At 59.5% G+C, this 55,661-nt stretch carries 57 protein-coding genes, 3 tRNA genes and 2 pseudogenes; 29 read left to right on the forward strand and 33 right to left on the reverse strand.

Translation table 11 applies throughout. From position 1 onward, the window contains the following. Nucleotides 1-60 precede the first annotated feature (60 nt). Entirely contained in the window at nt 61-1,161 is a 1,101-nt protein-coding gene (ydiK, locus tag J0F90_RS10905) for an AI-2E family transporter YdiK (protein WP_033640500.1), read from the reverse strand. A 245-nt stretch (nt 1,162-1,406) separates the two neighbouring features. Here ydiK and ydiJ point away from each other — a divergent pair, with 245 nt between their 5' ends. Then, entirely contained in the window at nt 1,407-4,463 is a 3,057-nt protein-coding gene (ydiJ, locus tag J0F90_RS10910; protein ID WP_033640499.1) for a D-2-hydroxyglutarate dehydrogenase YdiJ, read from the forward strand. Beyond that, nucleotides 4,460-4,876, forward strand: coding sequence for a 1,4-dihydroxy-2-naphthoyl-CoA hydrolase (menI, locus tag J0F90_RS10915; protein ID WP_016927938.1), 417 nt, complete (start codon nt 4,460-4,462; stop codon nt 4,874-4,876). Before ydiJ ends, menI begins: the two co-directional genes overlap by 4 nt. A 45-nt stretch (nt 4,877-4,921) precedes the next feature. Here the strand turns inward: menI and J0F90_RS10920 are convergent, their stop codons facing one another. Next, nucleotides 4,922-5,326: a hypothetical protein gene (locus tag J0F90_RS10920; protein ID WP_004931369.1), complete on the reverse strand. Its 405-nt coding sequence runs from the start codon at nt 5,324-5,326 to the stop codon at nt 4,922-4,924. A gap of 526 nt (nt 5,327-5,852) precedes the next feature. Between J0F90_RS10920 and sufA the strand changes: the two genes are divergently transcribed. The 7 genes from sufA to J0F90_RS10955 all read left to right on the forward strand — a co-directional run bounded on the left by sufA (nt 5,853) and on the right by J0F90_RS10955 (nt 12,771). Next, a complete protein-coding gene (gene sufA, locus J0F90_RS10925) occupies nt 5,853-6,224 on the forward strand; it encodes a Fe-S cluster assembly scaffold SufA (protein ID WP_004931368.1) in 372 nt (123 codons plus the stop codon). Nucleotides 6,225-6,238: 14 nt separating this feature from the next. Then, nucleotides 6,239-7,735, forward strand: a complete 1,497-nt coding sequence (gene sufB / locus J0F90_RS10930; protein WP_025302644.1) for a Fe-S cluster assembly protein SufB — start codon at nt 6,239-6,241, stop codon at nt 7,733-7,735. 43 nt (nt 7,736-7,778) lie between these two features. Further along, the gene (sufC, locus tag J0F90_RS10935; RefSeq protein WP_016927936.1) at nt 7,779-8,525 is read left to right on the forward strand and encodes a Fe-S cluster assembly ATPase SufC; all 747 of its coding nucleotides are present in this window, start codon (nt 7,779-7,781) and stop codon (nt 8,523-8,525) included. Beyond that, nucleotides 8,500-9,786 (forward strand): Fe-S cluster assembly protein SufD, encoded by a 1,287-nt coding sequence (gene sufD, locus J0F90_RS10940; RefSeq protein ID WP_033640498.1) that lies wholly within the window; start codon nt 8,500-8,502, stop codon nt 9,784-9,786. The genes sufC and sufD overlap by 26 nt, the downstream gene beginning before the upstream one ends. Then, entirely contained in the window at nt 9,783-11,009 is a 1,227-nt protein-coding gene (gene sufS, locus J0F90_RS10945) for a cysteine desulfurase SufS (protein ID WP_033640497.1), read from the forward strand. The genes sufD and sufS overlap by 4 nt, the downstream gene beginning before the upstream one ends. Before the next feature lie 35 nt (nt 11,010-11,044). Then, nucleotides 11,045-11,461: a cysteine desulfuration protein SufE gene (gene sufE, locus J0F90_RS10950; RefSeq protein ID WP_004931358.1), complete on the forward strand. Its 417-nt coding sequence runs from the start codon at nt 11,045-11,047 to the stop codon at nt 11,459-11,461. Nucleotides 11,462-11,757: 296 nt separating this feature from the next. Beyond that, nucleotides 11,758-12,771, forward strand: coding sequence for a L,D-transpeptidase family protein (locus J0F90_RS10955; RefSeq protein WP_004931356.1), 1,014 nt, complete (start codon nt 11,758-11,760; stop codon nt 12,769-12,771). A gap of 142 nt (nt 12,772-12,913) precedes the next feature. Here the strand turns inward: J0F90_RS10955 and J0F90_RS10960 are convergent, their stop codons facing one another. From J0F90_RS10960 to J0F90_RS10990, 7 genes are all read right to left on the reverse strand, one after another. Further along, on the reverse strand, nt 12,914-13,150 hold the full coding sequence (locus J0F90_RS10960; protein ID WP_004931354.1) for a major outer membrane lipoprotein: 237 nt from the start codon (nt 13,148-13,150) through the stop codon (nt 12,914-12,916). 308 nt (nt 13,151-13,458) lie between these two features. Then, a complete protein-coding gene (pykF, locus tag J0F90_RS10965; RefSeq protein ID WP_016927933.1) occupies nt 13,459-14,871 on the reverse strand; it encodes a pyruvate kinase PykF in 1,413 nt (470 codons plus the stop codon). 393 nt (nt 14,872-15,264) lie between these two features. Continuing rightward, nucleotides 15,265-15,570 carry a cupin domain-containing protein gene (locus J0F90_RS10970; protein WP_016927932.1) on the reverse strand — a complete coding sequence of 102 codons (306 nt, stop codon included), beginning with the start codon at nt 15,568-15,570 and terminating at the stop codon, nt 15,265-15,267. A 121-nt stretch (nt 15,571-15,691) separates the two neighbouring features. Continuing rightward, a tRNA-Val gene (locus tag J0F90_RS10975) sits at nt 15,692-15,768 on the reverse strand. Nucleotides 15,769-15,788: 20 nt separating this feature from the next. Continuing rightward, nucleotides 15,789-15,865, reverse strand: a tRNA-Val gene (locus J0F90_RS10980). Between the two features lie 20 nt (nt 15,866-15,885). Then, a tRNA-Val gene (locus tag J0F90_RS10985) sits at nt 15,886-15,962 on the reverse strand. 181 nt (nt 15,963-16,143) lie between these two features. Further along, nucleotides 16,144-17,520 (reverse strand): MATE family efflux transporter, encoded by a 1,377-nt coding sequence (locus tag J0F90_RS10990; RefSeq protein WP_028128174.1) that lies wholly within the window; start codon nt 17,518-17,520, stop codon nt 16,144-16,146. Between the two features lie 239 nt (nt 17,521-17,759). Here J0F90_RS10990 and J0F90_RS10995 point away from each other — a divergent pair, with 239 nt between their 5' ends. From J0F90_RS10995 to J0F90_RS11005, 3 genes and pseudogenes are all read left to right on the forward strand, one after another. Next, on the forward strand, nt 17,760-18,410 hold the full coding sequence (locus tag J0F90_RS10995; protein ID WP_016927930.1) for a riboflavin synthase: 651 nt from the start codon (nt 17,760-17,762) through the stop codon (nt 18,408-18,410). A gap of 116 nt (nt 18,411-18,526) precedes the next feature. Continuing rightward, a pseudogene (locus tag J0F90_RS11000) lies at nt 18,527-19,054 on the forward strand (riboflavin synthase); the annotation flags it as partial. Between the two features lie 54 nt (nt 19,055-19,108). After that, the gene (locus J0F90_RS11005) at nt 19,109-19,402 is read left to right on the forward strand and encodes an I78 family peptidase inhibitor (protein WP_016927929.1); all 294 of its coding nucleotides are present in this window, start codon (nt 19,109-19,111) and stop codon (nt 19,400-19,402) included. A 72-nt stretch (nt 19,403-19,474) separates the two neighbouring features. Here J0F90_RS11005 and cfa read toward each other — a convergent pair whose 3' ends face one another. Next, on the reverse strand, nt 19,475-20,626 hold the full coding sequence (cfa, locus tag J0F90_RS11010; protein ID WP_004931341.1) for a cyclopropane fatty acyl phospholipid synthase: 1,152 nt from the start codon (nt 20,624-20,626) through the stop codon (nt 19,475-19,477). Nucleotides 20,627-20,970: 344 nt separating this feature from the next. Then, nucleotides 20,971-22,182, reverse strand: a complete 1,212-nt coding sequence (gene punC / locus J0F90_RS11015; protein WP_028128175.1) for a purine nucleoside transporter PunC — start codon at nt 22,180-22,182, stop codon at nt 20,971-20,973. Between the two features lie 123 nt (nt 22,183-22,305). Between punC and punR the strand changes: the two genes are divergently transcribed. Further along, the gene (gene punR / locus J0F90_RS11020) at nt 22,306-23,262 is read left to right on the forward strand and encodes a DNA-binding transcriptional activator PunR (protein WP_033640496.1); all 957 of its coding nucleotides are present in this window, start codon (nt 22,306-22,308) and stop codon (nt 23,260-23,262) included. Here punR and purR read toward each other — a convergent pair. Further along, nucleotides 23,250-24,275: an HTH-type transcriptional repressor PurR gene (gene purR, locus J0F90_RS11025; protein ID WP_004931336.1), complete on the reverse strand. Its 1,026-nt coding sequence runs from the start codon at nt 24,273-24,275 to the stop codon at nt 23,250-23,252. The two genes, punR and purR, sit on opposite strands and share 13 nt — an antisense overlap. 324 nt (nt 24,276-24,599) lie before the next feature. Here purR and cydH point away from each other — a divergent pair, with 324 nt between their 5' ends. Then, entirely contained in the window at nt 24,600-24,689 is a 90-nt protein-coding gene (gene cydH, locus J0F90_RS11030; RefSeq protein ID WP_004931335.1) for a cytochrome bd-I oxidase subunit CydH, read from the forward strand. 66 nt (nt 24,690-24,755) lie between these two features. On the opposite strand, the gene sodB is transcribed toward cydH, so the two are convergent. Further along, on the reverse strand, nt 24,756-25,334 hold the full coding sequence (gene sodB / locus J0F90_RS11035; RefSeq protein WP_004931333.1) for a superoxide dismutase [Fe]: 579 nt from the start codon (nt 25,332-25,334) through the stop codon (nt 24,756-24,758). Between the two features lie 199 nt (nt 25,335-25,533). After that, the gene (locus J0F90_RS11040; RefSeq protein WP_033640495.1) at nt 25,534-26,352 is read right to left on the reverse strand and encodes a C40 family peptidase; all 819 of its coding nucleotides are present in this window, start codon (nt 26,350-26,352) and stop codon (nt 25,534-25,536) included. Nucleotides 26,353-26,768: 416 nt separating this feature from the next. On the opposite strand from J0F90_RS11040, the gene J0F90_RS11045 reads away from it, so the two are divergent. Beyond that, the gene (locus tag J0F90_RS11045) at nt 26,769-27,116 is read left to right on the forward strand and encodes a Grx4 family monothiol glutaredoxin (RefSeq protein ID WP_004931329.1); all 348 of its coding nucleotides are present in this window, start codon (nt 26,769-26,771) and stop codon (nt 27,114-27,116) included. Nucleotides 27,117-27,184: 68 nt separating this feature from the next. Here J0F90_RS11045 and rnt read toward each other — a convergent pair whose 3' ends face one another. From rnt to J0F90_RS11075, 6 genes are all read right to left on the reverse strand, one after another. After that, on the reverse strand, nt 27,185-27,868 hold the full coding sequence (gene rnt / locus J0F90_RS11050) for a ribonuclease T (protein ID WP_016927925.1): 684 nt from the start codon (nt 27,866-27,868) through the stop codon (nt 27,185-27,187). A gap of 79 nt (nt 27,869-27,947) precedes the next feature. Beyond that, the gene (gene gloA, locus J0F90_RS11055; protein ID WP_033640494.1) at nt 27,948-28,355 is read right to left on the reverse strand and encodes a lactoylglutathione lyase; all 408 of its coding nucleotides are present in this window, start codon (nt 28,353-28,355) and stop codon (nt 27,948-27,950) included. A gap of 338 nt (nt 28,356-28,693) precedes the next feature. After that, nucleotides 28,694-29,797: an alkene reductase gene (gene nemA / locus J0F90_RS11060; RefSeq protein ID WP_016927923.1), complete on the reverse strand. Its 1,104-nt coding sequence runs from the start codon at nt 29,795-29,797 to the stop codon at nt 28,694-28,696. Between the two features lie 89 nt (nt 29,798-29,886). Then, entirely contained in the window at nt 29,887-30,507 is a 621-nt protein-coding gene (locus J0F90_RS11065; RefSeq protein WP_016927922.1) for a TetR/AcrR family transcriptional regulator, read from the reverse strand. Between the two features lie 103 nt (nt 30,508-30,610). Next, a complete protein-coding gene (gene eptA / locus J0F90_RS11070) occupies nt 30,611-32,248 on the reverse strand; it encodes a phosphoethanolamine transferase EptA (protein WP_016927921.1) in 1,638 nt (545 codons plus the stop codon). Nucleotides 32,249-32,387: 139 nt separating this feature from the next. Next, on the reverse strand, nt 32,388-33,029 hold the full coding sequence (locus J0F90_RS11075) for an NAD(P)-dependent oxidoreductase (RefSeq protein ID WP_016927920.1): 642 nt from the start codon (nt 33,027-33,029) through the stop codon (nt 32,388-32,390). 139 nt (nt 33,030-33,168) lie between these two features. Between J0F90_RS11075 and J0F90_RS11080 the strand changes: the two genes are divergently transcribed. The 3 genes from J0F90_RS11080 to J0F90_RS11090 all read left to right on the forward strand — a co-directional run bounded on the left by J0F90_RS11080 (nt 33,169) and on the right by J0F90_RS11090 (nt 35,357). Continuing rightward, entirely contained in the window at nt 33,169-34,098 is a 930-nt protein-coding gene (locus J0F90_RS11080; RefSeq protein ID WP_187178368.1) for a LysR substrate-binding domain-containing protein, read from the forward strand. Between the two features lie 23 nt (nt 34,099-34,121). Beyond that, nucleotides 34,122-34,361 (forward strand): DUF1289 domain-containing protein, encoded by a 240-nt coding sequence (locus J0F90_RS11085; protein ID WP_015377731.1) that lies wholly within the window; start codon nt 34,122-34,124, stop codon nt 34,359-34,361. Nucleotides 34,362-34,460: 99 nt separating this feature from the next. Then, nucleotides 34,461-35,357, forward strand: coding sequence for an aldo/keto reductase (locus J0F90_RS11090; protein ID WP_004931312.1), 897 nt, complete (start codon nt 34,461-34,463; stop codon nt 35,355-35,357). A 60-nt stretch (nt 35,358-35,417) separates the two neighbouring features. Here J0F90_RS11090 and J0F90_RS11095 read toward each other — a convergent pair whose 3' ends face one another. Beyond that, nucleotides 35,418-37,262 carry a polyurethane esterase gene (locus J0F90_RS11095; protein ID WP_033640492.1) on the reverse strand — a complete coding sequence of 615 codons (1,845 nt, stop codon included), beginning with the start codon at nt 37,260-37,262 and terminating at the stop codon, nt 35,418-35,420. A 241-nt stretch (nt 37,263-37,503) separates the two neighbouring features. On the opposite strand from J0F90_RS11095, the gene sodC reads away from it, so the two are divergent. Continuing rightward, the gene (sodC, locus tag J0F90_RS11100; protein ID WP_033640491.1) at nt 37,504-38,025 is read left to right on the forward strand and encodes a superoxide dismutase family protein; all 522 of its coding nucleotides are present in this window, start codon (nt 37,504-37,506) and stop codon (nt 38,023-38,025) included. Here sodC and J0F90_RS11105 read toward each other — a convergent pair whose 3' ends face one another. Genes J0F90_RS11105 through J0F90_RS11115 form a run of 3 tightly spaced genes read right to left on the reverse strand, consistent with a single transcriptional unit; the run spans nt 38,026 to nt 41,163 of the window. Beyond that, nucleotides 38,026-40,056 carry an FUSC family protein gene (locus J0F90_RS11105; RefSeq protein WP_033640490.1) on the reverse strand — a complete coding sequence of 677 codons (2,031 nt, stop codon included), beginning with the start codon at nt 40,054-40,056 and terminating at the stop codon, nt 38,026-38,028. Between the two features lie 3 nt (nt 40,057-40,059). Then, the gene (locus tag J0F90_RS11110) at nt 40,060-40,923 is read right to left on the reverse strand and encodes an efflux RND transporter periplasmic adaptor subunit (RefSeq protein ID WP_004931305.1); all 864 of its coding nucleotides are present in this window, start codon (nt 40,921-40,923) and stop codon (nt 40,060-40,062) included. A gap of 3 nt (nt 40,924-40,926) precedes the next feature. Next, on the reverse strand, nt 40,927-41,163 hold the full coding sequence (locus J0F90_RS11115; protein ID WP_004931303.1) for a DUF1656 domain-containing protein: 237 nt from the start codon (nt 41,161-41,163) through the stop codon (nt 40,927-40,929). A gap of 180 nt (nt 41,164-41,343) precedes the next feature. Here J0F90_RS11115 and slyA point away from each other — a divergent pair, with 180 nt between their 5' ends. After that, entirely contained in the window at nt 41,344-41,775 is a 432-nt protein-coding gene (gene slyA / locus J0F90_RS11120) for a transcriptional regulator SlyA (RefSeq protein ID WP_004931301.1), read from the forward strand. A gap of 92 nt (nt 41,776-41,867) precedes the next feature. On the opposite strand, the gene J0F90_RS11125 is transcribed toward slyA, so the two are convergent. Next, nucleotides 41,868-42,332 carry an outer membrane lipoprotein gene (locus J0F90_RS11125; protein WP_028128178.1) on the reverse strand — a complete coding sequence of 155 codons (465 nt, stop codon included), beginning with the start codon at nt 42,330-42,332 and terminating at the stop codon, nt 41,868-41,870. Nucleotides 42,333-42,691: 359 nt separating this feature from the next. Here J0F90_RS11125 and anmK point away from each other — a divergent pair, with 359 nt between their 5' ends. From anmK to pdxY, 5 genes are all read left to right on the forward strand, one after another. Next, nucleotides 42,692-43,813: an anhydro-N-acetylmuramic acid kinase gene (anmK, locus tag J0F90_RS11130; protein ID WP_016927911.1), complete on the forward strand. Its 1,122-nt coding sequence runs from the start codon at nt 42,692-42,694 to the stop codon at nt 43,811-43,813. Between the two features lie 45 nt (nt 43,814-43,858). Then, a complete protein-coding gene (locus J0F90_RS11135; protein ID WP_016927910.1) occupies nt 43,859-44,161 on the forward strand; it encodes an MliC family protein in 303 nt (100 codons plus the stop codon). A gap of 89 nt (nt 44,162-44,250) precedes the next feature. Beyond that, nucleotides 44,251-44,904, forward strand: coding sequence for a pyridoxamine 5'-phosphate oxidase (pdxH, locus tag J0F90_RS11140; protein ID WP_004931292.1), 654 nt, complete (start codon nt 44,251-44,253; stop codon nt 44,902-44,904). A gap of 138 nt (nt 44,905-45,042) precedes the next feature. Then, a complete protein-coding gene (gene tyrS / locus J0F90_RS11145; protein WP_033640489.1) occupies nt 45,043-46,317 on the forward strand; it encodes a tyrosine--tRNA ligase in 1,275 nt (424 codons plus the stop codon). Between the two features lie 81 nt (nt 46,318-46,398). Beyond that, nucleotides 46,399-47,259 (forward strand): pyridoxal kinase PdxY, encoded by an 861-nt coding sequence (gene pdxY / locus J0F90_RS11150; RefSeq protein ID WP_033640488.1) that lies wholly within the window; start codon nt 46,399-46,401, stop codon nt 47,257-47,259. 39 nt (nt 47,260-47,298) lie between these two features. On the opposite strand, the gene gstA is transcribed toward pdxY, so the two are convergent. The 4 genes from gstA to J0F90_RS11170 all read right to left on the reverse strand — a co-directional run bounded on the left by gstA (nt 47,299) and on the right by J0F90_RS11170 (nt 50,297). Continuing rightward, nucleotides 47,299-47,904 carry a glutathione transferase GstA gene (gene gstA / locus J0F90_RS11155; RefSeq protein ID WP_016927904.1) on the reverse strand — a complete coding sequence of 202 codons (606 nt, stop codon included), beginning with the start codon at nt 47,902-47,904 and terminating at the stop codon, nt 47,299-47,301. Between the two features lie 92 nt (nt 47,905-47,996). Next, nucleotides 47,997-48,881, reverse strand: a complete 885-nt coding sequence (dapA, locus tag J0F90_RS11160; RefSeq protein ID WP_033640486.1) for a 4-hydroxy-tetrahydrodipicolinate synthase — start codon at nt 48,879-48,881, stop codon at nt 47,997-47,999. A gap of 361 nt (nt 48,882-49,242) precedes the next feature. Further along, entirely contained in the window at nt 49,243-49,506 is a 264-nt protein-coding gene (locus tag J0F90_RS11165) for a YjbD family protein (protein WP_004938373.1), read from the reverse strand. 95 nt (nt 49,507-49,601) lie between these two features. Beyond that, entirely contained in the window at nt 49,602-50,297 is a 696-nt protein-coding gene (locus tag J0F90_RS11170; protein WP_016927902.1) for an HD domain-containing protein, read from the reverse strand. 202 nt (nt 50,298-50,499) lie between these two features. Here J0F90_RS11170 and J0F90_RS11175 point away from each other — a divergent pair, with 202 nt between their 5' ends. Next, nucleotides 50,500-50,892 (forward strand): nuclear transport factor 2 family protein, encoded by a 393-nt coding sequence (locus tag J0F90_RS11175; protein WP_004938379.1) that lies wholly within the window; start codon nt 50,500-50,502, stop codon nt 50,890-50,892. Here the strand turns inward: J0F90_RS11175 and J0F90_RS11180 are convergent. Next, nucleotides 50,889-51,158, reverse strand: a complete 270-nt coding sequence (locus tag J0F90_RS11180; RefSeq protein WP_004938382.1) for a hypothetical protein — start codon at nt 51,156-51,158, stop codon at nt 50,889-50,891. The two genes, J0F90_RS11175 and J0F90_RS11180, sit on opposite strands and share 4 nt — an antisense overlap. 276 nt (nt 51,159-51,434) lie before the next feature. Between J0F90_RS11180 and J0F90_RS11185 the strand changes: the two genes are divergently transcribed. Beyond that, nucleotides 51,435-51,815 (forward strand): nuclear transport factor 2 family protein, encoded by a 381-nt coding sequence (locus J0F90_RS11185; RefSeq protein WP_033640485.1) that lies wholly within the window; start codon nt 51,435-51,437, stop codon nt 51,813-51,815. A gap of 7 nt (nt 51,816-51,822) precedes the next feature. On the opposite strand, the pseudogene J0F90_RS11190 reads toward J0F90_RS11185, so the two are convergent. Continuing rightward, nucleotides 51,823-52,189 (reverse strand): annotated as a pseudogene (locus tag J0F90_RS11190) (RidA family protein). Nucleotides 52,190-52,376: 187 nt separating this feature from the next. Here J0F90_RS11190 and J0F90_RS11195 point away from each other — a divergent pair. Beyond that, the gene (locus J0F90_RS11195) at nt 52,377-53,222 is read left to right on the forward strand and encodes an aminoglycoside phosphotransferase family protein (protein WP_370446670.1); all 846 of its coding nucleotides are present in this window, start codon (nt 52,377-52,379) and stop codon (nt 53,220-53,222) included. Here the strand turns inward: J0F90_RS11195 and J0F90_RS11200 are convergent. Then, on the reverse strand, nt 53,187-53,690 hold the full coding sequence (locus J0F90_RS11200; RefSeq protein WP_004938395.1) for a cupin domain-containing protein: 504 nt from the start codon (nt 53,688-53,690) through the stop codon (nt 53,187-53,189). The genes J0F90_RS11195 and J0F90_RS11200 overlap by 36 nt on opposite strands. 100 nt (nt 53,691-53,790) lie before the next feature. Next, nucleotides 53,791-54,978 (reverse strand): benzoate/H(+) symporter BenE family transporter, encoded by a 1,188-nt coding sequence (locus J0F90_RS11205; protein ID WP_016927899.1) that lies wholly within the window; start codon nt 54,976-54,978, stop codon nt 53,791-53,793. Nucleotides 54,979-55,093: 115 nt separating this feature from the next. Between J0F90_RS11205 and J0F90_RS11210 the strand changes: the two genes are divergently transcribed. After that, nucleotides 55,094-55,657, forward strand: a complete 564-nt coding sequence (locus tag J0F90_RS11210) for a helix-turn-helix domain-containing protein (protein WP_033640484.1) — start codon at nt 55,094-55,096, stop codon at nt 55,655-55,657. Nucleotides 55,658-55,661 lie beyond the last annotated feature (4 nt).

Genomic DNA, 55,661 nt, shown 5'->3' on the forward strand with positions numbered 1-55,661 from the left:
AGGTAGGAATAATGACGGGCGTGAAAAGTTCCGCCCGACGATGCGGGCGGAAGGGGGGAATTAGCGTTTTTCCAGATCTTCGATGACTTGCTCCGGTGCGGAGGTCGGCTCCGGCGCTTCATCCATCCAGGCGGTCAGCAGGCGATAAGATACCGCCAACACCACCGGGCCGATGAACAGGCCAATCATGCCGAAGGCCAGCAAACCGCCGATAACGCCGGACAGGATCAGCAGCAGCGGCAGGTCTGCGCCCATGCGGATCAGCACCGGGCGCAGCACGTTATCCAGCGTGGCCACCACGCAGCTCCAGACCAGCAGCACGGTGCCCCAGGTGGTGTCGCCGTGCCAGTACAGCCAGATGATGGCCGGCACCAGCACCAACAGCGGCCCCAATTGCGCCACGCAGCAGATAAAGATCAGCATCGTCAGCAGAGTGGCGGCAGGAATGCCGCTTATCGCCAGACCGATGCCGCCCAGCACCGACTGCACCAACGCCGTCACCACCACGCCCAGCGCGACGGCGCGGATCGCCTGGCCGCCCAGCAGCACCGCCGCATCGCCGCGTTTGGAACCGAGGCGCACCGCAAAGTGACGGATACCCAGCGCCACCTGCTCGCCGCGCGCATACAACAAGGCGCTGAACAGCAGCATCAGCGCGCAGTGCAGCAGCAGACGACCGATATGCGCCGCCTGCGCCACGAACCAGGTGGCGGTTTGGCCGAAGTACGGCTGCACCTTCGCCAGCAGCGCAGCGCCGCCGGCGTTAACCAATGTGTGGTAGCTGGTATAGAGCCTGTCGCCGATCATCGGCACGGACTGCAGCCAGGCGAGATCGGGAATGTGCAGCTTGCCGGGCGAACTGGCCCAGGCGATCAGCGGCGCGCTGTTATCCACCACGCTGCTGATCAGCAGGGAAATAGGCAGAATGAACAGCAGGATCAGCAGCAGGGTCATGACCAACACCGCCATCGAGCGGCGGCCCCACAGCAGCTTTTGCAGTTTGAGCAGCAACGGCCAGGTGGCGATCACCACCATGCCCGCCCAGGCGAAGCCGAGAATAAACGGTTGGATCACCCAAAAACAGGCAACGATCATGATGGCGATAAACAGCACGCCGAAAATAATTCGCGGTAAGTCGTAACGCGATTGCGGGAGTGGCATCAGTGGGTTCTCATCCTGGTCAATTAAATCCCTGGCACCGGCGAATCGGGGTGCCTGTCAGTCGGTTTATCACCGTCGGGCGGCCGCCTGTGGCGCCGCTCGCAGGGCGGTAATAATGTGAATGCCTTCACTAAACGAGTATGTTAGTTTTTAGTGTCACTAAAAAATAGGGTGGGTCTGAATTAAAGGCCCGATTCAGCGTACATCAGCGCATAAAAAATAGACGGACAGGGTCAAAAAAGCGAATGATCCCACAGATTTCTCAGGCGCCCGGCCTCGTTCAACGGGTGCTCGACTTTTTGGAAGCACTGAAGCAAAACGGATTCAACGGCGATACCGCCACCAGCTATGCCGACCGGCTGACGATGGCCACCGACAACAGTATCTATCAGCTGCTGCCCGATGCGGTGGTGTTCCCCCGTTCCACTGCCGATGTGGCGCTGATCGCCCGTCTGGCCGGAGAAGAGCGCTTCAATACGCTGACCTTCAGCCCGCGCGGCGGCGGCACCGGCACCAACGGCCAGTCGCTCAATACCGGCATCGTGGTCGATATGTCGCGCCACATGAACCGCATTCTGGAGATCAACGTCGAACAAGGCTGGGTGAAAGTCGAAGCCGGCGTGATCAAGGATCAGCTGAATCAATACCTGCGGCCGTTCGGCTACTTCTTCTCGCCGGAACTGTCCACCAGCAACCGCGCCACGCTGGGGGGCATGATCAACACCGATGCTTCCGGCCAGGGCTCGCTGGTGTACGGCAAAACCTCCGATCACGTGTTGGGCCTGCGGGCGGTGCTGCTGGGCGGCGAGATGATCGATACCCGCGCCATGCCGACAGCGCTGGCGGAAACGATTGCTCAGGAAGAGACCGCCGAAGGGCGCATCTACCGCACGGTGCTCAACCGCTGCCGCGAGCAGCGCGCGCTGATCCTGGAGAAATTCCCCAAGCTAAACCGCTTCCTCACCGGTTACGATCTGCGCCACGTACTGAGCGACGATCTGCAAACCTTCGATTTGACGCGTATTCTGACCGGCGCCGAGGGCACGCTGGCGTTTATCACCGAGGCGCGGCTGGACATCACGCCGCTGCCGAAAGTGCGCCGTCTGGTCAACGTGAAGTACGACTCCTTTGACTCTGCGCTGCGCAATGCGCCCTTTATGGTCGAGGCCAAGGCGCTGTCGGTGGAAACCATCGATTCCAAGGTGCTGAACCTGGCGCGTGAAGACATTGTTTGGCACTCGGTGAACGAACTGATCGCCGACGTGCCGGATAAAGAGATGCTCGGGCTGAACATCGTCGAGTTCGCCGGCGACGATCGGGCGCTGATCGACGGCCAGATGGAAGCCCTGTGCCAACGGCTGGACGAATTGATCGCGCAGCGGCAGGGCGGCGTGATCGGCTACCAGATCTGCGGCGATCTGGCTGGCATCGAGCGCATTTACAACATGCGCAAGAAGGCGGTCGGGCTGCTGGGCAACGCCAAAGGGCGCGCCAAGCCGATTCCGTTCGCCGAGGACACCTGCGTGCCGCCGCAACATCTGGCGGACTATATCGTCGAATTTCGGCAACTGCTCGATGACCACAATCTGAGCTATGGCATGTTTGGCCACGTCGACGCCGGGGTGCTGCACGTGCGCCCGGCGCTTGACATGTGCGACCCGCAGCAGGAAGTGCTGATGAAGCAGATCTCCGATCGGGTGGTGGCGCTGACCGCCAAATACGGCGGCCTGCTGTGGGGAGAGCACGGCAAGGGATTCCGCGCGGAATACAGCCCTGAATTCTTCGGGGAAACGCTGTATGAAGAGCTGCGCCGCATCAAGGCGGCATTCGATCCGGATAATCGCCTGAACCCAGGCAAGATCTGTTCGCCGCTGGCGGTCGATGCGCCGATGATGCAGGTGGACGCGGTCAAACGCGGCACCTTCGATCGCCAGATCCCGGTCGAGGTGCGCACCTCGTTCCGCGGCGCACTGGAGTGTAACGGCAACGGCCTGTGCTTCAACTTCGACGTGCGTAGCCCGATGTGCCCATCGATGAAGATCAGCAGCAACCGCATTCATTCGCCAAAAGGGCGGGCGACGCTGGTGCGCGAGTGGCTGCGTCTGTTGGCCGAGCAGGGCGTCGATCCGTTGGCGCTGGAGAAACAGCTGCCGCAGCAGCGCCTCAGCTTGCGTGGCCTGATCGAGAAAACCCGCAACAGCTGGCATGCCGGCAAGGGCGAGTATGACTTCTCACACGAAGTGAAAGAGGCGATGTCCGGCTGTCTGGCCTGTAAGGCCTGTTCCACCCAGTGCCCCATCAAGATTGACGTGCCGGGGTTCCGTTCGCGCTTCCTGCAGCTTTACCATACCCGCTACCTGCGCCCGGTGAGTGACTACATGGTCGCCGGCGTGGAGAGCTATACCCCATTGATGGCCCGCGCGCCGAAGGTGTTCAACTTCTTCTTCCGCCAGCCGTGGCTGCGAGAGATGAGCCGCAACGCCATCGGCATGGTCGATCTGCCGCTGTTGTCCAGCCCGACGCTGCGTCAGCAGCTGTCCGGCCACCGCGCGACCACGCTGACGCTGGAGCAGCTGGAAGGGCTGAGCGCCGAGCAGCGCGCAGAACACGTGTTGATCGTCCAGGATCCGTTCACCAGCTATTACGACGCCAAAGTGGTGGCGGACTTTGTCCGGCTGGTGGAGAAGCTCGGCTATAAACCGGTGCTGCTGCCGTTCTCGCCGAACGGCAAGGCGCAACATGTGAAAGGTTTCCTGACGCGGTTCGCCCGCACCGCGCGCAAAACCGCCGATTTCCTCAACCGCGTGGCGCAGCTTGGCATGCCGCTGGTGGGCGTCGATCCGGCGCTGGTGCTGTGTTACCGCGACGAATACCGCGAGATCCTCGGCGCCGAGCGCGGCGATTTCCAGGTGCAGCTGGTGCATGAATGGCTGCAGCAGCGGATCGCGGATCGCGCCGAACAGCCGGCGACCGGCGAGCCGTGGTATCTGTTCGGCCACTGTACCGAAACCACCGCGCTGCCGGCCAGCGGCCAACAGTGGGCGGCGATCTTCGCCCGCTTCGGCGCCAAACTGGAGAACGTCAGCGTCGGCTGCTGCGGCATGGCGGGCACTTACGGCCATGAAGCCAAGAACCTGCAAAACTCGCTCGGCATTTATGAGCTATCATGGCATCCGACGCTACAGCGTTTGCCGCGGCAGCGCTGCCTGGCGACCGGCTATTCCTGCCGCAGCCAGGTGAAACGCATCGAGGGCAATGGCGTGCGCCACCCATTACAGGCACTTCTGGAGATGATTGAGTGAAATTGTGGAAACGTGAAACGTCGCTGGAGCAGCTGAACCGCGCCGGTGACGGCTGCATGGTCAGCCATGTGGGCATCGAGTTTACCCAGCTGGGCGAGGATTTCCTCGAGGCCACCATGCCGGTCGATGGCCGCACCCGGCAGCCGTTCGGGCTGTTGCACGGCGGGGCGTCGGTGGTGCTGGCGGAATCGATGGGATCGATGGCCGGTTACCTGTGCAGTGAGGGCGAGCAGAAAGTGGTGGGGCTGGAGATCAACGCCAACCACCTGCGCGCGGTGTTCGATGGCCAGGTGCGCGGGGTGTGCCGCGCGCTGCACGTTGGCCGCCGTCATCAGGTATGGCAAATCGAGATCTTCGACGCGCGCGATCGGCTGTGCTGCACTTCGCGTCTGACCACGGCGGTCATCGACTGATCCCCGCCGGTTTCCGCAGGCGCTCGGCCTGCGGAGCCTTTCGCTTTACAGCTGAAACGGCACGCGTTTGACGAAGTCCTTCTGAAACGCGTTCGCCTTCTCCCAGGTGCCTTCCATTGCGTATTTTTGGCAGATCAGCGTCAGCGTATGGCGCGCGAAGTGGTAACTTTGCACCCGAAACAGCTGGCAACGCTGCGGATTGTTGATCTCGACGATCAGCCGGTTGTGCAGCTTGCTGAGCGCGTGCAGGTAGCTGTCGTCGTCGCCGTTCTCCAGACACAGATTGGCCATGGTAAGGCTGACGCTGTTGTACCGCTTCAGGTGGTCGATATTGCATTCCGGGCGCCGTAGCGCCGCTTCGGCCATGTAAAAGTCCACCGTGGCGTCGCGCACGCTGAATTTGTAGTCATCAATCTTGCCCAGCAACCATGCGTTGATCGAAAGAGTCATTGGCTTCGCGCTCAAATTACAATTGAATGATAATCATTATCATATAAACTGCCGCGTTGCCGATCAATCCCCGGCGTGGCGTTTTTTCATCGCGTGAGGTGTAAAAGGCTACCGACGACCCAACTTGAGCCTGAGCGACTAAACTTTAACCTGAGGGCGCGCGCTTGCACTGCGCCACGAAATGCCGATAAACGCACATTTACGACAGACAGAATGCAGAAATAGGTATTTTCTATGAATGTTTAGATCGGCAATGCACCGCGGCGCTGTAACGCTGACGGGCCACCGGGGAGTGCGGTACGGTGATGCAGGATAAAGAACAAATTCATAGGGATAGCATGCACACCTTGCCGCCGGACGCCGCAAGCCGCCACGGATGTCCCGCTGGCTTGCCGCACGCCGCAGCGAAAAACCGCGCTCGCGGCGGATACCCCCGCAAAACAAACGGTTGAAGTGATAATCGTTATCACTAACATATAAGCAACCCAGATTGGCTGTGGCCAAACACGAGTGTGAGGTAGACCCTATGCAAACGGAAAATGTCGGCACTTTTTCTCTGGATGAAAATGTCTGGCAAGGCATTTCGCTCAGCGACAGCGCCGTACGACAAATAACCAAACTGATGCAGCAGGATCCGCAGGTGAAAGGGCTGCAGCTAGGGGTGAAACAATCCGGCTGCGCCGGCTTTGCCTATGTGCTGGATCTGACCCGCGAACCCGCCGATGACGATCTGCTGTTTGAGCGCGACGGCGCCAAACTCTACGTGCCGCTGAAGGCCATGCCGTTCATCGATGGCACCACGGTAGATTACGTCCGCGAAGGGCTGAATCAGATATTCAAATTCAACAACCCTAAAGCTCAGCATGCCTGCGGGTGCGGCGAGAGCTTTGGCGTTTGAGCGATGCAATCAACATGACACGAAGCAATGTAGAAATGCCTAATGAAGTGCAGGCTTGGGTCAGCGAAGGTCGCTACAAAGAAGGTTTCTTCACCCAGCTGGCAACCGATGAGTTGGCCAAAGGCATCAACGAAGAGGTGGTGCGCGCCATCTCGGCCAAGCGCAACGAACCCGAGTGGATGCTGGAATTCCGCCTCGAAGCCTACCGCGCCTGGCTGCAGATGGAGGAGCCGCACTGGCTGAAGGCCAATTACGAACGTCTGAACTACCAGGACTACAGTTACTATTCGGCGCCGTCCTGCGGCAGCTGCGACGATGCTTGCGGTTCGCAACCCGGCGCCGAGCAGCAACCGGGCGCGGCGACGGAAAAAGATTACCTGACCAGCGAAGTGGAGCTGGCGTTCAACCAGCTCGGCGTACCGGTGCGCGAGGGCAGCGAGGTGGCGGTGGACGCCATCTTCGACTCGGTCTCGGTCGCCACCACCTACCGTGAAAAACTGGCGGAGAGCGGGGTGATCTTCTGCTCGTTCGGCGAAGCGATCCAGGAATACCCGGATCTGGTGCGTCAGTACCTGGGGCGCGTAGTGCCGTCCAACGATAACTTCTTCGCTGCGCTGAACGCCGCGGTGGCCTCCGACGGCACCTTCGTCTATGTGCCGAAAGGCGTGCGCTGCCCGATGGAGCTGTCGACCTATTTCCGCATCAACGCCGCCAAAACCGGCCAGTTCGAGCGCACCATCCTGATCGCCGACGAAGGCAGCTACGTCAGCTATATCGAAGGCTGTTCCGCCCCGGTGCGCGACAGCTACCAGCTGCACGCGGCGGTGGTGGAAGTGATCCTGCATAAAGACGCCGAAGTGAAATACTCGACGGTGCAGAACTGGTTCTCCGGCGGCGAGAGCAAGGGCGGTATCCTCAACTTTGTCACCAAGCGCGCGCTGTGCGAAGGCGCCGGTTCGAAAATGTCCTGGACCCAGTCGGAAACCGGCTCGGCCATCACCTGGAAATACCCGAGCGTGATTTTGCAGGGCGACAACTCGATCGGCGAATTCTTCTCGGTGGCGCTGACCAGCGGCCATCAGCAGGCGGATACCGGCACCAAGATGATCCACATCGGCAAAAACACCAAGTCGACCATCATCGCCAAAGGCATCTCCGCCGGCCACAGCGAGAACACCTATCGCGGCCTGGTGAAAATCCTGCCGGGGGCGGAAAACGCCCGTAATTTTACCCAGTGCGACTCGATGCTGATCGGGCCGGACAGCGGCGCCCACACGTTCCCTTACGTTGAAGCGCGCAACAACAGCGCGCAGCTGGAGCACGAAGCCACCACCTCGAAGATCGGCGATGACCAGCTGTTCTACTGCCTGCAGCGCGGCATCAGCGAGGATGACGCCATTTCGATGATCGTCAACGGTTTCTGCAAGGACGTTTTCTCCGAGCTGCCGCTGGAGTTCGCCGTCGAGGCGCAAAAACTTCTGGCCATCAGCCTGGAACACAGCGTGGGTTAATCGCCGCATTTTTAGCGCCGTCGGCGCTATCTGAGGACACAGCATGTTAAGCATCAAGAATTTGAAAGTCAGCGTGGAAGGCAACGAAATCCTCAAGGGATTGGATCTGGAGATCAAACCGGGCGAAGTGCACGCCATCATGGGGCCGAACGGCTCGGGCAAGAGCACGCTGTCCGCCACGTTGGCCGGGCGTGAAGAATATGAAGTGACCGAAGGGGAAGTCACCTTCAAAGGCAAGGATCTGCTGGAGCTGGATCCGGAAGATCGCGCGGGCGAGGGCGTGTTTCTGGCCTTCCAGTACCCGGTGGAGATCCCCGGCGTCAGCAACCACTTCTTCCTGCAGACATCGGTCAACGCGGTGCGCAAATACCGCGAACAGGAGCCACTGGATCGCTTTGACTTCGCCGATTTCATCGAAGAGAAAATCGCGCTGCTGGACATGCCGGCCGATCTGTTGACCCGTTCGGTCAACGTCGGCTTCTCCGGCGGCGAGAAAAAACGCAACGACATTCTGCAGATGGCGGCGCTGGAACCGGATTTGTGCATTCTCGATGAAACCGACTCCGGCCTGGACATCGATGCGCTCAAGATCGTCGCCAACGGCGTCAACTCGCTGCGGGACGGCAAGCGCGCCTTTATCATCGTTACCCACTACCAGCGCATTCTGGACTATATCCAGCCGGATTACGTACACGTACTGTCGCAGGGGCGCATCGTCAAATCCGGTGATTTCTCGCTGGTGAAACAGTTGGAGGAGCAGGGCTATGGCTGGCTTACCGACCAACAGTAATTCAAACGCGCTGCAGCAGCTGTATCGCCTGTTCGAAGGCCGCGGCGGCGAGCGTTCGCCGCATGCGCTGGCGCACTGGCAGCAGGCGCTGCGCCTCGGCTGGCCGACGCGCAAGCATGAAAACTGGAAATACACGCCGCTGGAGAGCCTGCTGGAGCAGCAATTCCTCGAACCGCAGCCCGCCCCGGTGAGCGCAGAGCAGCTCGATGCGCTGGCGCTCGGCATCGATGCCTGTCGGCTGGTGTTTATCGACGGCCGCTACAGCGCCGCGCTGAGCGATGGCGACTTGAGCGATTACCAGTTCGAGTTGACCGCCTATGGCACGCCTCAGGCGTTGCCGGAGCCGATCCAGCCGGAGATTTTTCTGCACCTGACCGAAAGCCTGGCGCAGGAAACCAGCCTGATTCGCTTGCCGGCCGGCAAGATCCCTGCACGCCCGCTGTATCTGCTGCACATCAGCAGCGGACGCGGCGCAGCCGGGGAAGTGAACACCGTGCATCACCGCCATCATCTGGAGATCGGGCGCGGGGCTGAGGCGGAAGTGATCGAACACTACGTCAGCCTGGGCGAGGCCGCGCACTTCACCGGCGCGCGCCTGACCGCCAATGTGGCGGACAACGCCGGGCTGTTGCACTGCAAGCTGGCGTTTGAGAGCCAGCCAAGCTACCACTTTGCCCACAACGATCTGGTTATCGGCCGCGACGCGCGGGTGAAAAGCGACAGCTTCCTGCTGGGCGCCGGCCTGACGCGGCACAACACCAGCGCGCAGTTGAACGGCGAAGGCGCGAATCTGGTGATCAACAGCCTGGTGCTGCCGGTGGGCAAAGAGATCTGCGACACCCGCACCTATCTGGAGCACAATAAGGGCTATTGCGAAAGCCGGCAGCTGCATAAAACCGTGGTCAGCGATCGCGGCAAGGCGGTGTTCAACGGCATGATCAAAGTGGCCAAGCACGCGATCAAAACCGACGGCCAGATGACCAACCATAACCTGCTGTTGGGCAAGGTGGCAGAAGTGGATACCAAGCCGCAGCTGGAGATCTACGCAGACGACGTCAAGTGCAGCCACGGCGCCACCGTGGGGCGCATCGATGAAGAGCAGCTGTTCTATCTGCAGTCGCGCGGCATCGACAAGCACGCGGCGCAGCAGATGATCATCTTCGCCTTCGCCGCCGAGCTGACCGAAGGCATCGCCAACGACACCATCCGGGAACGGGTGCTGGCTCGCATCGCCCAGCGCCTGCCGGGGGAGGCTGCATGAGTTATCCGATTGAACGCGTACGCGGCGATTTCCCGCTGTTGGCGCGTGAGGTGAACGGCCAACCGCTGGCCTATCTCGACAGCGCCGCCAGCGCGCAGAAACCGCAGGCGGTGATCGACCGTGAGCTGGAGTTCTACCGCCACGGTTATGCGGCGGTGCATCGCGGCATCCACACCCTGAGCGCCGAGGCGACTCAGCAGATGGAAGCGGTGCGGGAACAGGCGGCGCGCTTTATCAATGCCGCCTCGGCGGAAGAGATGGTGTTCGTCAAGGGCACCACCGAAGGCATCAACCTGGTGGCCAACAGCTTTGGCCGCCACCTGCTGCAGCCGGGCGATGCAATTCTCATCACCGAGATGGAGCACCACGCCAACATCGTGCCGTGGCAGATGCTGGCGCAAGAGCGTGGGTTGCAGCTGCGGGTGTGGCCGCTGCAGCCGGACGGCACGCTGGATCTGGCGCGGTTGCCGGAACTGGTCGACGCGTCCTGCAAACTGCTGGCGCTGACCGAGGTCTCCAACGTGCTGGGCACCGTCAACCCGGTGCGCGACATCATCGCCCGCGCCAGAACCCTGGCGCCGGATCTGACGGTGCTGGTGGACGGCGCGCAGGCGGTGATGCACCAGCGCGTCGATGTCCAGGCGCTGGACTGCGATTTCTACGTGTTTTCCGGCCATAAGCTGTATGGCCCTTCCGGCATCGGCATGCTGTATGGCCGCCAGGCGTTGTTGCAGCAGATGCCGCCGTGGGAAGGGGGCGGCTCGATGATCCGGCAGGTCAGCCTGACGGCGGGCACCACCTTCGCCGATCCGCCGTGGCGCTTCGAGGCCGGTTCGCCGAACACCGCCGGCATCATGGGGCTGGGCGCGGCGTTTGATTACGTCGAAGCTTTGAGCCTGAATGCGATCCACGATTATGAACAGTCGCTGATGCATTACGCGCTCGAGGCGCTCAAGCAGGTGCCGACGCTGAAAATCTATGGTCCGGCGCATCGCGCCGGGGTGATCGCCTTTAATTTGGGGGAACACCACGCCTATGACGTCGGCAGCTTCCTCGATCAGTACGGTATCGCCATTCGCACCGGCCATCACTGCGCGATGCCGCTGATGGCGTTTTATCAGGTGCCGAGCATGTGCCGCGCTTCGCTGGCGTTATATAATACCCGCGAAGAGGTGGACCGGCTGGTGGCCGGGCTGCAACGCATTCATCAGCTATTAGGTTAGGCCGGGGCGCGTCCCCGGCGTACAAAAGGATCCCCATGGCGAATTTGCCGGACAAAGATAAATTGGTGCGTAATTTCTCCCGCTGTCTGAACTGGGAGGAGAAATACCTGTACGTGATTGAACTCGGCGCCAAATTGCCGCCGCTGGACGAGGCCGAGCGGCAGGCCGGCAACCTGATCTCCGGCTGTCAGAGCCAGGTGTGGATCGTGATGCGTCGCGATGAGCAGGGGCAGGTCGAGTTTCACGGCGACAGCGACGCGGCGATCGTCAAAGGGCTGCTGGCGGTGGTGTTCATTCTTTATCGTCAATTGACGCCGCAGCAGATCGTCGATCTCGATGTGCGGCCGTTTTTCACCGAGCTGGCGCTCAGCCAACATCTGACGCCTTCGCGCTCACAAGGGCTGGAGGCGATGATCCGCGCCATTCGCAGTAAAGCGGCGCAGCTGGCCTGACCCATAACGCCCTTATCCTCAAGACTCATTGATATCTTCGCTTTGTCAATGAGTCTTTACAATTCACGGTTTTCCCCCGAACAACGCGCCCAATTCAGTGATATTTCAGCAGCTTATCTGTTGACGTTTCGTTGACAATCAATGACGGCGATTACGTTATAACGTGTTGATTTTTAGAGGACTTATTGCCTTTGATACCAGCGTTGCTAGTATTAATCAGGTATTGTCTGATTTACCCACCACCAGGCGCTCGTTAGCCTTGTGGGCGAACCGTCATAAAAAATATAGGGATGATAATGAAACGTGCGTTGAGTTTAATGGGCATGGTCTTCGCCACCGTATTGGCCGGCACGCAGGCCGCCAGTGCGACCGAGTACCCGCTGCCGCCGCCGGACAGCCGTCTGATCGGCGAAAACACCACTTATACCGTGCCAAACGACGGCCGCCCGCTGGAAGCCATCGCCGCTGACTACAAGATCGGTCTGCTGGGCATGCTGGAAGCCAACCCGGGCACTGACCCGTTCCTGCCCAAGCCGGGTACGGTGCTGACCATTCCGACCCAAATGCTGCTGCCTGACACCAAGCGTGAAGGGATCATCGTCAACCTGGCCGAACTGCGCCTTTATTACTACCCGAAAGGCGAGAACAAAGTGATTGTCTATCCGATCGGCATCGGCCAGACCGGGATGCACACGCCGCTGGAGGTGACCTCCATCAGCCAGAAGATCCCTAATCCGACCTGGACGCCCACCGCCAACATCCGCAAGCGCTATCAATCCCAGGGCGTGACGTTGCCTGCGGTGGTGCCGGCCGGCCCTGAAAACCCGATGGGGCTGTTCGCCCTGCGTCTGGCGATGGGGCGCGGTGAATACCTGATCCACGGCACCAACGCCAACTTCGGTATCGGCATGCGCGTCAGCTCCGGCTGCATTCGTCTGCGTCCGACGGACATCGAGGCGCTGTTCAACATGGTGCCGCGCGGCACGCGGGTGCAAGTGATCAACGATCCGGTGAAGATTTCCGTCGAGCCGGACGGCAAACGCTATGTGGAAGTGCACCAGCCGCTGTCGCGGGTAGAAAGTGATGATCCGCAGACCATGCCGATCGCGTTGTCTAAAGCGGAGAAAGCCTTTGCGGCCGATGGGCAAACCGATCGCGCCGTATTCGATAGCGCGGTTGTACGCCGTTCTGGCATGCCGGTGCTGGTCAACGTAGGGGAGAGCCCGTCGGCGGTGAGTTTGACGCCTGCAGCGGCTCCTGCGGCGAATAAGAGCCCATTCAAGGCAGCGCCAATCAGTTCGGTGAACTAAGTTTGCAGGATTGAGCGGTCGAAGAGGGGTTCAGCGTGCTGAACCTCTTTTTTTTGCTTGCCGTGCAGGCAACATCCAGTGCTGACGGACAGACAAAAAAAACGGCGCACAATGTGCGCCGTTTTCAATAACCAAAGCTATCTTACTTTTTGTAAGCGTGAGCTTGGTTGTCCAGACGCTGGTTAGCGCGTGCTGCGTCGTCTTTAGCAGCTTGAACGTCAGAACGCATTGCGTTCACGTCGTTGCTCAGCTGATCAACTTTAGCGTTCAGAGTCTGAACGTCAGAAGACAGTTGATCGATTTTAGCGTTGCTAGAGCAGCCAGCCAGCAGAGTGGAACCCAGGATTACCGCGCCCAGTACCAGTTTAGTACGATTCATTATAACACCCTCTAGATTGAGTTAATCTCCATGTAGCGTTACAAGTATTACACAAACTTTTTTCGAAAGAGAATAATTTTTTAGTGTTGAGGTGCTTTATTTTGATCGTTCGCTCAAACTTGCATCTGGTTTTACAAATTAGTTAAAAAAACGAGGGAAAACAGCCGGCTTCCATGGGACTACTCCGATTCTTTATTAGCTAAATAATGAGCGGATCGCGGTTGCGTTTTGAGAAAAATAGTTTACTGCTGATAAAAAAAACGCCGCAAAGCGGCGTTTTGATCAAGACAATTATGTCACGTTTTATATTACAGCACGTGTACCGAGGCCGTGTTGGTGGTGCCGCTCGGCACCAGCGCGCCGGAAACCATCACCACGACGTCGCCTTTCTGCGCCAGGCCGCTGGCCAGGGCGGCTTCTTTACCGATGCGGTAGAAGTCGTCAGTAGAGGCGATTTCCTTGACCATCTGCGGAATGACGCCTTTGCTCAGCACCAGCTGATGCGCGGTAGTTTCATTGGTGGTCAGCGCCAGGATCACCGCGTTCGGGAAGTATTTACGCACGGATTTCGCCGATTTGCCGCCGCTGGTGGCGACCACGATCAGCGGCGCGTCCAGTTTCTCGGCGGTTTCAACCGCGCCGCGGCACACCGCTTCGGTGATGCGCAGCTTGCGGCGATCGTTCAGGGAGTCGATGCGGCTAGGCATCACGCGATCGGTGCGCTCGCAGATGGTCGCCATGATGTTGACCGCTTCCAGCGGGTATTTGCCCTTGGCGCTCTCGCCGGACAGCATGACGGCATCGGTGCCGTCCAGGATGGCGTTGGCGACGTCGCCGGCTTCCGCGCGGGTAGGGCGCGGGTTTTTGATCATGGAATCGAGCATCTGGGTGGCGGTGATGACCACTTTACGCGCGCGGTTGCATTTTTCGATCATCATCTTCTGGGCGAAGATCACTTCTTCTACCGGGATCTCGACGCCCAGATCGCCACGGGCAACCATGATGCCATCGGACGCTTCGAGGATTTCGTCGAAGTTGTTCAGGCCTTCCTGGTTTTCGATCTTGGAGATGATCTGGATCTGCTCGCCGCCGTGGGCTTTCAGGTGCTCGCGGATCTCCAGCACGTCGGAGCGTTTGCGGATAAAGGACGCCGCCACGAAGTCGACGCCTTGCTCGCAGCCGAAGATCAGGTCGCGTTTGTCTTTTTCGGCCAGCGCAGGCAGCTGGATGGACACGCCCGGCAGGTTGACGCCCTTGTTCTCGCCCAGGTCGCCGTTGTTCAGCACCTTGCAAATGACTTCGTTCTCGGTCACGTTGGTGACTTCCATGCCGATCAGGCCGTCGTCAACCAGCACGGTGTTGCCGATCTTCAGGTCGGCGGCGAAGCCGGCGTAGGTGACCGCTACGCGATCGCTGTTGCCGATCACGCTCTGGTCGGTGGTGAAGGTGAAGGTTTGGCCGGCGACCAGCGAGGCGTCTTTACCGCCTTCCAGTTTCATGGTGCGAATTTCCGGGCCTTTGGTATCCAGCAGGATGCCGGCGTTGATACCGGTTTTCGCCATCACGGCGCGCATGTTCTTGATGCGGTTGCCGTGCTCTTCATAGTCGCCGTGAGAGAAGTTGAGACGCATCACGTTCATGCCCGCATTAAGCAGGTTGGTCAGCATTTCTTCCGATTCGGTTTTTGGACCGATGGTACAAACAATTTTGGTCTTTTTCATGGCGGAGTTTTCTACAAGTTGTGATGGATAAAAAAACGAATTTGACCGGCGTTGTTTACGCCGATAGGGAATTTGAGCCGTGCCTGGTGGTGAAAAACATAGTTAAGGATAGGTGACGACAGTTGAAGTGGGGCGGAAAAATTCAGCCCGCGCGGGGGCGCGGAGATGCTGCGCAACGGGGTGAGATCACATCGTGTTGTTATTGCGTTTTCGCAGATCAAGGGCTGAAACCATTCAACTGATAGACGTTGCGCATTATAAAGGCTAAGCGGCGGGAAACAAAATAAAAAACCGCGGCGGTGTGGCGGATATGTCAAAACAGGGGCAAATGTGGCGCAAATGCAACGCGTTGCGCACCGCTTGTTGCGCAAATAACCTTGCTGTAAATATGGCTTAGCGCGTTTGCGGGATTTCCAGCAGCACGCCGGCGCTCAGGCAGAAGCAGCCGCTGGCGACGTTGGCCGGCAGGGTCAGGCTCTCGCCGGCACGTACTATCCGGGTGTCGCCGCCGAGGGTGAACTCGAATTCGCCGGATATCACCCGGGTTTGCCGCGCGTGCGCGGGCTTTTGCAGTTGGCCGAAGGCGCCGGCCTCGAAACGCACTTCCGCCGCCGGCGAACCGTCGCTCATCACGCCTTCACGGCGGGCAAGGCCATTGTCGAGCGGTAAAAAGGCGGTTTTGGCGGTGAAGGTGGTCATGTGGCGTTCCTGATGGCTGATGGCGGTAGTTCGGCGCAATCGACATGAAAAATCGAACGGTCGGGCAGAGACGAAACAACGGGAAGTATAACGCGATAGGGGGAGAGATGAATCAGCAATATGGTGCGTCCGAGTGGACTCGAACCACCGACCCCCACCATGTCAAGGTGGTGCTCTAACCAACTGAGCTACGGACGCACTGCGCTGCTTCTGAAATTTGGTGCGTCCGAGTGGACTCGAACCACCGACCCCCACCATGTCAAGGTGGTGCTCTAACCAACTGAGCTACGGACGCACTGTACTGCTTCTGGAATTTGGTGCGTCCGAGTGGACTCGAACCACCGACCCCCACCATGTCAAGGTGGTGCTCTAACCAACTGAGCTACGGACGCATCTTTTCCTGTCTGTCATGGCTGACAGCGGGGACGAATATTAACGAGCTACCTGCGTGCTGGCAAGGGGAAAAGCGCAATTTTATTCGGTATTTCACGCGATTGCTGAGGTTGTGCGCAGTCCGGCGTTTTTTTCCGCAAACCGCGACCCGGCCGGGGAGGAAACCGGCCGGGCGCGGGTTCAGCGCGTGGATCGCTGCAGAATGACGGCGGTCGGCTGTTTCTGCAGCCAGCGCATGCGCAGCGCCATCATGATGGCGGCGAAGGTCAGGCCGATGATAAAGCCGATCCAGAAACCGCTTGGCCCCATCGCCGGCACCACCGCATCGGTTAACGCCAGCAGATAGCCGCTCGGCAGGCCCAACACCCAATAAGCGATAAAGGTGATGAAGAAGATCGCGCGGGTATCTTTATAACCGCGCAGCACGCCGCTGCCGATCACCTGGACCGAATCCGAGATCTGGTACAGCGCCGCCAGCAGCATCAACTGCGAGGCCATCGCCACCACCGCCGGGCTGTCGTTGTACAGCAGGGCGATCGGTTCGCGGAAAGTGGCGGTAAACAGCGCGGTACAAACGGCCATGGTGATACCGACGCCGATGGCGGAGTAAGCGGCGACGCGCGCGCCTTCGACCGAACCTTCCCCCAGACGATAACCGACGCGGATGGTGGCGCCGACGCCCAGCGACAGCGGCAGCACGAACATCAGCGCGCTGAAGTTAAGCGCGATCTGGTGGCCGGCGACCGCGACGATCCCGAGCGGCGAAACCAGCAGCGCCACCACCGCGAACAGCGTGACTTCGAAGAACAGCGCCAGCGCCACCGGCATGCCGATGCCGATCAGGCGCTTCAGCGCCGCCCAGTCCGGGCTGCCGAGATCGCCTGCCTGTCGCTTGATGTCGCGCTGCGACGGCGCGCGCTTCACGTACCAGCGCATCATCAGGAACATGATCCAGTAGACGCTGCCGGTGGCGACGCCGCAGCCGACGCCGCCCAACTCCGGCATGCCGAACTTGCCGTAGATAAAGATGTAGTTGATCGGGATATTCACCAGCAGGCCGAGGAAGCCGATCACCATGCCGGGCTTGGTTTTGGACAGCCCTTCACACTGGTTGCGCATCACCTGGAAGAACAGGTAACCCGGCGCCCCCCACATGATGGCGTGCAGATAACCGACGGCTTTATCCGCCAACTGCGGATCGATGTTGTGCATCATGTCGATGACGAACTTGCAGTTATACAGCACGACGATCAGCAGCACGGACACGCCGGAGGCCAGCCAGAAGCCCTGACGCACCTGATGGGCGATGCGATCGCGACGGCCGGCGCCGTTGAGCTGGGCGATCACCGGGGTCAGCGCCAGCAGCAGGCCGTGGCCGAACAAAATGGCCGGCAGCCAGATCGAGGTGCCGACCGCCACCGCCGCCATGTCGGTGGCGCTGTAAGCGCCGGCCATGATGGTATCCACCACGCCCATGGCGGTTTGCGATATTTGCGCGATGATGACCGGGATAGCGAGAGCCAATAAACTACGCGCTTCAATTAAGTACTTCTGCACGCATACACCTTTTCTATTTATATATGTGGGAGGGAGGGCTGCCGCGAGAGGACAACAATTAAAATAGTGGAATTTTGTCAAAAAGATTGTACCTGCTTGGCGCCGTTAAGCAAACGCCGCAGATAAAGAGTTATTAAATGCGCAGCCATTCGTTTTTTGCCGTCGCGGATTTGGTTTTCAGCGCCAACTGGGGCAAACTGCCGGTAGCGTTTTAACCTATTTAGCAAGAAGAGGCACATATGTTCACCGGTATCGTACAGGGCACCGCGCCGTTGGTCGCCATTGATGAGAAACCCAATTTCCGCACCCACGTGATCGAAATGCCTGCCGAGCTGCTGCCGGGGCTGGAGCTGGGCGCGTCGGTGGCGCATAACGGCTGCTGCCTGACCGTCACCGCGGTGGAAGGCAACCGCGTCAGCTTTGATTTGATCAAGGAAACGCTGCGCCTGACCAACCTCGGCGATCTGGCGCTGGGCGACATCGTCAATATCGAGCGCGCGGCGAAATTCAATGATGAAATTGGCGGTCATTTGATGTCCGGCCATATTATCTGCACGGCGGAAGTGGCCAAAATTTATACCTCGGAAAATAACCGCCAGGTATGGCTGCGCATGCCGAATGCGGAATTGATGAAATATGTGCTGCACAAAGGTTTCATCGGCATCGACGGCATTAGCCTGACCATCGGTGAAGTGGTGAATAACCGTTTCTGCGTGCACCTTATCCCGGAAACGCTGGATCGCACCACGCTGGGTAAGAAACGCCTCGGCGACAAGGTGAACATCGAGATCGATCCGCAAACGCAGGCGGTGGTGGACACCGTCGAGCGCGTGCTGGCCAATCGGGAAGCGACGTTGGCAGCGGCGATGGCGCCGGCGCACAAAGACTGACAGCGATTCTGGCGTGACCGCCGGCATCGAATCATAAGCAGAGAGGAGAAACGCGTGAAGTTTTATGGGAAAACGTTGTTGTTAACCGCGTTGCTGGCGCTGAGCGCTTGCAGCAGGTGGCGCATAACGGCTGCTGCCTGACCGTCACCGCGGTGGAAGGCAACCGCGTCAGCTTTGATTTGATCAAGGAAACGCTGCGCCTGACCAACCTCGGCGATCTGGCGCTGGGCGACATCGTCAATATCGAGCGCGCGGCGAAATTCAATGATGAAATTGGCGGTCATTTGATGTCCGGCCATATTATCTGCACGGCGGAAGTGGCCAAAATTTATACCTCGGAAAATAACCGCCAGGTATGGCTGCGCATGCCGAATGCGGAATTGATGAAATATGTGCTGCACAAAGGTTTCATCGGCATCGACGGCATTAGCCTGACCATCGGTGAAGTGGTGAATAACCGTTTCTGCGTGCACCTTATCCCGGAAACGCTGGATCGCACCACGCTGGGTAAGAAACGCCTCGGCGACAAGGTGAACATCGAGATCGATCCGCAAACGCAGGCGGTGGTGGACACCGTCGAGCGCGTGCTGGCCAATCGGGAAGCGACGTTGGCAGCGGCGATGGCGCCGGCGCACAAAGACTGACAGCGATTCTGGCGTGACCGCCGGCATCGAATCATAAGCAGAGAGGAGAAACGCGTGAAGTTTTATGGGAAAACGTTGTTGTTAACCGCGTTGCTGGCGCTGAGCGCTTGCAGCAGTTCGCCTGAGCAGGGCGCTGGCGCTCAAATGGCCGATGCGGACGATACCTGTGGCGCATCGCAGTATCAAAACTTCGTCGGCAAACCGATGACCTCGTTGGAAGGCGTGCGGATCGACGCCAAGGTGCGAGCCATTCCGTACAACTCTGCCGTCACCATGGATTTCAACCTGCGCCGCCTGAACTTCCTTGGCGACAGCGACGATAAAATCATCCGCGTTTACTGCGGCTAAGCCGCCTGGTTAGAAAGAACAAAAAAGCCCCGGCGATGAGGTTGCCGGGGCTTTTTTTATTAGGGGGAGCGTTCAGCGTGCGACGCGGATGCCGCCTTCCACGCCTTTCGGGCTGAACACCACCTGCCATAGCTGCAGATCGCGCGCCCGGAACGCGCCGGCGCAGGCGTTCAGATAATAGCTGAACATCCGTTCGAAGCGCTCGGAATAGCGCTCGGCGAGCTGCGGCCACGCCTGTTTGAAGCGCTCGAACCAGGCCATCAGCGTGCGATCGTAGTCGGCGCCGATGTTGTGCCAGTCTTCCATCACGAAATGGCCTTCGCTGGCCTCGGCGATATGTCTCACTGAGGGCAGGCAGCCGTTCGGGAAGATATATTTGTTGATCCAGGGATCGACGTTCATGTCGGTCTTGTTGGAGCCGATGGTGTGCAGCAGGAACAGGCCGTGCGGTGCCAGATTGCGCTCCACCACGTCGAAATAGGTGCGGTAGTTTTTCGGCCCGACATGCTCGAACATGCCAACGGACACGATGCGATCGAACTGCTGATGCAGATCGCGATAATCCTGCAACAGGATCTGCACATCCAGCCCGGCGCAGCGCGCCTGAGCCAGCTTCTGCTGTTCGGCGGAAATGGTCACGCCGACCACCGACACGCCGTAATTTTTCGCCGCATAGGCGGAAAGGCCGCCCCAGCCGCAGCCGATGTCCAGCAAACGCATGCCCGGCTGCAGCTGCAGTTTCTCGCAGATCATCCGCAGCTTGGCTTCCTGCGCTTCCTCCAGCGTGGTGGCGTCTTTCCAGTAGCCGCAGGAATATTGCATGTAAGGATCGAGCATCAGGGTAAACAGATCGTTGCCAAGATCGTAATGCTCTTTGCCGACGATCCAGGCGCGCTTTTTCGATTGCAGATTGGTCAGGCGCGCGGCGGCGATACGCAGGGTATCTTTCAGGTGGTGGGGGAGTTTCTTCTCCAGCCCGGCGCTGACCACGCGCTGAAAGAACATATCCAGCCGCTCGCACTCCCACCAACCGTCCATATAGCTTTCGCCCAGGCCCAGTGACCCTTGCTGCAAAACGCGTTTAAAGAATTCGGGATTTTTAACCTGAATATCGAAAGGGCGCGATCCGTTGATTTCGATACCGGCCAGACCGAGCATTTCGTGCGCGATACGGTACCACTGGTTATCCTGGATGCTCAGATCTTCTATACACGATGAACTCATAGCTTCTCCATCACCTTCTTCTGACTGATGACCCGTTAGGAAACAGCTTAGACAATTTCTGCGGGTGCATACGTATACCAACGGGAAATAAGCCCGCGGCGTCTGATATCCGACTATGAACAGAGGAAATTTAAAGAAACGGCCCGACGCAAACGGCGCAGGATAAACGCCTCTTTAAAAAAAGAGTGTGACGCAAGGCGCGTACACAATAGCTGATTGAGATATAGAGATTATAAGGTGTTACTTTACAAGGTTGTTTTTGAGTATAGGCGTGCCGAGGCGTTGACTCAACTGTAAATCGCACTTGGCACGCATATTCTTTAAGTGATTATTAATCTTGGTAATTATGACGCTGAGTTAGCATGTTCCCGCTGTGCCTTTTGCTGCGCATCGGCCGCTTTTCCCCGCTGCAGGAAATAACCCAGCGCGGCCAGGACTACCGTAGATACCATCACCGTCACCGTTGCCAACAGCGGCTGGGCAATAAACGCCGACACCAGCATGCTCGCCACAAAACACAGCCCCAATTGCAGCGTATTTTGCAGCGCGGCGGCTTTACCGCTGCTTTCCGGGAATGGCATCAGCGCATTCGCCACCATGATCGGGTAGCCGGCGCCGTTGACCAGCGCCATGACGCAGAACGGGATCAGCAGCGTGGTGAGCGTCGGATTGGTCAGGGTCGCCACCAGATACAGGGCCACCATGCTGACAGCATAAGCTACCAGCAGCCACGGCAGCAGGGTTTTGCCATTGATGCGCTTGAGCGCGGCGCGGCAGCCATAGCCCCCCAACAGGAAAGCCAGCGTCTGCGGCACATAGCTCAGACCGATGTCGCTCGGGCCGTAGCCCATATCACCGAGGATGAACGGCGAGCCGGTCAGCCAGGCAAAGAAGCCGGCCGAGCAGGCGGCGTACATAGCGACGTTGCCGCTGAACACCGGGGATTTCAATAATTGCCAAAAACTGACGCCGCTTTTTGGCGCATCGGCGGCGGGTTGCGTTTTGGCGCGATCTTTGAGCAGCAACGTCGGCAGCAGCAGCAGGGCGGTGATGGCCAACAGCACGGCGAAGATCGCGCGCCAGCTGGCGTGGTTCAGCAGCCAGGCGCCAAGCAGCGGCGCCAACGCCGGCGACAGCGCCACCAGCGGCATGATGGTGGCGAATACGCGGTTGGCCTGGCCTTCGCGGTAGCGGTCGACCACCAGCGCTTGCCAGATGGCGGCGGCGGAACAGACGCCGACGGCCTGAATAAAGCGCAGTATCCAGAGCTGCACGGCATTTTCCACCCACAGCATGCCCAGGCAGCCGAGCGCGAACAGCGACAGGCCAATCAATAATACCGGTTTGCGGCCCAGTCGGTCGGAGAGCGGCCCCCACAGCAACTGCGCGAAGGCGAAGCCGGCCAGAAAGATGCTCAGGCTGGCGCTGACCGCGCCGGCGGAAATTTGCAGTTCCTCCCGCATGGCGCCGAAGGCGGGCAGGTACATATCGGTCGCCAGATAACCCAGCATGCTCAGGCCGGCGAGGTAGAACATAAAACCAAAGGAGTTTCGCATGGTATTTCTCGTTAATATTTTAGTGTCGCAGGTTTTTAGCGCCGGCCAGTGTATCCGGCTGGATCTCTGCTTGTGAAACGGTAATATTTGCAAAGTGCTGTTAAAAAAATTGAAGGCAAAGCGATGTGGTCTGAATATTCTCTTGAAGTTGTTGACGCGGTGGCGCGCACCGGCAGTTTCAGCGCGGCGGCGCAGGAGCTGCACCGGGTACCGTCGGCGGTGAGCTATACCGTGCGGCAACTGGAACAATGGCTGGCGGTGCCGCTGTTTGAGCGGCGTCACCGTGATGTGGAGTTGACGCCGGCCGGCGCGCTGTTTATCAAGGATGCGCGAGTTGTTATCAAAAAAATGCTCGACACCCGCCGCCACTGTCAACAGGTGGCCAACGGGTGGCGCGGCCAGCTGAATATCGCAGTCGACATCATCGTCAAACCGCAGCGCAGCCGCCAGCTGGTGCTGGATTTCTACCGCCATTTCCCCGACGTTGAACTGATGCTGCAACCCGAGGTGTTCAACGGCGTGTGGGATGCGTTGGTGGACGGCAGGGTGGACATGGCGATCGGCGCCACGCGCGCGGTGCCGGTCGGCGGCGGCTTCGCTTTCCGCGACATGGGGGATATGAACTGGCTGTGCGTAGTCAGCCCACAGCATCCGTTGGCGCAGCTGGCAGGGCCATTGAATGACGATCGGTTGAGGCCATACCCTGCGCTTTGTCTGGAAGACACCTCGCGCAATCTGCCCAAGCGCGTCACTTGGACGCTGGATAACCAGCGGCGGCTGGTGGTGCCGGACTGGACCTCGGCGCTCGACTGTTTGTGCGCCGGATTGTGCGTCGGCATGATGCCGGCGCATCTGGCGCTGCCGCTGGTGCAGTGCGGTGAGCTGAAGGCGTTGCAGTTGCAGCAGCCGTTTCCCGCCAGCCCCTGCTGCCTGACCTGGCAACAGGATAAACCGTCACCGGCGATGAGCTGGCTGCTGGCGTACTTGGGCGATGGCGAGACGCTGAATCAGGAGTGGCTGAGTGAGGCGGCACCGGAAGCCGCGCAGGCCTCCGGCAGGGAAGATGATCAGCGGCGGTAGTCGATGAACGGACCATCGGCGACCGAACGGCGTTCGACCAGCTTCGGATGCACTTCGATCACCTGCGATTCTTCGCGCTTGCTGATGATGCGATCCAGCAGCATGGTGAAGGCCATTTCTCCCAGGCGTTCTTTCGGCTGGTGAATGGTGGTCAGCGCCGGGGTGAAGTAGCGGGCGTTGCGCACGTTGTCATAGCCGATCACGGAAATATCCTGCGGCACTCGCAGCCCCAGCTCGTCAGCGGCGCAGATGGCGCCCATCGCCATGATGTCGCCGCCGCAAAATACCGCGGTCGGCCGCTGTTTTTGCGACAGGATTTGGTGCATCGCCTTGTAGCCGGACTCCGGCTCGAAGTCACCCTGGACGATCCACTCTTCGCGAATGTCGATATGCGCTTCCTGCAGCGCCTTCATAAAGCCCTGATGACGGCCGCCGCCGGTGTTGCGCGACAGCTGGCCCGGGATGGCGCCGATATCGCGGTGGCCGCGCTCGATCAGGTAACGGCCGGCCAGATAGCCGCCTTCGAACGCGTTATCGATGATGGTGTCGGTGAAGTCGCCGCGCGCGGCGCCCCAGTCCATCACCACCATCGGGATATTACGGTAGTCCTCCAGCATGCCCAGCAGTTGATCCGGGTATTCGGAACACATGACCAGCAGGCCGTCGACGCGCTTTTGCGCCAGCATCGCCAGGTAGGCGCGCTGCTTGTCCAGATTGTTGTGCGAGTTGCACAGGATCAGGGTGTAACCTTTGCTGTAGCAGCTGTTTTCCACCGCCTCGATCACTTCGGCAAAATAGGGCGCTTCGCTCGAGGTGGCCAGCAGGCCGATCGACTTGGTGTGATTGACTTTCAGGCTGCGCGCCACGGCGCTCGGCGAGTAGTGCAGCTCTTTGATGGCGGCCCACACGGCCGCTTTGGTCTCTTCGGCGACGAAACGAGTCTTATTGATGACGTGCGAAACGGTGGTGGTGGAAACGCCCGCGCGTTTGGCCACATCTTTAATCGTTGCCATGTAAGGAATGACTCCTGAACTCACATGTTTACAGCATGTAAGTGTGATGTTAATCGTTTGCCTACGTAGATCCTTCTCCAGAGAAGCGAAAACTGAGTTTTTAGTGTGTTGAAGTCTTCAGCGCTTAATCAGGAGGGGCATGGATGCCGGTACGCAGTTGTGAACTGCGAATTTTGTCGCATATTGAACAAAAGTGGAAGAGGTAATCGAGATTATAAACCGGGAAATGATAACAAGATTTTATCGGCGAACTGTGGGAAAATGATTTGACGTACTAATTGTGCGCCTTTTATCCTTAGGAAAGCCCATTTTAAAGGAGTTGTCATGGATACCGATCTGAAGATGTCTCTGTTCACTACCGTCGGCGCGTTGGCGATGATCATCGCTTTCAGCTTTGTCGCCGCGTTGAACTGATCTCCCGCCGGTTTTAAAAAAGGCGCAGCCTCTGGCTGCGCCTCGTTACTTAGGCAAGGCCTGCGTTTACGCCAGGTTTTCCGCCGCAAATGTCCAGTTGACCAACGCCCAGAAGTTTTCCAGGTATTTTGGACGCGCATTGCGGTAATCGATGTAATACGCGTGTTCCCACACGTCAACGGTCAGCAGCGGTTTATCTTCACCGGTCAGCGGAGTTGCCGCGTTGGAGGTGTTGACGATCGCCAGCGCGCCGTCCGGTTTTTTCACCAGCCAGGTCCAGCCGGCGCCGAAGTTTTTCACGGCGGCATCGGTGAACTGTTCTTTGAACGCAGCGAAAGAGCCGAAGGATTTGACGATCGCGGCCGCCAGTTCGCCCTGCGGTTCACCGCCGCCCTGTGGCGACAGGCAGTGCCAGTAGAAGGTGTGGTTCCACACCTGCGCGGCGTTGTTGAACACGCCGCCGTTGGAGGTCTTGATGATCTCCTCGAGCGATTTGCCCTCGAACTCGCTGCCTTTCACCAGGTTGTTCAGGTTAACTACGTAGGTATTGTGGTGTTTGCCGTAGTGGTATTCCAGGGTCTCGGCGGAGATGTGCGGCTCGAGCGCGTTTTTCTCATACGGTAATGCAGGTAATTCAAACGACATTGCTTCCTCCTTTACAGCGCCACTTTTTTCCCGCCGAGGCGGGAGCCAGATGGGCCGTTTTTTATTGTGGTCATTCAATCTTAACAATTTTCATCATAAAAAACAGGAAGAAAAGCGAGAAATGCGCGTGGGGAGGTGCGATGGGCGATAGCTTGAGCAGGCGGTTGCGACCGGGGCCGCAACCGCGCAGAGCAGGGAGTTAACGGATGGTTTTCGGCGTCACTACGCGGCGTGCGCCGATGTAGTGGTTCTGCCAATAGTCGTTGTCGAGCTGGCTGATGCGGATCTCTTCGCCGGTGCGCGGCGACTGGATGAATTTGCCGTTGCCGAGATAGACGCCGACATGATCCGCCACGCCGCGGTTGTTGATGCGGAAGAACACCAAATCGCCGCTTTCCAGTTCGCTTTTCTTGATCGGCGCCGCGTCGCGCAGGTGATACATTTCGTTGGCGGTGCGCGGCATCTTGATTTTCACCACGTCTTTATAGGCGTAATAGATAAGTCCGCTACAGTCGAAGCCGGTGCGCGGCGAGCTGCCGCCCCAGCGGTAAGGTTTGCCCATCTGATCCATCAGCTTGGCCATCGCAGTCTGCTTGGCGTGCTGGTAACGCTTTTTGTGCGCCGGGCTGAGTTTCAACGGTTTTTCATCACGCGCCAGCTTGGCGGTAGCCATACCGGCGTCGCGGTGGCGGCCATAGCCTTTTTTATAGCCCTTTTTCGGCGGGGTGACTTTAATCTTGGCGATTTTCTGCGCTTTGGCCTTGGGTTTGGCGCTGACGATCTTTTTCGCGCTTTTCTCGCTTTTGACCTTGGCGGTCCTGGTTTTTTTCTCGGGGGCCGTCACTTTGGCTTTTTTGGCGGCTTTATCCGCTTTCTTTTTTCTGCGGTCATCGGGCCGCGCTTCATTAACATGGCTTTTACGCTGCTCGGCGGCAACGCGCGCCTGTGGCGCAGCGTGCGCCAGATTGAAGAAGAGCTGCGTAAACAGCAGCGCAAAGAGCGTAAGAATTAAACGCATGTCGACGTCACCAACCTTGGCCCCGAAACGGATATCGAAAGAGTTACAGTATTCCCGAACTTCGCCATATAAAACAGCGAAGAACTCATAAATAATAATCCATATTGTGAGAAAACGTTAATGACATTTTTTTTGGTTTAAAATCAGCCTGTTGATGTATAAAAAAGCGCCAGGCGACGGTGGCGGATATAATTAAGCCGCGCCGTCATCGCGGCGCAATATATTAGTGAAATGGTCGGATTAAAAATGTTATTCTCAACGTATGTTTTGACCGGAATGACGTGGCCGGTGAAACGCGATCGGCGGCGGGCGAATATCCTTGCAAAAGATGGCGTTTTCTTGCGACTGTTCCAGCCGCTACAATAGCCCGCATGATGCATGTTGTAGCCATGAAATGTGGCTTGAGGAAGCAATAAATGACGACGACACTTGAAAAAATTCAGCACCAGATCGCTGAAAACCCGATTCTGCTGTACATGAAAGGTTCGCCAAAGCTGCCGAGCTGCGGCTTTTCCGCGCAGGCTGTGCAAGCGCTGTCCGCCTGCGGCGAGCGTTTCGCCTACGTGGACATTTTGCAGAACCCGGACATCCGCGCCGAGCTGCCAAAATACGCCAACTGGCCGACGTTCCCGCAGCTGTGGGTAGATGGTGAGCTGGTTGGCGGTTGCGATATCATCATCGAGATGTATCAGCGCGGCGAACTGCAGCAACTGATCAAAGAAACGGCAGAAAAGTATAAAGCGCAAGAAGACCAGCAGTCTTAATCGACGGGCTTGCGATTATCGCGTAACGGGCGGCGCCAGTGCAAACTGGGCCGCCTTTTTTGTTGATTTTATTCGGCGAGATCGCCGGCGGGCAGCGGCCAGCCGCCGAGACGTTTCCAGCGGTTAACCAGCTCGCAAAACAGCAGGGCGGTTTGCTCGGTGTCGTACAGCGCAGAGTGCGCCTGGCTGCTGTCGAACGGCATACCGGCCGCGATACAGGCTTTCGCCAACACCGTTTGGCCCAGCACCAGGCCGCTCAGCGCGGCGGTGTCGAAGGTGGCGAACGGATGAAACGGGTTGCGCTTCAGGCCGGCACGTTCGGCCGCGGCCATCAGGAAGCTGTGATCGAAGTTGGCGTTGTGCGCCACGATAATGGCCCGGTTGCACCCGCGATCCTTGAGCCCTTTGCGCACCGCTTTGAAAATGGCGTGCAGCGCGTCGTATTCGCTGACCGCGCCGCGCAACGGGTTGTGCGGATCGATGCCGTTAAACGCCAGCGCTTCCGGCTGCAGGTTGGCGCCCTCGAAAGGCTCCACGTGGAAGTGCAGGGTCTCGTCCCGCTGCAGCCAGCCATCTTCATCCATTTTCAGCGTGACGGCGGCGATCTCCAGCAACGCATCGGTATTGGCGTTGAAGCCGGCGGTTTCAACATCTATTACTACGGGATAAAACCCACGAAAACGACCACTCAGGGCGTTAAGATCACTTTTTTCGGCCATCAGTTTCTTATCTTCATCGAATGCAGCGCGCATTATGGCAAATTTTGCGCCTGGTTGCAGGCGCTATCGCGCGGAGAATCAGCAGGGCGCCAGCGCGCCCTGAAGGGGAGGCTTAGTGGCCGAGGCCCTGACCGGCGTGTTTGTTTTCGATCAGCTCAATTTTGTAGCCGTCCGGATCTTCGACGAAGGCGATGATCGTGGTGCCGCCCTTCACCGGGCCGGCTTCGCGGGTGACTTTGCCGCCTGCGCGACGGATGCTGTCGCAGGTGGCGGCAACGTCGTCCACGCCCAGCGCCAGGTGGCCGAAGGCGGTGCCCATGTCGTAGCTGTCGGTGCCCCAGTTATAGGTCAGTTCGATAACCGCGCCTTCGCTCTCTTCCGTATAGCCGACGAAAGCCAGGGAGTATTTGTACTCCGGGTTTTCGCTGGTGCGCAGCAGGCGCATGCCTAATACCTTGGTGTAGAAGTCGATGGCGCGTTGCAGGTCACCGACGCGGATCATGGTATGGAGTAAGCGCATAATTCCTCTGAATTGACTGTGCCGTGGCAGACGGCGGGTGGATTGAAGCACAAGCGAGTATAGCCTTGTCCCGCAAGGGAATTCAACGTAACGAGTTGGTGACAATGTCACTTTATGGTCTCGCGTCGCGGGTGTCTAAATATTGATCGAGCGTACCGATCGATACAGAGTAATTGATCTGCACAATCAATTATCTATTCCAGCGGCGATCGTGTAAAAATCGAACGGCAATAAAGATCAACACCAGGGAACACCGGCCCGCCTCGAGCGGGCCTTTTTGCGCGCGACGCATAAAAAAAACGGCCATGCGATTGCGTGGCCGTTGGAGTCAGGACGGGTTACTTCGCCAGAAACGGATAGTCGGTATAGCCTTCGGCGCCGCCGCCGTAGAAGGTTTCCGGCTTAGGTTCGTTCAGCGGGGCGTGCTGACGGAAACGCTCTACCAGATCCGGGTTGGCGATGTAGCTGCGGCCGAAGGCCACCGCGTCGATAAAACCTTTTTCGATCAACGCTTCGGCCTTTTCAGCGGTGTAGGCGCCGGCGCCGACGATCACCCCTTTAAAGTGGGCGCGCACCGAGTCGCGGAAGGCGTCGGAATACGGTTTGCCGCCGGCCCAGTCCGGTTCGGAGATGTGCAGGTAAGCGATGTTGCGCTTATTCAGCTCTTCCACCAGATACAGCGCCGCTTCTTCCTGATCTTCGCCGTTGTCCAGCCCGTTGAACGGCCCCAGCGGCGAGATGCGGATACCGATGTGTTCGGAACCCCATTCGGCGATGGTGGCGTCGACCACTTCCAACGTCAGGCGGGTGCGATTCTCGATGCTGCCGCCGTATTGATCGGTGCGTTGGTTGGAAGCCGGTGACATGAACTGGTGCAGCAGATAGCCGTGGGCAGCATGCAGCTCGATGAAGTCGAAGCCGGCTTCGCGCGCGTTAGCGGTTGCCTGGCGGAAATCGTTGATGATGCCCGGGATCTCGCTGGTTTCCAGCGCGCGCGGTGTGGAGGTCGGTACGCGCACCCAGGCGCCGGTTTCATCTCGCACGGTGGTGCGGGTTTCGGCGTTGATTGCCGAAGGCGCGACCGGCGCTTGTCCGCCCGGCTGCAGGCTGGCGTGGGAGATGCGGCCTACATGCCACAGCTGTACGGCGATGTGGCCGTTTTTGTCGTGTACCGCCTGCGTGATGTGTTTCCACGCGGCGATCTGTTCCGGGGTATGCAGGCCCGGCGCGCCGGCGTAGCCTTTCGCCTGGAAGGAGATCTGCGTCGCTTCGGTCACGATCAGGCCGGCGCCGGCGCGCTGCGCATAGTATTCCGCCATCAGTGGCGTAGGAATATCGCCCGGTTCGATGCTGCGCAGACGCGTCAGCGGAGCCATAAACACGCGGTTGGGCAGGGTGACGGCGCCAACCTTCAGCGGAGAGAGCAATTTTTCAGTCTTCATAGTGCATCCTGTATTTAATAGACCGGTCGTCTAGTGATGGGCGATAAAAAAACACGAACTGCATTTTTCACGAAAAAAGACGGTTGTCGTTACCGTTGCGGCGGGCGCAGCAGCAACTCGATGCTTTCCAGCGCGCTGGTTAACGGCGCCAGCGAATGACGGATCTTGGCGCGCAGCGAGGCACCGAGCCACAGTGAATACAGCGTTTCCGCGGTCGCCGCCGGGCTCATGGCCACCGACAGTGAGCCCTCGGCGATACCGCGCTCGATGGCCTCCTGCAGATGGCCGATCACGCGAGCGGTGCCCGTTTCCAGCGCATGGCGCATCGGTTCCGACAGATCGCTCACCTCGGCGGAAAGTTTCACCGCCAGGCAGGCGTTGTGGCATTCGCTGCGGCAGTGGTAGCTGATAGCCTGGGCGTAATAGCCGAGCAGCTGGTGGCGGGCATCGCCGCGTCTGTCGGCAAACAGCGCCTGCATTTCTGCATCATAATGCGCGAAATAGCGCTGCAGCATCGCTTCGCCGAAGGCTTCCTTCGAGCGAAAATAGTGGTAGAACGAGCCTTTCGGCACGCCCGCGGTGGCCAGCAGTTCGCTCAGCCCCATGCCGGTAAAGCCTAGGCGCAGGCTGAGGGTTTCGCCGGTGGCGAGCAGATGTTCACGTGTATCCACGTTGCAATGCGTTGATTTGGTCATCATGGTGCCGAGCATAATAGACCGATTGGTCTAGGTCAATGGGAATAAAAAAACCGGCGCACAAAACGCCGGTTTGTCTGCACGACATTGTGCCCCAGCGGCACGCGGAAGTTAAGCGCTACGCCGCGTTGCGGCAACGCTGCAGGATATCCAACTGGGATTGATATTCGCGGGTCTGTACGTTCAGCATGCCCAACAGGGTGTGGAACAGGTTGTCCTGTGAAACCTCGTCCTTTTCCGCCAACGTATTCAGACACTGGCGATCGATGTCGAAATTGCGCTGATAGTCGGCCGACATCCACATCAGGAAAGGCACGTGCGTTTGTTGGCTCGGCGCGAAGACATAAGGCGTGCCGTGCAGATACATGCCGTTCTCCCCCAGCGATTCGCCGTGATCGGACAAATAGACCAGCGCGGTATTGAACCGATCGTCATACTGCCGCAGCAGCTTGATGGTGGCATCGAGCATCGCGTCGGTATACAGGATTGAGTTGTCGTAGGTGTTCACCAACTGTTCATGGCTGCAATCCTGGATCTGATTACTGTTGCAGGTCGGTGAAAACGCCTGGAACTCTGGCGTGCTGCGGCGATAGTAAGCCGGGCCGTGGCTGCCCATCTGGTGCAGCACGATCACACCATCGTCTTTCAGGCTATTGATGTAGTCGTTCAGCTTGTACAGCAGCACGTTGTCCATGCAAACCTCGCCGTCACAGTCCTGCGGCAGTTTCAGCTTGGTCATGTCGATGTGCGGCACCCGGTCGCAGGCGCCTTTGCAGCCGCCGTCGTTATCGCGCCACAGCACATTGACGCCGGCATGCGCCAGCACGTCGAGCATGCCTTCCTGGTGCGTCGCCTGAGTCGCGTCGTACTCCTTGCGTGGCATGTTGGAGAACATGCAGGGCACGGAGATCGCCGTTTCGGTGCCGCAGGAACTGGCGTTCTTGAAGTAGACCACGTCGTCCTGCTTCAGGCGCGGGTTGGTTTCGCGCCCGTAACCGCCGAGGGAGAAGTTTTCGGCGCGGGCGGTTTCGCCCACGACCAGGATCACCAGTGTTTTCTTGGTCTGCCTGGCGATCAGCGGCCCTTTACGCGCATCTTCGCCGATCTTGACCAGCGGCAGATTGCGGGTGAAGTAACGCTGTTCGGTAAACTTGATGGTGCCGGCCACGAAGTTGGAAGGCGTCAACATCTTCACCACGCTTTTATTGTTGCGGATCAGCGAAGCGTAGTCTTTGTAGAACAGCGCGGCGACGATCAGGATCACTACCAACGACAGCATGACGTTGGCGGCGCGCAGCCCGACCATGTACCACCAGGGGCGAGTCTGGCGAATTTGGGTGAAGCAGACCGCCACCGCCGGCAGAATGCCGAGCAGAGCCAGCCACAATCCCATGCGCGGCGTCAGCAGCGCGGTCGCCTCCTGGGGGTTGGTTTCGAAGGCGTTTTGCATCATGTTGCCATCGATCACCACACCATAGCTGAACATGAAATAGTTGGCTGCGGCGCTGCCGAGCAAGAAAAAGATGATCAACGGCTTGCGCAGGTAGGGCACGGTCAACACGCTGAAGATAATATTCAGCGCACAGAAGATCACCACCGGCATGCTGGCCGCGAAAATCACGCTGTGGACGCTATCGAAGGTGATATACGACCAGGCGCGATGCAGGAATAACGCGTTTTGAAACAGAGTGAAGAACAGGGCGGCGGCGAGGGTAAAACCGAGGCTGTTGCACTGTAAGCGTTGACGTAACCACATTGCCAATGTCGGGATCCTGAAAGTAGATAATGTCGTGAAATCTACCGGATGAAACTTAAGAAAACCTTAGAAATTCAGAATACTGGCGACGGAGAATACGTGAAAACCGCCAGACCGAGCGGCCTGGCGGCAGGGCAGTTTAGTAGGCGGCGGTGAATTGCGCGCGAATAAACTGAGGTTTTTCAATCTCATCAACGATAGCGACTGCCAGATCTTCCACCGAAATGCTGGCCGGCGCTTCGCCGTTCATCAGCAGTTGCGTGGTGCCGAGACGGAACTGACCAGTGCGTTTGCCCGGCTCCAGCAGGGCGGCCGGCGAAAGATAGGTCCAGTCGAGTGCCGACTCGTTACGCAGTTTGTTGCGCAGATCGCGCACCGCCTGCGCGCCGGGGCGGATATTTTCCGGGAACTGCGGCGTATCCACCAGTTCAACGCCCGGCGCCACTTCCAGGCTGCCGGCTCCGCCGACCACCAACAGGCGTTTGACGCCGGCCTGCTCGACCGCGGTGAGGATCTGCTGGGCGCCGCGGGTGGTTTTCTCATACAGGTTGTCTTCGCCCCAGCCTGGGTTGTAGGCGCTGATCACCGCGTCCTGGCCGCGCAATTGTCCCGCCAGCCAGGCGGTGTCGGCGACGTCGCCCAGTGCGACGGTCAGATTGGCGTGCTCCGGCAAATCTTTTTTCTGGCGCGCGATTGCCGTCACCTGAATACCGCGAGCCAGCGCTTCATCCACCACGCGGCGGCCAACAAAACCGGTTGCTCCAATAATGGCTACTTTCATCTGTATGCTCCTTCGGGGATAGGTTCAGTATCGTGAGGCAGGCCGATGTGCCTGCCGCGTGGTTTCTACTCTAGTCCTTAACAATAGCCGTGATTAGTGCCATATTCATGCTTTCTTGATTAAGTAAAACTTCATAATCGTGGATAAACTCAATCGAATGGCGGTATTCGCCACCGTGGTGGCGGAGGGCTCGCTGGCCGGTGCGGCGCGGCGTCTGGGCATGACGCCGTCGGCGGTCAGCCAGCACATGCGCTCGCTGGAGAAGGCGCTTGGGGTGCCGTTGCTGCATCGTTCCACCCGCCGTCTGGCGCTGACCGAGGCGGGAGCGGCGTTCTATCCCGGCTGCGAGGCGATGCTGCAACAGGCGCTGCAGGCGGAGCAGCGGTTGGCTGAGCTGCGGGATACGCTGGTGGGTGAGCTGCGCATCGCCACCCCGGTCGGCATCGGCGGCCGCTCGTTGGCGGAGGCGCTGTCGCCGCTGTTGCAGGCGCATCCCAAGCTCACGCTGCGCGTGCTGGCGGACGATCGCATCGTCGATATGATAGAACAGCGGGTCGACATTGCGCTGCGGGCCAACCGGCAGCTGGCTGACGCCAATATGATCGCGCATCCGCTGACGGCGTGGCCGATGGTGCTGTGCGCCGCACCGCGCTACCTCAGCCAGCATGGGGTGCCGGAAAAACCGCAGGATTTGGTACAGCACCGTTGGATTTCCAGCGGCTACAGCGGGGCGCATCTGGATTTGCTGCACCAGTCCGGCCAGCAGGTCAAGCTGCGGCTGGCGGAAGGGCAGATCGTCAGCGAGAGCATGAACGTGATGCGCGCTTTTACCCGCGCCGGGCTGGGCATTTCCGCTCAGCCGCTGTATGAAATTGGCGACGAACTGCAGCGCGGCGAGCTGTTGCTGCTGTTGCCGGAGTGGCGGCCGGCGGCGCTCCGGCTGCATGCGCTGACGCTCGAGCGCAATGTGCCGGAAAAAAGCCGCCAGGCGCTGCGCTATTTGCGCGACTATTTTCGCCGCAATGGCGAAAAGGGACTTGCCAGCGGTGGCGATGGCGTCTTCAATTAGCAAGAGAACGCAGGAGGAGCCTCGTGGCGCAGCAGCTTGAGTTTTTCGACATCCCCAGCCCGTGTCGCGGCATTTGCCAGGCCGACGATCGTGGATTCTGCCGTGGCTGCCTGCGCAGCCGCGAGGAGCGTTTCGGCTGGATGAACATGAGCGATGCGCAAAAGCGCGAGGTGCTGCGCCTGTGCCGTCAACGCTTCCTGCGGCTGCAGCGCGCCAATAAAGCGCCCGACGAGCCACTGCCGGAGCAACCGTCGCTGTTTTAACCTTTCCTGATCTGCCGCACGTTCGTGTGGCTTACCGCTTCCCTGTGCCTCACCGGCTTGTGTATGCTGGCTGACAACTAATGTCATGAGGTTTTCGCAATGGTAGAACGTATTCGTCTCGCGCCGCAGGGGCCTGAATTTTCCCGCATGATTTGCGGTTACTGGCGGTTGATGGAGTGGGGCATGTCGCCGCAGCAACTGCTGACGTTCATCGAACAGCATGTCGAACTGGGCGTCACCACCGCCGATCACGCCGATATCTACGGCGGCTATGCCTGCGAACAGGCGTTCGGCGACGCGCTGCGCCTGAAGCCGGCGCTGCGTCAGTCGCTGGAATTGGTGACCAAGTGCGGCATCGCCACCACCGCCAAGCCCGGCAACCCGATCGGCCACTACATCACCGACCGCGATCATATCGTGCAGAGCGCGGAACAGTCGCTGCGCCATCTGCATACCGATTACCTCGATCTGCTGCTGATCCACCGCCCGGATCCGTTGATGGACGCTGACGACGTGGCCGAAGCCTTCGTTGCGTTGCACAAAAGCGGCAAGGTGCGCCATTTCGGCGTCTCCAACTTTACGCCCGCGCAGTTCCAACTGCTGCAGTCGCGTCTGCCGTTCACGCTGGCGACCAACCAGGTGGAGATCTCGCCGATTCACCAACCGGCCATTCTCGACGGCACGCTTGACCAGTGCCAGCAACTGCGCATCAAGCCGATGGCTTGGTCCTGCCTGGGCGGCGGGCGCCTGTTCAACGACGCCGAGTTTCAGCCGCTGCGCGACGAGCTGCAGCGGGTGGCGCAAGAGATCGGCGCGGAGACCATCGAGCAGGTGGTGTACGCCTGGGTGATGCGCCTGCCGTCGTCGCCGTTGCCAATCATCGGCTCCGGCAAGATTGAGCGGGTGCGTTCGGCGCTCAAGGCGCAGAAACTGGTGCTGAGCCGCCAGCAGTGGTTCCGCATTCGCAAGGCGGCGCTGGGGTATGATGTGCCCTAAGGCGGAGCAGAAAGAGGAAAGCCGGGCGACGAAAGCGCCCGGCTTTTTTTATGCCGATGCTTAGGCCAACACCACCTGATCGGTGCTGAAGTGATCGAGCGAGACGCCGATCAGCGTGACCTGGCTGTGGCCGAAGGCCAGCACCAGATCGTCGTTTTGCTGCGTGGCGTAATCGCGGATATTGCCGCTGGCGCCTTCGGTGCCGATAAACACCAGTTTATCGCTGGCGTTGAAGCCATACAGCTGATCGCGGCCGAAATCGCCGCTGAACAGGAAGGTGTTGCCGTTGCCGACGCCCTTCAGAATGTCATCGCCGCTGCCGCCGACGAAGGTCAGGTTGCCGCCGGCGTGGCCGATCAGCGTGTCGTTGCCGGCGTTGCCGAACAGCCAGGCGTCGTGGCTGCGAGCCTGCAGGACGTCATCGCCGTCACCGCCGGTGGCGGCGGCGGCATAGGCTTTGAGGCCTGAGTCCGACTTCAATCCGGCGGCGGTTACCTGATGATCCACTTCTTTGTTGAAAATAAGCCAGGAGGTTTCTTTGCTGCGCAGGGTGCTGATGTCGTCCGCCAGCGTAATGCTGCCCTTGGCGTCGCGCAGGTAAAGCGTGTTGCCGTCGTAGGCGACTTCGGTATTTTTCAACGCCTGCTGGGTATCGAAGATATTGTGGCCTTTGCCGCCGGCGATCAGGTTATAGCCGCCGGCGTCGCGGAAGATATCGTCGCCGTCGCGGCCCTCGAGATAGTCGTTGCCTTTGCCGCCCTTGATCAAATCATTGCCGTCGCTGCCGATGATAAACGTCGGCCCGCTGTGCGTTTCCGCGTTGCGGTTCAGGTCTTCCACCCAGGTATTGCCGCGCGTGACGTTCGACAGGTTGGAGACGATGAGGGTCGAGTCTTTGTCGGTCAGCGAATAAAACTCGGAGTTCAGCACCCGCATCAGACCATCCTGATAGAAGAACGGCAGGTGCGACAGCCAGGTCGGAATGTTGAGAATGGAAAACGGCAGCAGGTTCCAGGCGTCCGAGGCGTAGTGATCGTTGAAGTTGACGATATTGTTGGTGGCGGAGGTATGGGGCGCATCGTGAACGCCCAACGACGCCGCGGTCAGCGTGGTGCCGTCGAGCGCGCGGAACACCGGGTCGTTCTCGTAGCCGATGTTGAGCACCTTGCCGCCGGTTTCGTACTGGGTCGGCGAGGCGAAGGCGACATAGTTGGACTGCGCGTAGAAGCCGCTCCAGCTGGCGTCGCTCTGCGCCGCCATGCTGTTGACCGCCAGCCCGCCGAGGCTGTGGCCGCTGACCACCACGTCCTCGCCGCTCAGCCCGTGGGCCTGCGCGAATTTCGCGACGTCGCCCAGCAAGTTGCCGAAGGCCTTCAGCGTGTAGCCGTCGGCGTAGCCTTTCGGCCCGAACCCGGCCAGCAGATCGTTAATCACATCGCCGATGGTATCGCCGATCAACGACTCGCGCGGGCCGCTGGTGCCGCGAAATGAGATGCCAATGGCGGTGAGATTGCCTTCGCTGTCATATTTGCCCAGCACCTCGGCCTGTGCGGTGGTGTAACCGGCGGTCTCGCCGTAGTAGGTGCCGCGCGCATCGGTTTTGCCGGCGTAACCGAGCTGCGCGGCGCTGATCACTGACCAGCCGGCATTGTTTACCGCCTCCTGCGCGGCCTGTTCGGAGTCGGGATTCCAGGGGAGGCCCGGCAGGCCGCCCTGCGACTGGGTGCTGCCGATGAGCGCAGTGACCAGCGTCAGTGGCAGACCCAGCCCGAAACCGGTCTGGTGATAGCCTTCATCGAAGCCGTTATCGATATTGTGGTAAGCGTAGGTAGAGATGGCCAAGGCGTCCGAAAACAGCGCCTTCGACGCGTTTTCGTCCAGATCCTTATAGCTAAAGATGCCCATATCAGTTCCTTATGAAGTATGCCGCCTGGCCTGGAAGCGAACTCTCATGCGCCGGCGGTGGAAACAGGGAAACAACGTTAGCCGAACGACAGCTGGTCGGAGGACCAACATCGGTAGAATTATTATTAGTGCCAAATATTAGGTCTGCGAATCAAATTGGCGAGATTGTGCGTTGGTTAACAGTGCCGGCGCAGGCTCTCCTATACTGATAGCTCGATATAGTCATTAAGGAGACTGATTGATGAAACGTTATTGGTATGCGGCGCTCGGCCTGATGGCGTGTGGCGCGGCTCAGGCGGCGGCAACCGACGTCGAGATGCATCTGGTGACCGGGCAGGGTATCGGTCAGGACATCGGCAACGTGGTCATCAGCGAAACGCCGTACGGCTTACTGTTCACGCCGAGCCTGAAAGCGTTGCCGGCCGGAGTACACGGTTTCCACGTGCATGAAAAAGGCAGCTGCGAGCCGGGCATGAAGGACGGCAAAGCGGTGGCGGCGCTGGCGGCCGGCGGACATTTCGACCCGCAAAAAACCGGGAAACACCTCGGGCCGTACGCCGACGGGCACCTGGGTGATTTGCCGGCCATCTATGTGACCGCCGACGGCATGGCGAATTACCCGGTGTTGGCGCCGCGGCTGAAAAAAATCAGCGAAATTGAGGGCAAGGCGCTGATGGTGCATGCCGGCGGCGATAACCATTCGGATCATCCACAGCCGCTCGGCGGCGGCGGCGAACGCTTCGCCTGTGGCGTGATCAAGTGATCACCCGCCGCTAACGGCCCGTGCGGCGGCGGGCTGGCCCATCGCCTGTTGCAGCTGCTGCAGTGAGCAGTAAAGCCGCCAGATCAGGCCGGCCAGATCGCGCGCCGCCTGTTCCGGGTGATGCGCCAACGCGTTGCTCATGCGCAGCAGCTCCTGCAGCGTGGCGTCCAGCGAACTGTGCTGCACGCCTTTCTCCGTCATGATGCCGCGCAGGCAGTGGATACAGACGTTGCGCACCGCCGACAGCGGATCGGAACGGGTCTGCCAGTCGCGCAGCTGCCAGACGATATGGCTGCAGTTGAGCAGCACCACGCCCCAACGCAGCAGCCAGGTGCGCGCTTCCTGATCCTGACTTTGATTGAGTTGGCTGATGCGATGGTAGATCAGCGATTCGAACTGACTTTCGCTCTGCTGCGGCCGTTTGCTCAACTGATCGATAAAGTCGCGCCGCAGCGCGCGGATAATGCGGCGGCTTTTGCGTTTGTCCGAGCTGGGGCGCAGGATCTGAAACGCCAACCCGGCCAGCAATACACCGACGACTTTAGCGATGTTGTCATTGATAAAGGACTGGTAGTCATAGCTTGGCGGATTGCTGACGGTCAGAAACGAGCCCATAAAGACGATCAGTTGCCCCCAAAGCGCGGCATAAGGCGGGTTCTGCAGCTTGAGCATCTGCATGGTCACCAGGATCGGGAACAGGAAGGCGCAAAACACCCAGAAATCGTCAATCTGGATCATCAAACCGAATTTCACCACGAAGCAGGCGACCGAGAGCAGCAGCACCGCCTTGAGCAAGGTGCTGACGCTGTTGATCGGCGAAGGCGTGGAAGAGTAGAGCACGCAGCTGATGGCGGTGAGCGTCAGCGCCGCGCTGCCGGCGTCCCATTGCGTGTTGATCCAGTAGGCGCAGCCGATCACGATGCATAAAAAGGTGCGCAGGCCGTTATAGGCGGCTTCGTAGCTGTCGGTATGACGCGCCAGTGGGGTGACGCGCGGCGGCTGGAGATCGCTGACCGCCGTGGCGCTTTCCAACCGCCGCAGCCAGCGGTTGCAGCGCAGGTAGAGCCAACAGAAATCGCGCAACCGCAGCCAGAAGGCGCGATGGCGGTAGTCCGTCGCATCTTGCGGGGCGATCTGCTGGAGCAGACGCGCCAAGCGATATTTATCGGTGGCGGGATCGCGCAGTTCGTCCAGCAGTTGCGTCAGCACCAGCATCAGATTGGCGGGGCGATCCGGCCAGTTCAGCAGCATGCGGCGCAGGCTGGAGATGACGCTGGTAATGCGCAGCTGTTGATGCAGCAGATAGTTGAGCAGGTTATTTTGCCGCCGCAGCCGGTAGTGGCTCCAGAATGCCTGAATGCGCAGCAGGTTCATGGTCAGGATCTGGCCGATGACCCCTTCGTGCGAGGTGCGCATCTGCGCGGTGACCTCCGGCTGCCACAGCATGGCGGCGTGCTCCAGCAGGCGCAGCTGCATGCGCCGCAGCGAGGTCAGCAGGGCTTCGCCGTCGGAGGTGCTGGGCAGGATCATCATCATCAACCCGCCGCACAGAATGCCGGTGATCACTTCGCAAACCCGCGCCTGAGCGATATCGAATATCTGCTGGGTGTCGGTGACGTTGACCGTGCCGAAGGCGATGATGGCGGCGGTATAGCCCGCCAGCGCGAAGGCGTAAGAGACGTTGTTTTGGTAATGATTCGAGACGTAGGTGCACAGCCCGATCCAGGCGGCGATGAACAGCGTAAACAGCCAGGGATCGTTCAGGCAGTGGCCGGCGATCGCTACCGAGGCTGCGGCGCCCACCAGGCTGCCGAAGATGCGGCCGATGCTTTTGCTGATCACGCCGCCGATGGTGGGGAAGCTCACCACCGCGGCGGAGGTGAGTGCCCAATAGGGTTCGTCGAGTTCGAGCACGAACGCCACCCACAGCGCCAGACACATCGCCAGCGAGTTGCGCAGGGCATAGCGCCATTGTCCGCCGGTCGCCTTACCCCAGGGGGTCCGGCTCCACTCCAGAAAAGGCAGATTCACACTTTAGTTCCGCTGATGAATCGAGATGGTGCAGGTGGTGCCGGCGACCAGCGTCAAATCGGCGGGCACGTTGAGCAATTTTATCCGCACCGGCACGCGCTGGGCCAAACGCACCCAAGGCACATTAGGCTTAACGTCCATTAATAGATCATTGCTGCTGTCGACGCTCTGATCGTAAATGGCGCGTCCGATGCTCTCTACTTCCCCCTGCAGCGGCGTGTTGCCGTTATATAAAACGATGTCCGCTTTATTGCCTTCCTTTATATGCTTCAACTTGGTTTCTTCGAAATAACCGAGCACATAAAACGAATGCACATCCACCAACGCCACCAGGGGCGTGCCGGCGTTGGCGTAGTTTCCGACGCGTGCCTGCAGGTTGGTGATATAACCGTCGGTTGGCGCATAAATTTTGGTTTTGCTCAAATTCCATTTGGCCTGTTCCAGGTTGGCCAGCGCGGCTTTATAGGCGGCCTTCATTGCCTGAGCGGCTAAATTGGACTCGTCCAAGTCTTCAGCGGAAATAACGTTACGTGGCAAACCGCGGCGACGGGCAGCCTCGTGGTCCGCTTTGGCCAGATCGGATTGCGCTTTTGCCACCGCGGCCTCGGCATTGTCCAGCGCAATCTGGTAGGGCACCGGGTCGAGGGTAAAAATCAGACTTCCCGCAGGTACGAACTGATTGTCATTCGCGCTTATTTTCTCTAATCTTCCAGAGACTTCAGGGGTGATATTGACGAGTTCGGCGCGCACTTTTCCATCACGGGTCCATGGGGATTGCATATAATAATTCCAGAGCCACCAACCGGCGCAGACGGCAATGGCGCAGACGATCACCGTAGAGAAGTATTTTAATGTTTTATGCTGCATGGGTTACCAACTCGCTAAAATCCATAAGGAACCGCTGACGGTCAGAACGAAAATGGACAGGTCCATCAACATGGGATGCCAGATTTCACCGGAATACATCCAGTCTCTCAGCAGTTGATGAATCAGCAGCCATAAGACCAGTCCTAGTAAAAAAGCTTTAAATATAGGCGGAAAATAAAGCGATGCCCCCAGGACCAAATCGGGTAAGGGGGATGAGGTGTGTAACCATGATGTATTCACATTAACAATCCCTAAGGGTGAATATGTTGAATATTTGCATAACGATTAAACAATAACGGCTAAAAATAGTGGCTATTTCCACAATATACATTATATACATTTGTGTTTTTAATGTGAGTTACCCAAAATAGTCTAAACTCTGGGAGGTAATGTTAGCATGCTAATTATAAGGAGGGGGAAGTGGAGTCAACATTAGGTTCAGATTTAGCACGATTAGTTCGTGTTTGGCGCGCGCTCATCGATCATCGGCTCAAGCCGTTGGAGCTGACCCAAACGCACTGGGTCACTTTGCACAATATCAATCGTTTGCCGCCGGAGCAGTCGCAAATCCAGTTGGCCAAGGCGATCGGTATCGAGCAACCGTCACTGGTTCGCACGCTGGACCAATTGGAGGAGAAGGGGCTGATCACGCGTCACACCTGTGCCAACGATCGCCGCGCGAAGCGCATCAAGCTGACCGAAGCGGCCGATCCGATCATCAGGGAAGTGGACAGCGTGATCACGTCTACACGCAGTGAGATTTTAAGCGGTATTACCGCCGACGAAGTGCATCTGTTGGTAGGGCTGATTGGCAAGTTAGAACAAAATATCACCGAACTGCAGAACAAATAATAATATTCTTATTTTCTACGATTACAGTTTCACAGCATCAGAAATAAAACCGGAGGCGATTGCCTCCGGTTTGCCGTTTGTCGCCGACTGACTTACAGCGGGGAAACGGTGATGGTGTCGCCCATGCGCGCCATGCGCACACGCTGGCCAGGGCTGAACTTGGTGTCGCCCGCTTTCTGTACCACCACGATGTTCTCTTTCTGGTCGGTCTTGATTTCCAGCTCGTAGCCGGAGGTCCGACCGGCCACTTCACCGATGCTGTTACCCGCCGCGCCGCCGGCAATAGCGCCCGCCGCGGTAGCCAGCGTACGACCGGTGCCGCCGCCAACGGTGTTGCCCAACAGCCCGCCAATCACCGCGCCGCCGATCATCCCCATGGCGTTGGAGCCTTCGCCGCCCTGAATTTTAACCGGACGCACGGAAACCAGCGTCCCGTAGGTGACGGTCTGTACCTGCTTGGCCTGCGAGGACGAGTAGACATCGCCGGACATGGATTCATTGGCACAGCCGGCCAGCGTAACGGCGGCGACGGCAACGACGAGAAGACGCTTGATCATATAAAACTCCTGATGGTAGTAGTCCATAACCTGGCAATGCTCACCAGGCAAGATTCAGTGAAAATGATAGACAAAGTATGGCTGAAAGTTGACACACCGCCATGCTTCATCGCTGCATGCAGCTTAACTTTTCTCTGTTCAACCAATAATAAACCGCGGTTTACCTTTATGACAGCCTTGGCGACATTCCGTCGCCTGTTATGGCACGGTTTAACACATAGCCCGTGCCACAGCGGCGCCAGGGGGTATCTGGCTCACGGTGCGTAAAAAAAGCATCATAATTCATGGCGTTAATCCGGCAATTCTGGTTTATTTGTCAGGATAAATTTTGCTTACCGCGCGGGTTAGAGGATGTTGCTATGAAGTCAGGCCGCTATATAGGCGTCATGTCCGGCACCAGTCTGGACGGAATCGATGTGGTATTGGCCGCGATCGACGATCGCATGGTGGCGCAGCAGGCCAGCTATAGCCATCCGATGCCGATGGCGTTGAAAAAAGAGATCCTGGGGATGTGCCAGGGGCAGCAAACTACGTTGGCCGCCGTCGGCCGGCTGGACGCGCAGTTGGGCTCGCTGTTCGGCGAGGCGGTGCTCGGCCTGCTGAAGCAAACCGGCATCGACGCGGAGCAGGTCACCGCCATCGGTTGCCACGGCCAGACGGTGTGGCACGAGCCGGAAGGCGACGCGCGTTTCTCGATGCAGCTCGGCGATAACAACCGCATCGCCGCGCTGACCAATATCACCACCGTCGGCGATTTCCGCCGGCGTGACATGGCGTACGGTGGGCAGGGTGCCCCGCTGGTGCCGGCATTTCATCAGGCGCTGCTGGGGCATCCCGTCGAGCGGCGCATGGTGCTAAACGTCGGCGGCATCGCCAACCTTTCTCTGCTGTTGCCCGGTACGGCGGTGCGCGGTTTCGATACCGGGCCGGGCAACATGCTGATGGACGCCTGGGTGTGGCGCCACCGCGCGCAGCCTTATGATCAGGACGGCGGCTGGGCGATGCAGGGGCGGGTCTGCTTGCCGTTGTTGCAGCAGATGCTGGCGGATCCGTACTTCGCGCAGCCGGCGCCGAAAAGCACCGGCCGCGAGTATTTCAATATCGCTTGGCTGGAACGGCAGCTGGCCGGATTGCCGGCGATTGCGCCGGTCGACGTACAGGCCACGCTCACGGAACTGACCGCCGTCAGCATCAGCGAACAGGTGCAGCTGGCCGGCGGGTGCGAGCGTCTGTTGGTGTGCGGCGGCGGGGCGCGCAACACGCTGCTGATGGCGCGTTTGTCGGCGCTGCTGCCGGGCACGGAAGTTGGGCTGACCGACGATTTCGGCGTCAGCGGTGACGACATGGAGGCGTTGGCCTTTGCCTGGCTGGCCTTCCGTACGCTGTCCGGCCAGGCCGGCAATCTGCCTTCGGTAACCGGCGCCAGCCGTGAAACGGTGCTGGGTGGGATTTATCCGGTTTTGCCATTGGGGGGCCGTTAGCTCTGTTAGGATAGCCTGTGAAGGATTTTTCTAAGGAGCAACAGCATGAAAAAAGTCTTTTTCGTCGCCGGCGCGCTGGCGCTGTCCGGCTGCAGTTACATCCTGCCGCAGAGCAGCCAGACGATGCACTATCAGTGTGGCACTACGCCGCTGACGGTGGCGCTCGACGGCAAGGCGAGTGAAGTCAGCCTGCTGATGGATGGCGAGCAACTGCATCTTAAGCAGGTGCTGGCGCTGACCGGCGCCAAATACAGCGACGGTAAATACACTTTTTGGTCGAAAGACCGTAACGCCTATCTTGAGCGCAACGGCAAGGTAGTCATGAGCGACTGCGTGTTGACGGAGTGAGGGTTGACGGCGGCGTCGGAGCGATTGAGTTCCTGACGCCGCAGGCGCAGAATGTAACGACGGATTTTTTCAGTTGGTCGATAACCCAGATGATTGAAAAGAATGAGTTTGATGTTGCGGACCTGCGCCGTGAATACACCCGGGGCGGCCTGCGCCGCAACGATCTGACCGCCAGCCCGCTCGAACTGTTCGAGCGTTGGTTGAAACAGGCCTGCGACGCGCGCCTGGCGGATCCCACCGCCATGTGCGTCGCGACCGTCGACGAACACGGCCAGCCTTATCAACGCATCGTGCTGCTGAAGCATTTCGATGAGCAGGGGCTGGTGTTCTACACCAACCTCGGCAGCCGCAAGGCGCAACAGCTGGCGCACAACCCGCATATCAGCCTGCTGTTCCCCTGGCACATGCTCGATCGCCAGGTGATTTTCCTCGGTCAGGCGGAGCGTCTGTCGACGCTCGACGTGCTGAAGTATTTCAACAGCCGGCCGAAGGACAGCCAGATCGGCGCCTGGGTCTCGCAACAATCGTCGCGCATTTCCGCGCGCGGCGTGCTGGAAAGCAAATTCCTCGAGCTGAAGCAGAAGTTCCAGCAGGGCGAGGTGCCGTTGCCGAGTTTCTGGGGCGGATTCCGCGTGAAATTTGACTCTGTCGAGTTCTGGCAAGGCGGCGCCCATCGCCTGCATGACCGTTTCCTGTATCAGCGGGACGGGAATGACTGGAAAATTGACCGACTGGCACCCTGAAGGCGGAAAATCCTCTCTAAGCGCTGGTGCTGATGCCGCCGGCGCTTTATTCTATGCGCTACCCTGAATTTTTATTTCGCCACTGGGCGAAAGGCCGTGTACCGGCAAAGGTGCATTCGTTTATACATGGAGTCATTGATGGCAAGCAGCAACTTGATTAAACAACTGCAAGAGCGGGGCCTCGTTGCCCAGGTTACGGATGAGGAAGCGTTAGCGGAGCGACTGGCGCAAGGGCCAATTGCACTGTATTGCGGTTTCGATCCGACCGCTGACAGCTTGCATTTGGGCCATCTGGTTCCTCTGTTGTGCCTGAAGCGCTTCCAACTGGCCGGCCACAAGCCGGTAGCGTTGGTGGGCGGCGCCACTGGCCTCATCGGCGATCCGAGCTTCAAAGCGGCGGAGCGCAAGCTGAACACCACCGATACGGTGAACGAGTGGGTCGAGAAGATCCGCAAACAGGTTTCCCCGTTCCTCGATTTCGACTGCGGCGGCAACAGCGCTATCGCGGCCAATAACTACGACTGGTTCGGCGGCATGAACGTGCTGACCTTCCTGCGTGACATCGGCAAGCACTTCTCCGTCAACCAGATGATCAACAAGGAAGCGGTCAAGCAGCGTCTGAATCGCGACGACTCCGGCATCTCCTTCACCGAGTTCTCTTATAACCTGCTGCAGGGCTACGATTTCTCCGAGCTGTATAACCGCCACCAGGTGGAGCTGCAGATCGGCGGTTCCGATCAGTGGGGCAACATCACCTCGGGTATCGATCTGACGCGCCGTCAGCACCAGAAGCAGGTGTTCGGCCTGACCGTGCCGTTGATCACCAAAGCCGACGGCACCAAGTTCGGTAAAACCGAGGGCGGCGCGGTCTGGCTGGCGCCGGAAAAAACCAGCCCGTACAAGTTCTACCAGTTCTGGATCAATACCGCCGACGCCGACGTCTACCGCTTCCTGAAGTTCTTCACCTTCATGAGCCTGGAAGACATCAACGCGCTGGAAGAAGAAGACAAGAACAGCGGTAAGGCGCCACGCGCCCAGTACGTGCTGGCGGAAGAAGTGACCGGCATGGTGCACGGTGCGGAAGGCCTGGCGGCCGCCAAGCGCATCACCCAGAGTCTGTTCTCCGGTGCGCTGCACGACATGACCGAAGCGGACTTCGCCCAACTGGCGCAGGACGGCATGCCGACCATCAAACTGGACCGCGACGCCGATCTGCAGCAGGCGCTGGTGAATGCCGAACTGGTGCCGTCACGCGGCCAGGCGCGCACCATGATCGGCTCCAACGCGGTAACCATCAACGGCGAGAAGCAGTCCGATGCCGAATACCGCTTCAGCGATTCAGACCGTCTGTTCGGCCGCTACACGCTGTTGCGTCGCGGCAAAAAGCATTACTGCCTGGTGGATTGGCAGTAAGCGAATAATTGGTAAGGGGCCCTGGCGGCCCCTTTATTTTTGCGCAGCCGCCCGGCTGTCGTATTCCAAACGAGTTTGTCGATGAAAAACATTCTTTCTATCCAGTCGCACGTGGTGTTTGGTCACGCCGGCAACAGTGCGGCTGAATTTCCGATGCGCCGCATGGGCGTCAACGTCTGGCCGCTGAACACGGTACAGTTCTCCAACCATACGCAATACGGCCAGTGGACCGGCTGCGTCATGCCGGCCAATCACCTGACCGAGATCGCGCAGGGCATCGCCAATATCGATCAGCTGAAGCGCTGTGATGCGGTGTTGAGTGGCTATATCGGTTCGCCGGAGCAGGGCGACCATATTTTGGAGATCGTGCGCCAGGTTAAGCAGGCGAACCCGAATGCCTGGTATTTCTGCGATCCGGTGATGGGACATCCGGAAAAAGGCTGCATCGTGGCGCCGGGCGTGGCCGAGTTTCACTGTCGCCAGGCGTTGCCGTGCAGCGACATGATGGCGCCGAACCTGCTGGAGTTGGAGATGCTGAGCCAGATGGCCGTCGCCAACGTGGCCGATGCGGTGCAGGCCGCCCGCGCGCTGATCGCCAAAGGGCCGCGGCTGGTGCTGGTCAAGCACCTGGCCCGCGCCGGCTATCACGCCGACTGCTTCGAAATGCTGCTGGTGACGGCGGACGAGGCTTGGCACATCAGCCGGCCGCTGGTGGACTTCGGCGCGCGTCAACCGGTCGGCGTCGGCGATTTGACCAGCGGTCTGCTGCTGGTGGATCTGCTGAAGGGTGAGGCGCTGGATAAAGCGCTGGAGCACGTGACCGCCGCCGTGTATGAGGTGATGCTGACGACTCAGGAGATGGGGGAATACGAGCTGCAGGTAGTGGCGGCGCAGGATCGGATCGTGCAGCCGCGCAGCGAGTTCAAAGCGGTAAAACTGTAAGTGCAACGGGCCCCGGCGATAGCCACCGGGGCCGAATGTTTACTTCAATCCTTCGGCGTTCAGCGCCGCATCCACCGCCGGGCGCGCCGCAACGCGATCGAACCAGGCCGCCAGATGGGCGTGCTTGCGCACGTCAAACTGCAGGGCGAATGCCCAGCGCAGCACGGTGAACAGGTAGGCGTCAGCCACGCTGAAACGGCTTCCCAACAGGAAGTGCTGCTTCGCCAGCACCGAATCCAGATAGCTGAACTGCTGCTCCAGCTTGGCGCGCGCGATGGTTTTGTATTCCTCGGGCGTTTTCGGGTTGAACAGCGGGCTGAATCCTTTGTGCAGCTCGGTGGCAATGTAGTTCAGCCATTCGATCGCGTGGTAGCGCGACAGGGTGCCCGCCGCCGGGATCAGGTTGCGATCCGGCACGCGGTCCGCCAGATATTGCACGATCGCCACGCCTTCGGTCAGCAGGCTGCCGTCATCCAGCAGCAGCGCCGGGACCTGTCCCTTGGGGTTGATGGCGAGGTAATCGGCGCCGCTCTCGGTTTTCTTCTGCGCCAGATCGACCTTCTCCGCCGTAAAATCCAGCCCTGCCTCACGCAGCACGATATGCGGGGACAGCGAACAGGCGCCGGCTTTATAGAACAGTTTCATCGGAAGCTCCTTGTTGATGACGAATGACGGGCATGCTTAACCTCTCATCGTAGTCCCGTGGCGCCAAAATTACAGCGGCTTAGCTAACAAATTTAACCGACGATCGCCTCTGCGGGCTGCAGCTGCGCCAGCGTCGCGGCGATCTGCTGCTGCAGCGCCGGCGGCGCCACCTGCATCGGCGAACGCAATTCGTTGGCGATCAGCCCCTGCTGGGCCAGCGCCGTCTTGACCGGCGCCGGATTCGGGAAGCTGAACATCTGGTGGATCATCGGCAGCAGCTCATAGAAGTTGCTGCGCGCCGCGGCCAGATCGCCGGCGGTGACCTGCTGCACCAACTGGACGAAACGTTCCGGGTGAACATGCGCGGCGGCGGAGATGGCGCCGGTGCCGCCGAGGCACAGCGTGGTGAGGATCAGATTGTCTTCCCCGGTCATCACATCGATTTCGCCATCGGCGATCAGCGCCATGGTGGCGTCAGGGTTGCCGCCGCAGTCCTTGATGGCGGTGATGCGCGGATGGCGAGCGAGCCGGCGCAGCGTGGCCAGCTCCATGGCGATGCCGGTGCGCTGCGGAATGTTGTACAGGATCACCGGCACGGCGGAGGCGTCGGCCAACTGGGTAAAATAGTCGATCAGGCCGCATTGCGAAGGGCGGATGTAGTAAGGCGCCGGGATCAGCACGCCAGCGATGTCGCGCAGCTGAATGGCCTGCTGCATTTGCAGCGTGGCGGCCATGTTATTGCCGGAAAGGCCCATCACCACCTGGCGTGCAGGCGCCACCTCCAATACGGCGTCGAGCACCGCCAGCTGTTCTTCTTTGCTCAGCGCAGCGGCTTCACCGGTGGAGCCGCAGACCACCAGACCATCGATGCCGGCGTCGAGCAGGTGCCGCGCCAGGCGTTGCACCGCCGGCAGGTCGACGGCGTCGTGATTGAAAGGGGTAACCATCGCCACCCAAATACCCGAAAATGAGGCCATAAAATATTCCTTCTGTGTGACCGACAGAGAAGCCAGATGAGAAAATTGAAGGCGGGGCGTTGCTTGCCATCCAGTCAGCTCATCTGACGGGACAGCGCGCCCCGGTCAAATGAGCGTCTGTTTCTTCGATGTAACCGCCGCCAAACCGCCAACGAGCAACGCAGGTGTCATCAGAATATCAGCGTTGCGTGGGTAGGCCATGGCGGTCTCGCGAAAAGGGGAAGTGGGGTGATAATGAATATTCTTCATCAGACTGTCAATTTACAACAGATTGATAACATTGTTATTCATGATTCGCCGGTGAGGATGAGTTTGGCTAATAAATAAAAATCCCCGCCGCGGCGGGGAGGGTTGAGTTGGCTCAGCGCGGCGGGCGGGAGCCAATGGTGGCGGACCAACTGAAAGTGTCGCCGCTCGGCCGGTAGCGATTGGCCTTGCGTTCTGCACGCTCCGCCTTGGCGAGCTTCGCTCTGGCGGCCATGATGCGCGCCACCACTTCATCCTTGACCTTGTGCTGTTCGGCATTGGTCAGCGGCCTGCCATGGCTTTTACGCGCCTTGTCCAATTCGGTTTTCACTTCCCGCTGTTCGCTTTCCGTCATCTCTTTCAACGTCAACTTTTTCATCTGTGCCGCCCGTTCGGTGAAGTTGACTTACAGTTTAGCGGCGTTATATGACCGAAAATGTTATGGGCATAACGAAAATGCCCCGTAGGCCGGCATTACACCTCTTCCAGCAGATCGTCGACAAAGCGCCGCATGCGCTCGGTGCGCTGTTCGGCCATCTGCCGCCCGGCGGCGGTCTGGAAGCCGTCTTGCAGTTTGAACAGCTTGGTTTCGAAGTGATCCAGGCTGAAACGCTTGTCGTCGTATTGGCGATGTTCAGCCCGCGGGTCGGCGGCGTCGTACAGCGCGCTGCGCATGCGGCCGCCGATATAGAAGCAGCGCGCCACGCCGATAAGGCCGATAGCGTCGAGGCGATCGGCATCCTGCAGGATCTTCGCCTCCAGCGTTTGCGGCGGGATGCCGGCGGAAAAACTGTGCGCTTCAATGGCGTGAGCCACCGCCGCGATGTCCGCCGGCGCCCATTCCAGCCGGGCCAGCGTCAGCGTGGCTTGCTCCGCCGCCATGCGCGAGGCCAGATGGCGCTGCGGCGAATTCTTTTCCACCGCGACAGCGTCGTGCAGCAGCACCGCCGCGCAGAGAATGCGCCGGTCGCCGCCTTCCAGCTTGCTGATCCGACGGCAGTTCTTCCAGACCCGATGCAGGTGCGCCACGTCATGCGAACCGTCGTCCGATTCGAGGGTGAGCGGCAACAGCGTTTGCGCCAGCGTCTGGTAGGGGGAAAACGGTTGTAACAACTCTTGCGTCAGCGAGGGTAAAGACACGTTCAGCTCCTGTTGGGGAAAATCGGTCAATCAGCATAGCCGTGTCGGATGCCGGGAAAATGACAGAAAAATGGCTATTGTTTACTAAAGTGCAACCCACTATTGTCATAACTGCGGTTTTTGCAGCGAAACAAGCAACCTAGAATAGCCGCATTCCGCCGTCTCCGCTTGGTGAGAGCCTGTGTCCGCGGGGATGGCCGGAATATCCTCATCAGCCATTTGGAGAAGAGACATGCCAACCCCTCTTGAAATAGTGCGCGCAACCTATGAAGGCAGCTCCGAAGAAAACGGCCGTAATCTGCTGGCGGCGCTGGCCCCCGATGCCGAGTGGACCGAAGCCGCCGGTTTCCCTTACGCCGGTACCTATATCGGCCCGGAGAACATCATCAAGAACGTGCATCAGCGCCTGGGCAGCGAGTGGCAAGGTTACCGCGCCGATGTCGATCACTTTTACGACGCCGGCGATAACGTGATCGCTCAGGGTTTTTATCACGGCACCTACCGGGCCACCGGCAAATCCTTCAGCGCCTCTTTTGCGCATATTTATACGCTGCGCGCCGGCAAAATCGTGAAGTTCGTGCAGATCGTCGACAGTGCTAAAGTGCTGGAGGCGATGCAGCCTTAATCGCCGCTGCGCTTGCCGAATTTGCGGTCGAACTCGCGCCGGTAACCCCGGGCCTTGTTGCGATCGCGGATCCACAAATAGCCGCACACCAGCGCAACCGCTCCCGAGAAGGTGACGTTGCGCATATCCCGGTCATACCAAAACACCAACAGCGCATCCAGCGCCGCAATCAGCGCGATCCATTTGTACATATGGGATTGGCGCCGCGTGGCGGCGTTGAGTCGTTTTAACTGTCTGGCTTCGTCCAACACCGGTTTTTGCTGCATAGCGTTTCGTTATCGTCAGGCTGTTCACGCTAAATTAGCAGAATTTCCCTCACCGTCGCAAAGATTAACGCGCGGCGCCATGCGGTTTTCACCGCCCCTGGCACGGCGCAGAAAATTTATGCGCGGGCGCTTGAATTGTCCATCGGGCGTGATAGGTTATTTATTCGTTATTTTTGCTTTTTTATTCAAAGTTCGCCGTGTCATCAAGCTGCAGCACGGGGCGGTTAACGTGATGGGTTCGACGCATGCGGCGGTTAACTTCGGCAGGAGGATGTGATGAACGATAAAACGGCACGCCCGCAGGATGTGGTTCAACAACAGCTTGACGCCTATAACGCCCGCGACATCGAGGCTTTTATGGCCTGCTGGGCGGACGACGCCCAGTATTACGAACATCCAGACACGCTGTTGGCCAGCGGCAAAGCGGCGATCCGTGAACGGCATCTGGTGCGTTTCCAGGAACCGAGTCTGTATGGCGAACGGATAAAGCGCATGGCGGTAGGCAATATGGTGGTCGATCAGGAGGTGATGACGCGCAATTTCCCTCAGGGGCGCGGCAAAATGGATGTCATCGCCATCTATGAAGTGGAGCAGGGGCGGATCGCCAAAGCCTGGTTCAAGATCGGCCCCTGCGTGCCGGATGAGGGCGCGCTCTAGCCGCGCATTATTGCAACGCCATCACCGCCTCTATTTCCACACACACCGCGGGTGAGAACAACGCGCTGACCGCCATCAGTGAACAGGCCGGCAGCGCGCCATCGAAATAGTCAAACAGCACCGGGCGCACGCCCGCCAGATCGGCGATGTCGGTCAGGAACCAATGCCTTGAGGTTGACGCCTTCGCTGGCGGCAATGGTGGCCAGCTGTTCGAGGATCTCCTGCGTTTGCTCCGGCGCGCTCAACCCCTGAGCGTCGGTGGCGAAAGCCGTCAATCCGGAAACGTATAAGCGATCGCCGTGGCGCACCGCATGCACATAGGGGCCGCCCGGCGTCGGCAACTGCGGATAATTCGTGCGTTTTAATGATGTCATGGTCAAACCCCGCGCAAGACCGGTTAATAAAATCGACAAACTTGGTTAGGATACTGAAGAAACGGCGGCCAGGCGCCGCGCACCGATGATATTTGAGAGTATCATCCCTCTTTTTATACGTCGTCTTCACCCGAATGTGACAGTGCGGCGCAGCTCGGCCACAAGGACGCATGAGACGATGAACCCGATTTTTACTCCCTACCTGCAACGCTGGCAACTGGAACAGGACGGCAAAGCCTTCGAAACCCACAGCAGTCTGCTGATGCCGGTGCGTTACCGGGGCGAGGCCGCCATGCTGAAGATCGCCCGCGAGCAGGAGGAGCGCTTCGGCGGCCAGCTCATGTGCTGGTGGCGCGGGGAAGGCGCCGCGCTGGTGCTGGCGTGGCACGACGACGGCATTCTGCTGGAGCGCGCGCAGGGCGAAGGTTCGTTGGCGCAGTTGGTGCGTGATGGCGACGATGAGCAGGCCACGCAGATCCTGTGTCGGGCGATCGCCGCCTTGCATGCGCCGCGAGAGGCACCGCTGCCCGAATTGATCCCGCTGCAGGAGTGGTTCAGCTCGCTGTGGCCGGCGGCGCAGGCGCACGGCGGCATGCTGCGCCTCAGCGCCACAACGGCGGCGGAATTGCTGAGCAGCCCGCGAGAAGAAAGCGTGCTGCACGGCGACATCCACCATGACAATGTGCTCGACTTCGGCGAACGCGGCTGGCTGGCGATCGACCCCAAGCGTTTGTACGGCGAACGGGGCTTCGATTACGCCAATATCTTCTGCAATCCCAACTACGGTATCGCCACCGATCCGGCCATTTTCCAGCGCCGCGTGGAACAGGTGTGCCGGTTGGCCGGGTTGGAGCGCCGGCGCTTGCTGCAATGGATCCTGGCCTGGTCGGGGCTCTCCGCCGCTTGGTTCATGGAAGACGGGCAGGCGGCGGATATCGACTTCCGCGTGGCCGAACTGGCGGCGCGCGCGTTGGATATCCCGTTGCCGGACGGCGATTCAGGGTTCATCCTGCCAGTAATCGAGCGAGGTTGAAGGGCGCTGCAGGTAGCGCACCTGCTCGCCGTCTGCGCTGCGCGCCATCGCCTGGTATTTGCCGGAATCCGGGTACATCACCAGCTCCGGCTGTTCGCGCGTGCTGACGGACAGGTACTTCAGCGGCGCATCGGAAGTGTTGATGATCTGGTGCGGGTATTCCGGGCCCGGGGGAATGAAAATGACATCCCCGCTGACGATCGGCAGCATTTCTCCAGCCACCCGCAGCGTACCGCTGCCTTCCAGAATGATGAACATTTCTTCCTGAGCGTAGTGAAAATGGTAGGGGCAGGAACGCATGCCCGGCGCCACGCAATCGAAAGAGGCGCCCAGTTTGTCGGCGGCGGTGCCGGTGCCGAGACGGGCGCCGACGCTGTCATACAGCGGCGGCCGCCGGTCATGTTTCATCTCTACCTGTTCGACATTGCGTATCAGGCGCTGAGCTAACAGCGCGGCTTTCTCAGTCATAAGCTTCCTTGGTGACGGCGTCACTTATTAGGTGAATTGACAGTCAGACGACAGAGAAAGTGAAGGCACCACGGCGTCGCTTGTCAATGTAGACCGCCTGTTATGCCTCGGAGGTTCGCCGCGGCAGCGACAGCAGCAGATGGGCGATGGCGCCGCCGACAATCCCCCAGAAGGCAGAACCGATGCCGAGCAGCGTGACGCCGGAGGCGGTGATGAGGAAGGCGATCAGCGCCGCGTCGCGCTGTTTTTCATCATGCAGCGCGCGTTGCAGGCTGCCGCCAATGGTGCCGAGCAACGCCAGCCCGGCAATGGTGTGGATCAAGGCGACCGGCAACGCGCTGAATAGCAGGCCGATGGCGCCGCCGAACAGACCGGCCAGCAGATAGAAGCCGCCGGCGGCCACCGCGCCCATATAGCGCCGCTGCGGATCGGGATGCACATCCGGCCCCATGCAGATGGCGGCGGTAATGGCCGCGATGCATACCGAGAAACCGCCGAATGGCGCCAGCAGCAGCGCGGTCAGCGCCGTCCAGGCGATCAGCGGTGAGGTGGGGACACGGTAGCCCGCCGCCTGCAGCGTAGCGATCCCGGGGGCGTTCTGTGAAGCCATGGTGACCACGAAGAAGGGCACGCCGATGCCGAGCAGCGTCGGCCAGCTGAAATGCGGCGCGATAAATTCCGGCACGGCGAACGCCGGCGTTTGTTGCGCCAGCTGGATATCGCCCTGCAGCGCGGCGATCGCCAACCCAATCGCCAGCGTCAATACGATGGCGTAGCGCGGCAGGTAACGGCGGCTGAGCAGATAGGCCAGCCCCATGCCGGCGCTGAGGGGAAAATTGAGCTGCAGCGAAGCGAAGGCGTCCAGCCCGAAACGCAGCAGGATCCCCGCCAGCATCGCCGCAGAAATCGCCTGTGGAATATAGTCCATCAAGCGGGCAAACAGCCCGGTGACGCCGCAGAGCAGGATCAGACCGGAAGCGAAGATAAACACGCCGATCGCCTCGTTGATCGGCGTGCCGGGCAGGCTGGTGACCAGCAGCGCCGCGCCGGGCGTCGACCAGGCGGTGAGGATCGGGGTGCGATAGTAAAGCGACAGCCCGAGCGAGGTGACGCCCATTGCGATCCCCAGTGCGCTCAGCCAGCCGCCGATCTGCGCCGGCGTGGCGCCCGCGGCGGCGGCGGCCTGGAAAATGATGGCGGCAGAGCTGGTATAACCGACCAGAACGGCGACAAAACCGGCCATGACGGCGGGCAGGGTCAGATGACGCAGGGTGACGGCAGGGCGCATGGGCAGCTCCAATCGGTGGTTGTGCGTTATAACGCACAGCGAGAAATCAGCATAGCATCGTGCGTTATAGCGCACAAGCGGGTATAATCGGGCACGATACGCAGAGGAGAACAGGATGCAGGAACTTGCCGGCCATTTGGCGCACACCCTGCGCACGTTGCGCGCACAGCGCGGTTGGAGCCTGACGCAGGCGGCGGAATACACCGGCGTCAGCAAGGCGATGCTCGGGCAGATTGAACGCGGCGAGTCCAGCCCGACGGTGGCGACGCTGTGGAAGATCGCCACCGGTTTCAACGTGGCGTTTTCCGCCTTCCTTGAGGCCTCGCCCGCGCAGCAGCAGGCGACGCTGCATCGCTACGGCGAGCTGCCGGTGTACGATCAGGACAATGCCGATATGCGTGTGGTGCCGCTGTTTCCCTACGATCGCCAACTGGGTTTCGACATGTTCGTCATCGATCTCGCGCCGGGCGCGCTCAGTGAATCGTCGCCGCATGAGCCGGGCGTGATCGAGCATGTGATCGTGATCAGCGGCCGGTTGGAATTGGCGATAGACGGCGAGTGGCACAGCCTGGCGGCCGGCGAGGCGATGCGCTTTCAGGCCGATCGGCCGCATGCCTACCGCAACGCCGGTTCACAAACGGTGCGTATCCACGATCTGATCCACTATCCTCAATCCTGACTCA

Origin of the sequence: Serratia marcescens subsp. marcescens ATCC 13880 (assembly GCF_017299535.1) — a bacterium.
In the GTDB taxonomy this organism is placed as follows: domain Bacteria; phylum Pseudomonadota; class Gammaproteobacteria; order Enterobacterales; family Enterobacteriaceae; genus Serratia; species Serratia marcescens.

Excerpts from the sequence above, each read along its gene's own strand:
- ydiK (WP_033640500.1), bottom strand. The coding sequence starts at position 1,161 with ATGCCACTCCCGCAATCGCGTTACGACTTACCGCGAATTATTTTCGGC.
- ydiJ (WP_033640499.1), top strand. The coding sequence starts at position 1,407 with ATGATCCCACAGATTTCTCAGGCGCCCGGCCTCGTTCAACGGGTGCTC.
- J0F90_RS10920 (WP_004931369.1), bottom strand. The coding sequence starts at position 5,326 with ATGACTCTTTCGATCAACGCATGGTTGCTGGGCAAGATTGATGACTAC.
- sufA (WP_004931368.1), top strand. The coding sequence starts at position 5,853 with ATGCAAACGGAAAATGTCGGCACTTTTTCTCTGGATGAAAATGTCTGG.
- sufB (WP_025302644.1), top strand. The coding sequence starts at position 6,239 with ATGACACGAAGCAATGTAGAAATGCCTAATGAAGTGCAGGCTTGGGTC.
- sufC (WP_016927936.1), top strand. The coding sequence starts at position 7,779 with ATGTTAAGCATCAAGAATTTGAAAGTCAGCGTGGAAGGCAACGAAATC.
- sufD (WP_033640498.1), top strand. The coding sequence starts at position 8,500 with ATGGCTGGCTTACCGACCAACAGTAATTCAAACGCGCTGCAGCAGCTG.
- sufS (WP_033640497.1), top strand. The coding sequence starts at position 9,783 with ATGAGTTATCCGATTGAACGCGTACGCGGCGATTTCCCGCTGTTGGCG.
- sufE (WP_004931358.1), top strand. The coding sequence starts at position 11,045 with ATGGCGAATTTGCCGGACAAAGATAAATTGGTGCGTAATTTCTCCCGC.
- J0F90_RS10955 (WP_004931356.1), top strand. The coding sequence starts at position 11,758 with ATGAAACGTGCGTTGAGTTTAATGGGCATGGTCTTCGCCACCGTATTG.
- J0F90_RS10960 (WP_004931354.1), bottom strand. The coding sequence starts at position 13,150 with ATGAATCGTACTAAACTGGTACTGGGCGCGGTAATCCTGGGTTCCACT.
- pykF (WP_016927933.1), bottom strand. The coding sequence starts at position 14,871 with ATGAAAAAGACCAAAATTGTTTGTACCATCGGTCCAAAAACCGAATCG.
- J0F90_RS10970 (WP_016927932.1), bottom strand. The coding sequence starts at position 15,570 with ATGACCACCTTCACCGCCAAAACCGCCTTTTTACCGCTCGACAATGGC.
- J0F90_RS10995 (WP_016927930.1), top strand. The coding sequence starts at position 17,760 with ATGTTCACCGGTATCGTACAGGGCACCGCGCCGTTGGTCGCCATTGAT.
- cfa (WP_004931341.1), bottom strand. The coding sequence starts at position 20,626 with ATGAGTTCATCGTGTATAGAAGATCTGAGCATCCAGGATAACCAGTGG.
- punC (WP_028128175.1), bottom strand. The coding sequence starts at position 22,182 with ATGCGAAACTCCTTTGGTTTTATGTTCTACCTCGCCGGCCTGAGCATG.
- punR (WP_033640496.1), top strand. The coding sequence starts at position 22,306 with ATGTGGTCTGAATATTCTCTTGAAGTTGTTGACGCGGTGGCGCGCACC.
- purR (WP_004931336.1), bottom strand. The coding sequence starts at position 24,275 with ATGGCAACGATTAAAGATGTGGCCAAACGCGCGGGCGTTTCCACCACC.
- cydH (WP_004931335.1), top strand. The coding sequence starts at position 24,600 with ATGGATACCGATCTGAAGATGTCTCTGTTCACTACCGTCGGCGCGTTG.
- sodB (WP_004931333.1), bottom strand. The coding sequence starts at position 25,334 with ATGTCGTTTGAATTACCTGCATTACCGTATGAGAAAAACGCGCTCGAG.
- J0F90_RS11040 (WP_033640495.1), bottom strand. The coding sequence starts at position 26,352 with ATGCGTTTAATTCTTACGCTCTTTGCGCTGCTGTTTACGCAGCTCTTC.
- J0F90_RS11045 (WP_004931329.1), top strand. The coding sequence starts at position 26,769 with ATGACGACGACACTTGAAAAAATTCAGCACCAGATCGCTGAAAACCCG.
- rnt (WP_016927925.1), bottom strand. The coding sequence starts at position 27,868 with ATGCGCGCTGCATTCGATGAAGATAAGAAACTGATGGCCGAAAAAAGT.
- gloA (WP_033640494.1), bottom strand. The coding sequence starts at position 28,355 with ATGCGCTTACTCCATACCATGATCCGCGTCGGTGACCTGCAACGCGCC.
- nemA (WP_016927923.1), bottom strand. The coding sequence starts at position 29,797 with ATGAAGACTGAAAAATTGCTCTCTCCGCTGAAGGTTGGCGCCGTCACC.
- J0F90_RS11065 (WP_016927922.1), bottom strand. The coding sequence starts at position 30,507 with ATGCTCGGCACCATGATGACCAAATCAACGCATTGCAACGTGGATACA.
- eptA (WP_016927921.1), bottom strand. The coding sequence starts at position 32,248 with ATGTGGTTACGTCAACGCTTACAGTGCAACAGCCTCGGTTTTACCCTC.
- J0F90_RS11075 (WP_016927920.1), bottom strand. The coding sequence starts at position 33,029 with ATGAAAGTAGCCATTATTGGAGCAACCGGTTTTGTTGGCCGCCGCGTG.
- J0F90_RS11090 (WP_004931312.1), top strand. The coding sequence starts at position 34,461 with ATGGTAGAACGTATTCGTCTCGCGCCGCAGGGGCCTGAATTTTCCCGC.
- J0F90_RS11095 (WP_033640492.1), bottom strand. The coding sequence starts at position 37,262 with ATGGGCATCTTTAGCTATAAGGATCTGGACGAAAACGCGTCGAAGGCG.
- sodC (WP_033640491.1), top strand. The coding sequence starts at position 37,504 with ATGAAACGTTATTGGTATGCGGCGCTCGGCCTGATGGCGTGTGGCGCG.
- J0F90_RS11110 (WP_004931305.1), bottom strand. The coding sequence starts at position 40,923 with ATGCAGCATAAAACATTAAAATACTTCTCTACGGTGATCGTCTGCGCC.
- J0F90_RS11125 (WP_028128178.1), bottom strand. The coding sequence starts at position 42,332 with ATGATCAAGCGTCTTCTCGTCGTTGCCGTCGCCGCCGTTACGCTGGCC.
- anmK (WP_016927911.1), top strand. The coding sequence starts at position 42,692 with ATGAAGTCAGGCCGCTATATAGGCGTCATGTCCGGCACCAGTCTGGAC.
- J0F90_RS11135 (WP_016927910.1), top strand. The coding sequence starts at position 43,859 with ATGAAAAAAGTCTTTTTCGTCGCCGGCGCGCTGGCGCTGTCCGGCTGC.
- pdxH (WP_004931292.1), top strand. The coding sequence starts at position 44,251 with ATGATTGAAAAGAATGAGTTTGATGTTGCGGACCTGCGCCGTGAATAC.
- tyrS (WP_033640489.1), top strand. The coding sequence starts at position 45,043 with ATGGCAAGCAGCAACTTGATTAAACAACTGCAAGAGCGGGGCCTCGTT.
- pdxY (WP_033640488.1), top strand. The coding sequence starts at position 46,399 with ATGAAAAACATTCTTTCTATCCAGTCGCACGTGGTGTTTGGTCACGCC.
- gstA (WP_016927904.1), bottom strand. The coding sequence starts at position 47,904 with ATGAAACTGTTCTATAAAGCCGGCGCCTGTTCGCTGTCCCCGCATATC.
- dapA (WP_033640486.1), bottom strand. The coding sequence starts at position 48,881 with ATGGCCTCATTTTCGGGTATTTGGGTGGCGATGGTTACCCCTTTCAAT.
- J0F90_RS11165 (WP_004938373.1), bottom strand. The coding sequence starts at position 49,506 with ATGAAAAAGTTGACGTTGAAAGAGATGACGGAAAGCGAACAGCGGGAA.
- J0F90_RS11175 (WP_004938379.1), top strand. The coding sequence starts at position 50,500 with ATGCCAACCCCTCTTGAAATAGTGCGCGCAACCTATGAAGGCAGCTCC.
- J0F90_RS11180 (WP_004938382.1), bottom strand. The coding sequence starts at position 51,158 with ATGCAGCAAAAACCGGTGTTGGACGAAGCCAGACAGTTAAAACGACTC.
- J0F90_RS11185 (WP_033640485.1), top strand. The coding sequence starts at position 51,435 with ATGAACGATAAAACGGCACGCCCGCAGGATGTGGTTCAACAACAGCTT.
- J0F90_RS11200 (WP_004938395.1), bottom strand. The coding sequence starts at position 53,690 with ATGACTGAGAAAGCCGCGCTGTTAGCTCAGCGCCTGATACGCAATGTC.
- J0F90_RS11205 (WP_016927899.1), bottom strand. The coding sequence starts at position 54,978 with ATGCGCCCTGCCGTCACCCTGCGTCATCTGACCCTGCCCGCCGTCATG.
- J0F90_RS11210 (WP_033640484.1), top strand. The coding sequence starts at position 55,094 with ATGCAGGAACTTGCCGGCCATTTGGCGCACACCCTGCGCACGTTGCGC.